This window comes from Flavobacterium anhuiense (assembly GCF_050990855.1).
GTDB lineage: Bacteria > Bacteroidota > Bacteroidia > Flavobacteriales > Flavobacteriaceae > Flavobacterium > Flavobacterium anhuiense_C.
Map to the genome: position 1 here is coordinate 5,325,732 of NZ_CP158861.1, position 57,671 is coordinate 5,383,402.

General features: G+C 33.7%; 57 protein-coding genes (1 of these 57 only partly in view). 31 read left to right on the forward strand and 26 right to left on the reverse strand.

The window, feature by feature from the left end:
* Positions 1–86: 86 nt before the first annotated feature.
* The 3 genes from bshC (at position 87) to ABTV69_RS22855 (ending at position 3,696) form a co-directional block, all read left to right on the forward strand.
* A complete protein-coding gene (bshC, locus tag ABTV69_RS22845; protein ID WP_433833006.1) occupies positions 87–1,676 on the forward strand; it encodes a bacillithiol biosynthesis cysteine-adding enzyme BshC in 1,590 nt (529 codons plus the stop codon).
* 122 nt (positions 1,677–1,798) lie between these two features.
* Positions 1,799–3,070: an acyltransferase family protein gene (locus tag ABTV69_RS22850; RefSeq protein WP_433833008.1), complete on the forward strand. Its 1,272-nt coding sequence runs from the start codon at positions 1,799–1,801 to the stop codon at positions 3,068–3,070.
* Between the two features lie 206 nt (positions 3,071–3,276).
* Entirely contained in the window at positions 3,277–3,696 is a 420-nt protein-coding gene (locus tag ABTV69_RS22855) for a nucleoside-diphosphate kinase (RefSeq protein WP_012026941.1), read from the forward strand.
* A 167-nt stretch (positions 3,697–3,863) separates the two neighbouring features.
* Here ABTV69_RS22855 and ABTV69_RS22860 read toward each other — a convergent pair whose 3' ends face one another.
* Together ABTV69_RS22860 and ABTV69_RS22865 are read right to left on the reverse strand one after the other, a co-directional pair.
* Positions 3,864–4,160, reverse strand: coding sequence for a DUF721 domain-containing protein (locus ABTV69_RS22860; RefSeq protein ID WP_433833010.1), 297 nt, complete (start codon positions 4,158–4,160; stop codon positions 3,864–3,866).
* Complete coding sequence (locus ABTV69_RS22865) at positions 4,141–4,581, reverse strand: lipocalin family protein (RefSeq protein WP_433833012.1); 441 nt, start codon at positions 4,579–4,581, stop codon at positions 4,141–4,143. The genes ABTV69_RS22860 and ABTV69_RS22865 overlap by 20 nt, the downstream gene beginning before the upstream one ends.
* A gap of 351 nt (positions 4,582–4,932) precedes the next feature.
* Here ABTV69_RS22865 and ABTV69_RS22870 point away from each other — a divergent pair, with 351 nt between their 5' ends.
* Both ABTV69_RS22870 and ABTV69_RS22875 read left to right on the forward strand, forming a co-directional pair.
* Complete coding sequence (locus tag ABTV69_RS22870) at positions 4,933–5,445, forward strand: hypothetical protein (protein WP_433833014.1); 513 nt, start codon at positions 4,933–4,935, stop codon at positions 5,443–5,445.
* A gap of 85 nt (positions 5,446–5,530) precedes the next feature.
* Positions 5,531–6,601 carry a serine hydrolase domain-containing protein gene (locus ABTV69_RS22875; RefSeq protein WP_433833016.1) on the forward strand — a complete coding sequence of 357 codons (1,071 nt, stop codon included), beginning with the start codon at positions 5,531–5,533 and terminating at the stop codon, positions 6,599–6,601.
* 243 nt (positions 6,602–6,844) lie between these two features.
* Here ABTV69_RS22875 and ftsY read toward each other — a convergent pair whose 3' ends face one another.
* From ftsY to ABTV69_RS22935, 12 genes are all read right to left on the reverse strand, one after another.
* A complete protein-coding gene (gene ftsY, locus ABTV69_RS22880; RefSeq protein ID WP_433833018.1) occupies positions 6,845–7,798 on the reverse strand; it encodes a signal recognition particle-docking protein FtsY in 954 nt (317 codons plus the stop codon).
* Positions 7,799–7,986: 188 nt separating this feature from the next.
* The gene (locus tag ABTV69_RS22885; protein ID WP_008468081.1) at positions 7,987–8,139 is read right to left on the reverse strand and encodes a DUF4295 domain-containing protein; all 153 of its coding nucleotides are present in this window, start codon (positions 8,137–8,139) and stop codon (positions 7,987–7,989) included.
* A gap of 75 nt (positions 8,140–8,214) precedes the next feature.
* A complete protein-coding gene (gene rpmG, locus ABTV69_RS22890) occupies positions 8,215–8,397 on the reverse strand; it encodes a 50S ribosomal protein L33 (protein WP_008253902.1) in 183 nt (60 codons plus the stop codon).
* Positions 8,398–8,424: 27 nt separating this feature from the next.
* Complete coding sequence (gene rpmB / locus ABTV69_RS22895; protein WP_008468080.1) at positions 8,425–8,661, reverse strand: 50S ribosomal protein L28; 237 nt, start codon at positions 8,659–8,661, stop codon at positions 8,425–8,427.
* Between the two features lie 71 nt (positions 8,662–8,732).
* Complete coding sequence (locus ABTV69_RS22900) at positions 8,733–9,986, reverse strand: CinA family nicotinamide mononucleotide deamidase-related protein (RefSeq protein WP_433833020.1); 1,254 nt, start codon at positions 9,984–9,986, stop codon at positions 8,733–8,735.
* A gap of 178 nt (positions 9,987–10,164) precedes the next feature.
* On the reverse strand, positions 10,165–10,509 hold the full coding sequence (locus ABTV69_RS22905) for an Hpt domain-containing protein (protein WP_008468078.1): 345 nt from the start codon (positions 10,507–10,509) through the stop codon (positions 10,165–10,167).
* Positions 10,509–11,120 carry a fumarylacetoacetate hydrolase family protein gene (locus ABTV69_RS22910; protein WP_433833022.1) on the reverse strand — a complete coding sequence of 204 codons (612 nt, stop codon included), beginning with the start codon at positions 11,118–11,120 and terminating at the stop codon, positions 10,509–10,511. The genes ABTV69_RS22905 and ABTV69_RS22910 overlap by 1 nt, the downstream gene beginning before the upstream one ends.
* Before the next feature lie 84 nt (positions 11,121–11,204).
* Entirely contained in the window at positions 11,205–11,975 is a 771-nt protein-coding gene (locus ABTV69_RS22915) for an exonuclease domain-containing protein (protein WP_433833024.1), read from the reverse strand.
* Between the two features lie 220 nt (positions 11,976–12,195).
* Positions 12,196–13,548, reverse strand: coding sequence for a dihydrolipoamide acetyltransferase family protein (locus tag ABTV69_RS22920; RefSeq protein WP_433833026.1), 1,353 nt, complete (start codon positions 13,546–13,548; stop codon positions 12,196–12,198).
* Between the two features lie 84 nt (positions 13,549–13,632).
* Positions 13,633–14,796, reverse strand: a complete 1,164-nt coding sequence (locus tag ABTV69_RS22925; RefSeq protein ID WP_433833028.1) for a glycosyltransferase family 2 protein — start codon at positions 14,794–14,796, stop codon at positions 13,633–13,635.
* 31 nt (positions 14,797–14,827) lie between these two features.
* Positions 14,828–16,009, reverse strand: coding sequence for a BamA/TamA family outer membrane protein (locus ABTV69_RS22930; protein WP_433833030.1), 1,182 nt, complete (start codon positions 16,007–16,009; stop codon positions 14,828–14,830).
* 151 nt (positions 16,010–16,160) lie between these two features.
* On the reverse strand, positions 16,161–17,351 hold the full coding sequence (locus ABTV69_RS22935; protein ID WP_433833032.1) for a DUF5009 domain-containing protein: 1,191 nt from the start codon (positions 17,349–17,351) through the stop codon (positions 16,161–16,163).
* 109 nt (positions 17,352–17,460) lie between these two features.
* Here ABTV69_RS22935 and ABTV69_RS22940 point away from each other — a divergent pair, with 109 nt between their 5' ends.
* Positions 17,461–18,198 carry a tyrosine-protein phosphatase gene (locus ABTV69_RS22940; RefSeq protein ID WP_433833034.1) on the forward strand — a complete coding sequence of 246 codons (738 nt, stop codon included), beginning with the start codon at positions 17,461–17,463 and terminating at the stop codon, positions 18,196–18,198.
* 4 nt (positions 18,199–18,202) lie between these two features.
* Here ABTV69_RS22940 and ABTV69_RS22945 read toward each other — a convergent pair whose 3' ends face one another.
* Positions 18,203–19,621, reverse strand: coding sequence for an undecaprenyl-phosphate glucose phosphotransferase (locus tag ABTV69_RS22945; RefSeq protein ID WP_433833036.1), 1,419 nt, complete (start codon positions 19,619–19,621; stop codon positions 18,203–18,205).
* Positions 19,622–19,770: 149 nt separating this feature from the next.
* Here ABTV69_RS22945 and ABTV69_RS22950 point away from each other — a divergent pair, with 149 nt between their 5' ends.
* The 4 genes from ABTV69_RS22950 (at position 19,771) to ABTV69_RS22965 (ending at position 24,091) form a co-directional block, all read left to right on the forward strand.
* A complete protein-coding gene (locus tag ABTV69_RS22950) occupies positions 19,771–20,736 on the forward strand; it encodes a T9SS C-terminal target domain-containing protein (protein ID WP_433833038.1) in 966 nt (321 codons plus the stop codon).
* A gap of 90 nt (positions 20,737–20,826) precedes the next feature.
* On the forward strand, positions 20,827–22,689 hold the full coding sequence (locus ABTV69_RS22955) for an ABC-F family ATP-binding cassette domain-containing protein (RefSeq protein ID WP_433833040.1): 1,863 nt from the start codon (positions 20,827–20,829) through the stop codon (positions 22,687–22,689).
* 127 nt (positions 22,690–22,816) lie between these two features.
* The gene (locus ABTV69_RS22960; RefSeq protein WP_433833042.1) at positions 22,817–23,290 is read left to right on the forward strand and encodes an FKBP-type peptidyl-prolyl cis-trans isomerase; all 474 of its coding nucleotides are present in this window, start codon (positions 22,817–22,819) and stop codon (positions 23,288–23,290) included.
* 21 nt (positions 23,291–23,311) lie between these two features.
* Positions 23,312–24,091, forward strand: coding sequence for an O-methyltransferase (locus ABTV69_RS22965; protein ID WP_433833044.1), 780 nt, complete (start codon positions 23,312–23,314; stop codon positions 24,089–24,091).
* 53 nt (positions 24,092–24,144) lie between these two features.
* Here the strand turns inward: ABTV69_RS22965 and ABTV69_RS22970 are convergent, their stop codons facing one another.
* The gene (locus tag ABTV69_RS22970; protein ID WP_433833046.1) at positions 24,145–24,804 is read right to left on the reverse strand and encodes a hypothetical protein; all 660 of its coding nucleotides are present in this window, start codon (positions 24,802–24,804) and stop codon (positions 24,145–24,147) included.
* Positions 24,805–25,100: 296 nt separating this feature from the next.
* On the opposite strand from ABTV69_RS22970, the gene ABTV69_RS22975 reads away from it, so the two are divergent.
* From ABTV69_RS22975 to secA, 4 genes are all read left to right on the forward strand, one after another.
* The gene (locus ABTV69_RS22975) at positions 25,101–25,787 is read left to right on the forward strand and encodes an ABC transporter ATP-binding protein (RefSeq protein WP_433833048.1); all 687 of its coding nucleotides are present in this window, start codon (positions 25,101–25,103) and stop codon (positions 25,785–25,787) included.
* Positions 25,788–25,881: 94 nt separating this feature from the next.
* Positions 25,882–26,451: a cob(I)yrinic acid a,c-diamide adenosyltransferase gene (locus ABTV69_RS22980; RefSeq protein ID WP_433833050.1), complete on the forward strand. Its 570-nt coding sequence runs from the start codon at positions 25,882–25,884 to the stop codon at positions 26,449–26,451.
* A gap of 171 nt (positions 26,452–26,622) precedes the next feature.
* The gene (locus tag ABTV69_RS22985; protein ID WP_007138072.1) at positions 26,623–26,844 is read left to right on the forward strand and encodes a DUF2795 domain-containing protein; all 222 of its coding nucleotides are present in this window, start codon (positions 26,623–26,625) and stop codon (positions 26,842–26,844) included.
* Between the two features lie 88 nt (positions 26,845–26,932).
* Positions 26,933–30,274 (forward strand): preprotein translocase subunit SecA, encoded by a 3,342-nt coding sequence (gene secA, locus ABTV69_RS22990; protein WP_433833052.1) that lies wholly within the window; start codon positions 26,933–26,935, stop codon positions 30,272–30,274.
* A gap of 99 nt (positions 30,275–30,373) precedes the next feature.
* Here the strand turns inward: secA and ABTV69_RS22995 are convergent, their stop codons facing one another.
* Positions 30,374–31,036 carry a TrmH family RNA methyltransferase gene (locus ABTV69_RS22995; protein ID WP_433833054.1) on the reverse strand — a complete coding sequence of 221 codons (663 nt, stop codon included), beginning with the start codon at positions 31,034–31,036 and terminating at the stop codon, positions 30,374–30,376.
* A 136-nt stretch (positions 31,037–31,172) separates the two neighbouring features.
* Here ABTV69_RS22995 and ABTV69_RS23000 point away from each other — a divergent pair, with 136 nt between their 5' ends.
* The 3 genes from ABTV69_RS23000 to ABTV69_RS23010 all read left to right on the forward strand — a co-directional run bounded on the left by ABTV69_RS23000 (position 31,173) and on the right by ABTV69_RS23010 (position 35,740).
* Positions 31,173–31,862: an SIR2 family NAD-dependent protein deacylase gene (locus ABTV69_RS23000; RefSeq protein ID WP_433833056.1), complete on the forward strand. Its 690-nt coding sequence runs from the start codon at positions 31,173–31,175 to the stop codon at positions 31,860–31,862.
* A 77-nt stretch (positions 31,863–31,939) separates the two neighbouring features.
* Entirely contained in the window at positions 31,940–33,286 is a 1,347-nt protein-coding gene (gene purB / locus ABTV69_RS23005) for an adenylosuccinate lyase (RefSeq protein WP_433833058.1), read from the forward strand.
* Positions 33,287–33,502: 216 nt separating this feature from the next.
* The gene (locus ABTV69_RS23010) at positions 33,503–35,740 is read left to right on the forward strand and encodes a cation:proton antiporter domain-containing protein (RefSeq protein ID WP_433833060.1); all 2,238 of its coding nucleotides are present in this window, start codon (positions 33,503–33,505) and stop codon (positions 35,738–35,740) included.
* Between the two features lie 141 nt (positions 35,741–35,881).
* Here the strand turns inward: ABTV69_RS23010 and ABTV69_RS23015 are convergent, their stop codons facing one another.
* Together ABTV69_RS23015 and ABTV69_RS23020 are read right to left on the reverse strand one after the other, a co-directional pair.
* Positions 35,882–36,520 carry a peroxiredoxin gene (locus ABTV69_RS23015; RefSeq protein WP_008468040.1) on the reverse strand — a complete coding sequence of 213 codons (639 nt, stop codon included), beginning with the start codon at positions 36,518–36,520 and terminating at the stop codon, positions 35,882–35,884.
* A 113-nt stretch (positions 36,521–36,633) separates the two neighbouring features.
* Positions 36,634–37,545 (reverse strand): AEC family transporter, encoded by a 912-nt coding sequence (locus ABTV69_RS23020; RefSeq protein WP_433833062.1) that lies wholly within the window; start codon positions 37,543–37,545, stop codon positions 36,634–36,636.
* Between the two features lie 281 nt (positions 37,546–37,826).
* On the opposite strand from ABTV69_RS23020, the gene ABTV69_RS23025 reads away from it, so the two are divergent.
* From ABTV69_RS23025 to meaB, 3 genes are all read left to right on the forward strand, one after another.
* The gene (locus ABTV69_RS23025) at positions 37,827–38,234 is read left to right on the forward strand and encodes an RrF2 family transcriptional regulator (RefSeq protein ID WP_433833064.1); all 408 of its coding nucleotides are present in this window, start codon (positions 37,827–37,829) and stop codon (positions 38,232–38,234) included.
* A 57-nt stretch (positions 38,235–38,291) separates the two neighbouring features.
* The gene (locus ABTV69_RS23030) at positions 38,292–38,933 is read left to right on the forward strand and encodes an NAD(P)-dependent oxidoreductase (protein ID WP_433833066.1); all 642 of its coding nucleotides are present in this window, start codon (positions 38,292–38,294) and stop codon (positions 38,931–38,933) included.
* A gap of 306 nt (positions 38,934–39,239) precedes the next feature.
* Positions 39,240–40,361: a methylmalonyl Co-A mutase-associated GTPase MeaB gene (meaB, locus tag ABTV69_RS23035; protein ID WP_433833068.1), complete on the forward strand. Its 1,122-nt coding sequence runs from the start codon at positions 39,240–39,242 to the stop codon at positions 40,359–40,361.
* Between the two features lie 253 nt (positions 40,362–40,614).
* Here meaB and ABTV69_RS23040 read toward each other — a convergent pair whose 3' ends face one another.
* The 3 genes from ABTV69_RS23040 to ABTV69_RS23050 form a co-directional block, all read right to left on the reverse strand.
* Entirely contained in the window at positions 40,615–42,549 is a 1,935-nt protein-coding gene (locus tag ABTV69_RS23040; protein ID WP_433833070.1) for an LTA synthase family protein, read from the reverse strand.
* Between the two features lie 37 nt (positions 42,550–42,586).
* Entirely contained in the window at positions 42,587–42,814 is a 228-nt protein-coding gene (locus tag ABTV69_RS23045) for a hypothetical protein (RefSeq protein ID WP_379697065.1), read from the reverse strand.
* 106 nt (positions 42,815–42,920) lie between these two features.
* Positions 42,921–44,303 carry an MATE family efflux transporter gene (locus ABTV69_RS23050; protein WP_433833073.1) on the reverse strand — a complete coding sequence of 461 codons (1,383 nt, stop codon included), beginning with the start codon at positions 44,301–44,303 and terminating at the stop codon, positions 42,921–42,923.
* Between the two features lie 190 nt (positions 44,304–44,493).
* Here ABTV69_RS23050 and ABTV69_RS23055 point away from each other — a divergent pair, with 190 nt between their 5' ends.
* Positions 44,494–45,012, forward strand: a complete 519-nt coding sequence (locus ABTV69_RS23055) for a hypothetical protein (protein WP_433833075.1) — start codon at positions 44,494–44,496, stop codon at positions 45,010–45,012.
* Between the two features lie 146 nt (positions 45,013–45,158).
* Here ABTV69_RS23055 and ABTV69_RS23060 read toward each other — a convergent pair whose 3' ends face one another.
* On the reverse strand, positions 45,159–46,043 hold the full coding sequence (locus tag ABTV69_RS23060) for a PPK2 family polyphosphate kinase (RefSeq protein WP_433833077.1): 885 nt from the start codon (positions 46,041–46,043) through the stop codon (positions 45,159–45,161).
* A gap of 114 nt (positions 46,044–46,157) precedes the next feature.
* On the opposite strand from ABTV69_RS23060, the gene ABTV69_RS23065 reads away from it, so the two are divergent.
* From ABTV69_RS23065 to ABTV69_RS23105, 9 genes are all read left to right on the forward strand, one after another.
* Positions 46,158–46,994, forward strand: coding sequence for a DUF6929 family protein (locus ABTV69_RS23065; RefSeq protein WP_433833079.1), 837 nt, complete (start codon positions 46,158–46,160; stop codon positions 46,992–46,994).
* A gap of 12 nt (positions 46,995–47,006) precedes the next feature.
* Positions 47,007–47,354: a hypothetical protein gene (locus tag ABTV69_RS23070; RefSeq protein WP_433833081.1), complete on the forward strand. Its 348-nt coding sequence runs from the start codon at positions 47,007–47,009 to the stop codon at positions 47,352–47,354.
* Positions 47,354–47,767, forward strand: a complete 414-nt coding sequence (locus tag ABTV69_RS23075) for a hypothetical protein (protein WP_433833083.1) — start codon at positions 47,354–47,356, stop codon at positions 47,765–47,767. Before ABTV69_RS23070 ends, ABTV69_RS23075 begins: the two co-directional genes overlap by 1 nt.
* 199 nt (positions 47,768–47,966) lie before the next feature.
* A complete protein-coding gene (locus ABTV69_RS23080; RefSeq protein WP_433833085.1) occupies positions 47,967–48,467 on the forward strand; it encodes an RNA polymerase sigma factor in 501 nt (166 codons plus the stop codon).
* A 2-nt stretch (positions 48,468–48,469) separates the two neighbouring features.
* Positions 48,470–49,432, forward strand: coding sequence for a hypothetical protein (locus tag ABTV69_RS23085; protein WP_433833087.1), 963 nt, complete (start codon positions 48,470–48,472; stop codon positions 49,430–49,432).
* Between the two features lie 70 nt (positions 49,433–49,502).
* A complete protein-coding gene (locus tag ABTV69_RS23090) occupies positions 49,503–51,680 on the forward strand; it encodes a YfbK domain-containing protein (protein WP_433833089.1) in 2,178 nt (725 codons plus the stop codon).
* A gap of 53 nt (positions 51,681–51,733) precedes the next feature.
* A complete protein-coding gene (locus ABTV69_RS23095) occupies positions 51,734–52,321 on the forward strand; it encodes a phospholipid scramblase-related protein (RefSeq protein WP_433833091.1) in 588 nt (195 codons plus the stop codon).
* A 116-nt stretch (positions 52,322–52,437) separates the two neighbouring features.
* The gene (locus ABTV69_RS23100) at positions 52,438–53,154 is read left to right on the forward strand and encodes a 3-ketoacyl-ACP reductase (RefSeq protein WP_433833093.1); all 717 of its coding nucleotides are present in this window, start codon (positions 52,438–52,440) and stop codon (positions 53,152–53,154) included.
* 203 nt (positions 53,155–53,357) lie between these two features.
* Positions 53,358–53,867 carry a hypothetical protein gene (locus tag ABTV69_RS23105; protein WP_433833095.1) on the forward strand — a complete coding sequence of 170 codons (510 nt, stop codon included), beginning with the start codon at positions 53,358–53,360 and terminating at the stop codon, positions 53,865–53,867.
* A gap of 200 nt (positions 53,868–54,067) precedes the next feature.
* On the opposite strand, the gene mtaB is transcribed toward ABTV69_RS23105, so the two are convergent.
* A complete protein-coding gene (mtaB, locus tag ABTV69_RS23110) occupies positions 54,068–55,402 on the reverse strand; it encodes a tRNA (N(6)-L-threonylcarbamoyladenosine(37)-C(2))-methylthiotransferase MtaB (protein ID WP_433833097.1) in 1,335 nt (444 codons plus the stop codon).
* A 486-nt stretch (positions 55,403–55,888) separates the two neighbouring features.
* Between mtaB and ABTV69_RS23115 the strand changes: the two genes are divergently transcribed.
* Entirely contained in the window at positions 55,889–56,413 is a 525-nt protein-coding gene (locus ABTV69_RS23115; protein WP_433833099.1) for a hypothetical protein, read from the forward strand.
* Positions 56,414–56,489: 76 nt separating this feature from the next.
* On the opposite strand, the gene ABTV69_RS23120 is transcribed toward ABTV69_RS23115, so the two are convergent.
* On the reverse strand, positions 56,490–57,020 hold the full coding sequence (locus ABTV69_RS23120; protein ID WP_433833101.1) for a GNAT family N-acetyltransferase: 531 nt from the start codon (positions 57,018–57,020) through the stop codon (positions 56,490–56,492).
* Between the two features lie 6 nt (positions 57,021–57,026).
* A protein-coding gene (locus ABTV69_RS23125) for a Cof-type HAD-IIB family hydrolase (protein ID WP_433833103.1) crosses the window boundary here: on the reverse strand, positions 57,027–57,671 show its 3' portion. It continues 237 nt past the right edge of the window; only the last 645 of its 882 coding nucleotides appear in the window; the start codon falls outside the window, past its right edge; the stop codon is at positions 57,027–57,029.

Sequence of the window (57,671 nt, forward strand, 5' to 3'; positions counted from 1 at the left end):
AAAATCAATTCTTAAGCAATTGTTAATAGCGTTTTTAACTGTATATTTTCATTAAATTTACAGCTATCAAAAATAAACCTAAAATTATGCCTACCGACTGTATCAGCTTTCAATCTTCTGGATATTTCTCTAAATTAATGCAAGATTACTTAGACCAAAAACCAGAGTTAAAACCGCTGTACAATAATTTTCCAAACCTAGAAAATTTCGAAAAACAAATAGCTGAGAAATCAGCCAATTTTGATCATAACAACCGAACTGTATTGGTTGCAACATTGCAAAAACAATATCAAAACATTGAAGCTTCAGATTTAACCAAACAAAATATCTCGCTTTTAGCACTAGAAAATACATTTACCATTACAACTGGACATCAGCTGAATCTATTTAGCGGACCACTGTATTTTTTATATAAAATCATTTCTACAATTAATTTAACTAAAGAATTAAAGTCGAAATATCCATCCTACAATTTTGTTCCTGTTTATTGGATGGCTACCGAGGATCATGATTTTGAAGAAATTAATTATTTTAATTTTAAAGGAAAAAAAATTCGTTGGAATGCTGAAAGCACTGGTCCTGTCGGAAGACTTTCAACTGAAGGTTTAGAAGATCTATTTGAAATTTATTCGCAAGAATTAGGCTCGAGCACCAATGCAAATGCACTTAAAAAACTTTTCGAAGATGCTTATCTAAAACACGAAAATCTAGCCGATGCAACTCGTTATTTAGCCAATGCACTTTTCGCAAGTTATGGCTTAGTAATTATAGATGCAGACGATGCCGATTTAAAACGTGCTTTTATTCCATTTATAAAAGAAGAATTAGAAAATCAGACTTCGTTTAAAAAAGTTCAAAAATCTATTGAAGAACTTTCTGCTTATACGGTTCAAGTAAATCCTCGTGAGATTAATCTGTTCTACATCGAAGATAAATTAAGAGAAAGAATCATTTTTGAAAATGATAAATACGTGGTCAACAACACTAAAATCTCATTTTCAAAAGAGGAAATTTTCAAATTACTAGAAAACAATCCTGAAAAATTCAGTCCAAATGTGATTATGCGTCCCCTGTATCAGGAAATTATTCTTCCAAACCTTTGTTACATTGGCGGAGGCGGAGAAATTGCGTATTGGTTAGAATTAAAAGCTTTCTTTGAAGCCGTAAATATTACCTTCCCGATATTATTGGTTCGAAATTCTGTTCTTTTAGCAACCGAAAAACAGGTTAAAAAAGCCGATAATTTAAACTTAACTTGGAAAGATTTATTCAGCAAATCAGAGAATTTGGTTAACGAAATAACTCATAAGCTTTCTCCATTTCCAATTGATTTAACTCCTCAAAGAGAAGCTCTTGAAAAACAATTTGCCTATCTTTTCGAATTGGCCGAAAAGACCGATAAATCTTTCTCTGGAGCGGTAAAAGCGCAAGAAGTGAAACAAAAGAAAGGTCTGGAAAATCTAGAAAAGCGTTTACTAAAAGCGCAAAAAAGAAAACTGGCAGATCAATTGGAACGTGTTACAGATTTGCAATGCGAATTATTCCCGAACAACAGTCTTCAAGAACGTCAAGCCAACTTTTCTGAATTTTATTTAGAAAGAGGAGAACAATTGATTCCGCTTTTAATTCAAAAATTAAAACCTCTAGAACATAATTTTGACATCATAATCATCTAAAATATTTATCTTTAGAAATTATAAGTGATAATCTAGGAACAAATAACCAGCTCATTTACTAGATTATCACTCTCTCAAACCAAATAGAATTATATTTTATAACCTATTAACGAACTAACCTAATGGTAAGAGAACGCCTAATTTCGCTTGATGTCTTTCGCGGACTGACTATTCTATTGATGACTATTGTAAACAATCCCGGTGATTGGGGAAATGTTTATCCGCCGCTTTTACACGCGCATTGGAATGGCTGCACACCAACCGATCTTGTTTTTCCGTTTTTCATTTTTATAATGGGAGTTGCAGTGCCGCTTGCAATGCCAGATAAAAAGTACAACGAAACCACATTCAATAAAATCCTAATTCGTTCTTTAAGAATGTTCTGCTTAGGGATTTTCTTTAACTTCTTCGGAAAAATTCAACTTTTTGGCTTAGACGGAATTCCGCTCCTTATCGCAAGATTAATTATCACTTTTGCTGTTGGCTATGCCTTAATGGGCAACTTCAGCACTCGACTAAAAAATGTTTTCGCATTTGGCATATTAGCCATTTATCTCATTTTAGCCTACGGCGGATTTGAAAGCTATCAAGATGTTCGACTTCCTGGAGTTTTGCAACGTATTGCAGTAGTTTATTTTGTCGTTTCACTTTTGCATTTAAAAACATCGCGAAAAACTCAAATCATTACGGGAGCCGTTTTACTATTAGCCTATTGGGCAGTTATGACCTTAATTCCAGTACCAGGTTTTGGCGAAGCTAATTTAGATCGAGGTACCAACCTAGCTGCTTGGGTTGACAGCATTCTCCTAAAAGGACACATGTATCATGAAACCAATACATGGGATCCCGAAGGAATTCTAAGCACATTGCCTTCAATTGTAAACGGAATTATCGGTTTATTTATTGGACAGATTTTATTGCTTAATGTAAGCAAAATTCAAAAAGCTTTCACAATGGGGCGAATTGGTACTGCACTTATCTTTTTCGGATTAATTTGGGATTTAGTTTTCCCAATAAACAAATCAATCTGGACAAGCAGTTACGTTTTATACACCACTGGTTTGGCAACGGTATGCTTAACCGTTTTATATTACATAATTGACATAAAAGAATACAAAAAAGGCTTCAAATTATTCGTGATTTGGGGAGTAAACCCAATGATTGTTTTCTTTGCCTCGCAGATTATTCCGCAAGCTTTAGTAATGATTCGTTTTCAGAATCCATCGCTTTCTGGAGAACAAATTAATCTTTTAGATTATTTATATCGTTTTGGAATTGCACCATTTTTCAGCAACGCAATGACAGCCTCTTTGGCTGGTGCATTAACTTATGTTGCCATTTGGACATTTATTTTGTGGATATTCTACAAAAACAAACTGATATTTAAAGTATAACTTTTCCACTATAAGTCCTATAAGCTCATTTAATTTTGCAACACAAAACTATTTTGCACTTTTTTTAAATGAACTTATATGACTTATATGGTTTAAAAACATTTTTTCTTGCTCAAAACATCATTCTAAAGTGTTTAAATTATGAATTTATTAAAATCAATTCACAAAAAAAGTATACTTTTGCACAAAATTTAATAAAATATAAAATGGCAACAAATAGAACTTTTACAATGATTAAACCAGATGCTGTTGCAAACGGACACATCGGGAATATCTTAGCAATGATCACTAATGGTGGTTTCAAAATCGTTTCATTAAAATTAACTCAATTAACTGTAGCTGATGCTAAAGCATTTTACGCAGTTCACGCAGAAAGACCATTCTACGGAGAATTAGTTGAATTTATGTCTCGCGGACCAATTGTTGCTGCTATTTTAGAAAAAGACAACGCAGTAGAAGATTTCAGAACTTTAATTGGAGCTACAAATCCAGCTGAAGCTGCTGAAGGAACTATTCGTAAAGCATACGCTACTTCAATCGGAGAAAATGCAGTTCACGGATCTGATAGCGACGAAAACGCTGCTATCGAGAGTGCATTCCACTTTGCAGGAAGAGAGCAGTTTTAATTTATGATTTTTGAGTTCAGATTTTAGATTGCTGAACTTAATTGTCAAAACAAAAAAATCCATTTGCCAAGGCAAATGGATTTTTTTATAGGAAAAATCTAAAATCTAAAATCTAAAATCTAAAATCTAAAATCTAAAATCTAAAATCTAAAATCTAAAATCTAAAATCAGCGAAGCACCACATCCTTCACAACCTCACGGCCTAATTCTTCATTAATCATTTTCACGATTTTATATTTCCCGTGCGTTAATTCTTCGCGCAAAACAGACGAACCTAATTCTACATAAAGAGTACTGCCTTTTAGCACAACATTTCGGGTATAGGTATTGACACCGCTTCCCATAAGATTTTTCCAAGCATCTCGAACATCAATTTGATCCATGCCAGGCTGCAATTTGTTCACTTGAATAATCTGCTGTAAAACAGCACTAATAGTACTTTCGTCATTTAGTCTTTTCGCCATCGTTCAATAAGTTTACTGGTCCAGCTTTTTTATAATGATACTCTATTTTTTGCGGATTCTTAACCACTAATTTGTCGTCAGAAAGCGAAATAATTTCTTCGCTCCATTTCGTATAATTCGTTTTATAATCTAAAAACACCTGCTCTCCAGCAAAACGCACTGTTACATTCTCAAACGTATCCGTTGTCAAAAACGTTCCGTCAAACTGTGGCATCACTTTCGTTCGAACTCCTTTATTATTCTTAATTTGAAAAAAATCAAAAGTCTCATTCATTTTATATTCTTTCTCCTCACCTTTCTCAAAAACAACTTTTTCAATTTCCCAATAGCCATTCAATTTAGCAATATCTGCCGGTTTAATTTCCTGTTTGCAGCTCACAAATAAAAGTGAACAAAACAAAACCATGAAAGTGTTTTTCATAAACAAAGTATTAAAATTTATTCTTTTTAATCTGAATGAAGTCGAAGAATTAGAAGCCAATTCCTGCTTTCCGCTGTATCTTTTGTTTCGTTCGAAAAACGAAACAAAAGGATGCCGCACCCATCAGGGCAAAGGTTTCCGTTTTCAAAAAAAAATTCTAGGACTACAAAGATAATCTTATAATCATCAAAAGAAATAGTTTCCGCAATTAATTATTTAAAGAATAAAAATACCTTATTCTAATAGTATAAAAACCTTTAAAGTCAATTCTTAATCAATCTTATATTGAATTTTACCCTATTTCTCACCTAACATTCTATAATAAAAAACCAACAACTCTAAACCAAAAAAGTGAAGACAACATTCTTTTTAATTACCATTGTTTTATTTGTAAACTGCAGCAATCCTAAAAAAGCAGATGATAATCTCATTACAAACAAAAACAAAACCAGTCACACACAGAAAGACAGTAATTTTCTCAATCAAAATGATTCCACAAAAAAGAGTACTTTATCAAATACTGATATAAAAATTTTAAAAGCTACAATTGTAAAAAATCCATATTCTGAACATAAAGACATCCAAATTGTATTTAAAAATCGAAGCAAGAAAACGATTAAAGCAATCAAATTTGAATGGTCTTGCATCAATTCCTTCGATGAACCAGCAAATGGAAAATACTTTTATGCAGAAGGAAAATACAGAGAAAAATCCGTTCGTTTAATAAAACCTAAAGAGATTCAAACACAACTTTGGGAAGATTTCTCAACAGACGCCAATAAAATTACCCAAATCCAAGCAACTTACATTGTTTACATGGACGGTACAAAATGGAAACTTCATAAGGACGGGGATTCTTTATAAATAGCAAAAATCAAAATTAAACTTTATCACATTAAACCATTTTGTCTATTTTTGGTCAAACCCCAAAACCAAAAACAAAAAAACCATGAACAGAATTATTTGCATAATAATGGTACTGCTATCCTTAAGCGCGTGCAGCAAAGATACTGTCGCCCCAGATCCTATTCCTACTCCCCAAGAAACAATGTATTTCCCACCATTAACAGGAACAGCATGGGAAACAAAATCTATTTCTGATCTCAAATGGAATCAAAATGCAGTACAGCCTCTTTTAGATTACCTTGAACTTAAAAAATCAAAATCGTTTATCATTTTAGTAAACGGGCGCATTGTTTTAGAAAACTATTTCAACAATCACACAGTTACAACAAATTGGTATTGGGCAAGCGCAGGAAAAACACTAACTTCAACAGTAACCGGAATTGCACAGCAAGAAGGACTTCTAAACATCAACAATAAAGTTTCTGATTACCTTGGAATGGGATGGACAAGCGAAACGTCCACACAAGAAAATCAAATTACCTGCAAACATTTATTAACGATGACTTCCGGTCTTGACGACACTACAGAAGAAGTAAATCCAGAAAATTTGATCTATAAAGATGACGCGGGAAAAAGATGGGCTTACCATAATGTTTATGTAAAACTTCAAGATGTTGTAGCTAAAGCAAGCAAACAAACTTGGGAAAACTACTTTAATACCAAATTAAGAGACAAAATCGGCATGAATGGAACTTGGGTTCAACTTGGCCCAAACAGCGTTTATACCAGCACAACAAGAAGCATGGCGCGGTTCGGATTACTAATGCTAAATAAAGGAAAGTGGGAAAACAACACCATTCTAAACGAAGCTTTTTTTAATGAAGCTACTATAACTTCACAAAACATCAACTTAGGATATGGTTATTTATGGTGGCTAAACGGAAAATCATCTTATCACTTACCACAATCGCAACTGACATTTCAAGGGAGTATAATTCCGACTGGACCAACTGATATGTTTATGGCTTTAGGAAAAAACGATCAAAAAATATACATAATTCCAAGCAAGAAAATGGTCGTAATCAGAATGGGAGATGCGGCAGATAACGTAAATCTAGCTTTATCTGATTTTGACAAAACATTATGGGAGAAAATTAATTCTTTATACGAATAAAAATGAGCTTTTAAATAAAGTCATTAAAAACTTGTATTTAAAAGCTCACTATTTTTATAACGCTACTGATTTTAGCGATTCGTTTTTATCCTTTTAAGAATACCTAAAAAGAACAAAATTATTCCAGCCACTAGCAAAATGTAGTAAACTGAAAGATTATTATCTTTTAAAACATTTGCCAAAACAAAACATATTACGCTAGCAAAGTAAAAAGTTAAAGCCGAAATATTTTTCATCAATCAATTATTTAAAAAAGCTATCAACAAATTCATATTTATTGAAGACTTGCAAATCTTCAATGCCTTCGCCAACACCAATGTATTTTACTGGGATTTGAAATTGATCTGAAATACCAATTACAACTCCACCTTTTGCCGTTCCGTCCAATTTAGTTACTGCAAGTGAAGTAACTTCTGTTGCTGCTGTAAATTGCTTTGCTTGTTCAAAAGCATTTTGTCCTGTAGAACCATCCAAAACCAAAAGCACATCGTGAGGTGCATCAGCAACCACTTTCTGCATTACACGTTTTACTTTTGTCAGCTCATTCATTAGATTGATTTTGTTATGAAGACGTCCTGCAGTATCAATGATCACCACATCAGCATTTTGAGCTACTGCAGACTGCAATGTATCAAAAGCTACTGAAGCTGGATCACTCCCCATATTTTGCCTAACGATAGGAACATTTACACGATCGGCCCAAACTTGCAACTGATCAATTGCTGCAGCACGAAAAGTATCTGCTGCACCTAGAACTACTTTATGGCCAGCTTTTTTAAACTGATATGCCAATTTACCAATCGTTGTCGTTTTTCCAACACCATTTACTCCAACAACCATTAAAACGTAAGGTTTTTTATCCTTTGGAATTTCAAATTCTGTTGCTTCACCTGTATTGGTTTCAGACAATAGAGACCCTATTTCATCACGAAGAATCTGATTTAACTCTTCTGTTCCTAGATATTTGTCCTCAGCAACACGTTTTTCAATTCTAGTAATAATTTTCAAAGTGGTATTTACTCCAACATCCGAAGCAACAAGAACTTCCTCCAGATTATCCAAAACATCATCATCAACTTTAGATTTCCCTGCAACAGCTTTGCTTAACTTCGAAAAAAAAGTAGTTTTCGTTTTTTCGAGACCTTTGTCTAAAGTCTCTTTTTTTTCGGTAGAGAATAATTTTTTAAAAAAACTCATTTTTTGTAGCTTATTTAGATTTACTAGATTTCTCGATTTTCACACAAGAAATCAAAATCTTTAAAGAAAGCGCAATTGTTCTTCAAAAAAAGGTCAATTGTTACGATTCTTTAAATTTTTAGACAAATATAGGTAATAAAAAAGCTACTTCCGAAAGAAAGTAGCTTTTCTATATAATGTAATTGTAATTATTTCTTTTTCAAGAATTCATCAACTTCTTCAGGAGCCATAATAGATTCTACGAATGTATATGCACCAGTTTTAGGAGATTTTACCATTTTGATGGCTTTTGATAATCTCTTAGAAGATGTTTGTAACGATGCTACGGTTTTCTTTGCCATGATTCAAATGTTATTTGAAGTTTTTATAAAACTCAAATGGCAAACCACCATTGAGATTTACAAAATCTCTAATTATTACTTAATTTCTTTGTGAACAGTTACTCTTTTTAAGATTGGATTAAATTTTTTAATCTCTAATCTGTCTGGAGTATTTTTTTTGTTCTTAGTTGTAATATATCTAGAAGTTCCTGGAACACCAGAAGTCTTGTGCTCAGTACATTCTAAAATTACTTGGATTCTATTACCTTTCTTTGCCATCTTGCTATATATTTATTTAGGAAAAGATTATTTGATAAATCCTTCTGACTGCGCTTTTTTCAAAACTGCAGTGATTCCATTTTTATTAATTGTTTTTATCGTAGATGCTGCTACTCTAAGAGTAATCCATCTATCTTCTTCTGGAAGATAAAAACGCTTTTTAACTAAGTTTACAGAAAACTTTCTCTTAGTTTTGTTCATAGCGTGAGAAACGTTATTTCCTACCATCGCTCTTTTACCTGTAAGGTCACAAACTCTTGACATTATACTTATCTTTTATCGTTATTCAAAATCAGGGTGCAAAGAAAAGAAAAATAAACCATTGGTGCAAAAAATTATTGCACAATTTTTAAAATTTCTTTCTGTAATATTTCTAAACTCTTAACCGATGCCCTATCTATCACTTTTTCACGCGGTTGTCCAAAGTTAAATTCCTCCACAATCACTCCTTCTGGCGTTGCTAAAGCGATAAAAACGGTTCCAATTTCAGCATCAGAATCGCCTTTTGAAGGCCCTGCATTGCCTGTCGTAGCAAGCGCATAGTCTGTTTTTAGTAATTCCTTCACGTTCAAAGCCATAACTGATGCCACCTGAGCGCTTACAACAGAAAATTCGTCAATTAAATCTTGAGAAATTCCCAAAACATTCACTTTTGCCTCTGTTGCATAAGAAACAACACTTCCTTTAAAATAGCTTGAAGAACCCGGAACAGCCGATAACAAAGAAGCAATTCTTCCTCCTGTGCAACTTTCTGCTGTTGAAATCGTTTTATTTTGCTTAGAAAGCAATTTACCAATTACCGTTTCTATTGTTTCATTTTCTTCGTAACCTACAATAATATCGTGAATTATCGCATCTAGGGACTCAACATTTTCTTCAATTGCCTTTTCCAATTCCTCTTTATCTGTTCCGCGAGCGGTCATACGCAGACGAACTCGCCCTGGATTGGGCAAATAAGCTAGTTTTATAAATTCGGGAAGATTATTTTCCCATTTCTCAATACGTTCTGCAACCAAACTTTCGCCTTGCCCATAAGTCAAAATCGTTTTATGAATAATATAAGGGCGTTTGTATTCGCGAACAATTTTCGGAATCATTTCTTCTTCCACCAAATACTTCATTTCATAAGGCACTCCCGGAAGCGAAATAAAAACAGTATCTTCTTTCTTCATCCACATCCCTGGCGCCGTACCCACTTTATTATGCAAAACAGTACAAGTTGACGGAACAAGAGCCTGATCTTTATTCATTTGAGAAATAGGTCTTTTATAAAAACCTTCTATCAATTCTGTTACATGTGCCAAAACTTTTTGATCGACAACTAACTCATCATTAAAGTATTCGCAGAACGTTTTCTTTGTAACATCATCTTTCGTCGGACCTAATCCGCCAGTTACAATTACAACATCTACTTTATTTTGCAATTGCAAAAAAGTATCTATAATATGTTTTTTATCATCGCTTATCGATAGCATTTCTGCTACCTCAACACCAATTCTATCCAGTGATTTAGCAATGAAAGCTGAATTTGTATCAACGATTTGTCCAATTAAGATTTCGTCTCCAATTGTAATAATTGCTGCTTTCATATCGTAAAATGTATTTTGCCTACATTAAGCAAGCCTGTAATTTATAAGTAGAAAAATTAAATTTTGTCTGAAAGGAAGATATTAACGGCTTTACAAACTATAAGCCGTTTACAAAATTTAAAAAATGATTTTGACTTATTCCTTGTTTACATAAAACAGGAATAAGTCAAATTTTATATTAAAGATCAAAGTCTTTTTTAATTTCTTTAATCGCTTCTTTTACTTGTACTTTAATACTTTTAAAAGTTTCGATAATATCTTTTTTCTTGCCTTCAGCTTTTGTCCAGGCTTCTACTTGCAAGATTTCTTCAAAAGCCACATTTAAACCCATTAAATCTAATGTTGGCTTTATTTTGTGAGCATAAGAATAAGCGTACTTATGATCCTTCTTTTTTATTCCTTCTTTAATTTGTTTTAAATCTTCTGGCACTTCGGTAACAAATAAAGTTAAAATCTGATTTACAAATTCAGGATCATTATCTGAAAGCGCATAAACTTTCGAAAGGTTGTATTTTAAAGCCATTATTTTACTTGTATTCTGAATAATTTTTTATCTTCTAAAAAGCCTTCTAAAACATCATTTGGTTTTACAGCCGAAACACCTGCTGGAGTTCCTGTAAAAATAATATCTCCAATTTTTAAGGTAAAAAATTGAGAGACGTGAGAAATCAATTCATCTATTTTCCAAAGCATCATGCTTGAGTTTCCTTTTTGAACTGTTTCGCCATTTGTTTTCAATTCAAAATTAAGATTTTCCATAGAAACAAAATCAGTTTTTGGCAAAAAATCTCCAATAACTGCCGAGCCGTCAAATGCTTTTGCTTTTTCCCACGGAAGTCCTTTTTCTTTTAATTTACTTTGAAGATCGCGTGCTGTAAAATCAATTCCAACACTAATTTCATCATAGTATTTATGAGCAAATTTCGGTTCAATATATTTCCCTACTTTATTGATCTTGACGATTATTTCGACTTCATGATGAACATCATCGGAAAATTCTGGAATAACAAACGGATGTTGTTTCAACAAAACCGCAGAATCTGGTTTCATAAAAACCACAGGCTCACTTGGGCGCTCGTTTTTTAATTCTTCTATATGATTGGCATAATTCCTGCCGACACAGATAATTTTCATTTCTTTTTAAGTTTCTAAGACACTAAGATGCTAAGTTACTAAGAAACTAAAATTAGAATCTCAGAAACTTAGCATCTTAGAAACTTACTTCGTATTTAATTTTCTTAATTTAATTGCTGTCAAAACTTTTTTGGTATACAAAGGAAAATCGGCATTTTGAATCCAGCTGAAATACCCTGGCTCTGACTCTAAAACTTTTTCCACTTTTGCACCTTTGTGTTTTCCAAAAGTAAAAATTTCTTCGTCATCTTTATCAAAAGCGATCATTCCTGCAAAATCGGCGATTTTTTTACGAGTTGTAAATTCAGACAATGATTTTATATCGTTCTCTAATTCTGGGTAACGATCTAATTGCGCTTTTAAAATCTCGTAAGTCGCCATCGTATCTGCTTCTGCCGAATGGGCATTATCTAAAGTTTTTCCGCAATAAAACTTTAAAGCAGCACTTAAAGTACGCTCTTCCATTTTATGAAAAATAGTCTGGACATCTACAGAAACTTTGTTTTTCATATCAAAATCGACTCCAGCACGAAGCAATTCTTCTGCCAAAAGCGGAATATCGAAACGATCTGAATTAAATCCGCCAAGATCACTATCTTTAATCATGTTATGAATATGCGGAGCAAGTTCTGCAAAGGTTGGTTCGTTGGCTACTTTTTCGTCTGTGATGCCGTGAACCGCAGTTGTCTGCGGAGGAATTGGAATTGTTGGGTTAACCAACCAGGTTTTACTTTCTTTGTTTCCGTTAGGAAAAACTTTGAATATTGAAATTTCTACGATTCTATCTTTACCGATATCAATTCCCGTTGTTTCGAGATCAAAAAAGCAAATTGGTTTGTTTAGTTTTAATTCCATTTCTAATTTTTATAAGTTTACAAATGTAATTTTTAAAGCCGAATATCCTTCTTCTATTCCATTTTTTTTTGTCGAAAAAAGCTTTCAAATCGCGATTTTAACTTTTCGAAAATAGCTCTCAACTTAATTACGCATTTCCACTCAGCCCTTTTCTTACAAAACAAAAAAAATCCGATAAGCTTTAAGACTTATCGGATTTAAATTTATTTATTATTGATTTTTAGAAATCTCTGTCTATGTCAAAAGCCTCTAAATATTCTGCAACTCTCTTTACAAAACTTCCACCAAGTGCTCCATCAACAACTCTATGGTCGTAAGAGTGAGATAAGAACATTTTTTGGCGAATTCCGATAAAATCTCCTTCTGGAGTTTCGATAACTGCAGGCACTTTACGAATAGCTCCAAGCGCTAGAATTCCAACTTGTGGCTGATTGATAATTGGCGTCCCAAAAACACTTCCAAAAGTACCAACATTTGTAACCGTATAAGTTCCGCCTTGTGTATCGTCTGGTTTTAGTTTTCCAGCTTTAGCACGGTTTCCTAAATCGTTAACCGCTTTCGCCATTCCAACCAAATTCAACTGATCTGCATTTTTGATTACAGGCACAATTAAATTTCCGTTTGGCAATGCTGCCGCCATTCCTAAATTGATATTTTTCTTTTTAATGATATAATCTCCTTCAACCGAAATATTCATTCCCGGGAAATCTTTCAAAGCTTTTGCAACCGCTTCCATCATAATTGGAGTAAAAGTCAATTTCTCACCTTCTCTTTTTTCGAAAGCTGCTTTCACTTTATCTCTCCATTTTACGATATTGGTTACGTCAACTTCAATAAAAGATTGCACGTGAGCGGAAGTCTGAACTGATGCTACCATGTAACCAGAAATCAATTTACGCATTCTGTCCATTTCAACAATTTCGTCAGCACCATTTACAGAAACCGGAACTGCTTGCTGGCTTCTTTGAGCAACTGGCTCAACCGTTTTTGGGGCTTCAACTTTTGAAGTTTCAACACCCACTTTTGGAGCTTCAACTACTTGAGGAGTTTGAACAGCACCCGATTTGCGATCTTCTACATATTTTAGAATATCTTCTTTCGTTACGCGTCCATCTTTTCCAGAACCTGCAATATTTTCAAGTTCGTTTAAAGAAACACCCTCTTCTTTTGCAATATTTTTCACTAACGGAGAAAAGAATTTCTCTGAACTTGAGAAATCTTGAGACGTTACCGTTTCTTTAACCGCTTCGATTGTTTTTTCAATTTCAACAGCTTCGGCAGGAGCTGCAACTTCCTCCATTTTATTTGTTTCTGCAGTTGGCGCATCACCTCCTTCAGTTTCAATAATAGCGATAGTTTGTCCTACTTGCACTAAATCATCTTTACCAAACAATTGCTCAACTAAAATCCCTGATACTTCGCTAGGCACTTCGCTGTCAACTTTATCTGTTGCAATTTCGAGTACGGCTTCATCAGCCTCAATTTTGTCTCCAACTTCTTTCAACCAGTTTGTAATGGTTGCTTCAGCGACACTTTCTCCCATTTTAGGAAGCTTTAATTCAAATCTTGCCATATTGTTAATCTAAAAGATGTTTTTGATTTTCAGATTGCGAAATTAATGAATATTTTAAACATAAATTTCATTTAATATAATTTTTTACTTGATTTTTACAATTTGCCCCTTATCATTTCTTGAATTACTTCCAATAACAAAATGGGAGTTTTTAGGTAAAATTTTAAAAGTAATACTCTTATCTTTAATAGTTTCTATGATTTCTATACATTTTTTAAACGAAATGTATTGATTATCCAAAATGATTTCGACGTTTTCTCCCTTAAAAATCAGGCACGAATTTACCATTTTTTCTTTCGGGATTTTTAAAAAGCGGACTTTATTTTTTAAAATTAAGGCTAATTTGTGAGACAAATCTTCATTTAAAGAATAAAAAACATACGATTCTGGATTTGCTTTTATTCTCGTTTTACCTTGAAACATTTTTACAAAAGAGAAAAACCAAGTTCCTATTTGAATGAAAAAACTAAAGAACAATGATTGCTTAAAATGCTTCTTATAGAAGAAATTCATTGCTTCCTGAAAGCGTTTCATGTATTTTTCATCTTTTATGGTGCTTTCTCCTTTATAATGTAAAACAGTGGTCTCGTGAAAATAATAATTTGTCTTTTGCTTCAATAATGCGCGGTAAGACAAATCGATATCGTCTGCATACATAAAGCAATCCTCATCAAAACCATTTAAATCTTCGTACAGATTTCTTTCTAAAACCATAAAAGCACCAACAAGAATCTCGACTTTACCTGTTTCATTTTCGCTTAAATGTTCTGCATAATATCGATTGAAAAAATTGGCTTTCGGAAATACTTTATACAACCCGAAAATTTTGGTAAAAGCCACCCAAGGAGTTGGAATACCGCGTTTGCTTTCTGGAAGAAATTCTCCTGTTCCATCAATCAGTTTGCAGCCGATAATCCCGAGATTGTTTTGCCTTTCGGCGAAAGCCAAAATCTTGGCAAAAGTATCTTCTGCAACAACAGTATCCGGATTTAAAATACAAATGTACTTTCCTTTCGCTTGACGGACACCAATGTTATTTCCTTTTGGAAAGCCGAAATTCTCCTTGTTTTCAATCAGTTTTACGTCTGGGAATTTTTCTTTCATCATCAAAACGCTTTCGTCTGATGAGTTATTATCAACTACAATAATTTCGGCATCGATTGCTACAATTGCTTCCTGAACGCTTAAAAGGCATTGTTCGAGAAAGTAACGCACATTGTAATTTAAAATAACAACCGATAACTGCATGAATAATTGGGTCTGTAGATTTTGGCCGAAGTTAGAAATTTTCTGATAACCCCAAGCGCAGCGACCAATCGTTTTTACTAATTCCGTAATCTAATGCCAAATTACTGCCATTTCGTTTATTCCACTTAATGCGAATTCCGGTTCCAACAGCAGGGTTCCATTTTTTGAATTGATAGGTATCTAACTTAGAAACCGAAGAAACATTGGTAAAAAAAACGGCGCCAAAAAATCCGTTTCGGCTTATATCCGTTCTATATTCGGTTTCAAAATAAATTAAAGCATTACTTCGATATCTGTTTTTCGTAAATCCGCGACCCGTTTTTCCTTCACGATCCCAACCAATACTTGGCAAATCTAAATAATGGGGTTTTCCTCCAAAAGTTGACCAGTAAAAAGCTCTGGAAGCCCATACCCGATGTTTAGTTTTACTGAAAGAATGGTATTTTCGGGCATCAAAATACAAAGATTGCCATTTGTCTCCTTCTACACCGCTGGTATTTATTCGTAAATCGGCTTCGATATACAAACCTTTCTCCGGATTAATTATATTTTCTCTAGAATCGTAAAGTCCTTGAATCGCAAATCCAAACGAAGTTTCGTTAGAATAATCGCCATTCATGTATTGATAATAATCAGTTTCTCCATCTATATAAGACTCCTCAGAAATATTTTGATAATTATCTAAAAGAAAACCAACCCCCAAGCGATAATTCCCCACTACCTGCCTTGTTACAAACTGATAAAAACGCCATTGCTGGTAATCGAGCGTTGACATTTCTTGTTTTGAATCATGTTCCCCGAGACCATACGTGAGCTGGGGATAAATCATATAGCGATAATCGCCAATAAGGCTCCACTTATTATCTTTAGAATATATATAAGACTGGATCGGAAATACAAATTGTTTGCTAAAACTAAAATAAGGCGAAAAGGTAATTTGAGACATTCTGGTCGTTTCTGGCTCGCCTAAATAAAATGTAGTCAAGAAAGAAACCACCAAACCTGTGCTAGAATTAACGCCTACAGGAACGGGCAACAAAGAAAAAGTTAATTTTTTTTTTCTTTCTGGCCGAATAGTATCTTGCTTATCAAAAACCTTATGAATAACATCTAAGATATCTCGAGACCCCACGGCTGTACTATCATTTTGAGCCTGACAAAATGATCCTATTAAAAATAAAACTAAGATGTATTTAACTCTTAACCTATTCACATACAATATTTTAAAAACCGCCTCTTACAAATTTAAAATTTTATTAAGAATAACAATCTATTTTTTGTACGAAATATTTTTGAAGTATTCTGTGCTCAGGATTTAAGTCATTAGCATTGCTAACTTCCAATTCATGACTAAAAACTGAAAACTAAAGATGAAGCTGTATTTTATATCTATTCAAGATTTTCATTACGAAAAGCATAATAGTTGAAAATACTAACGACCAAATAATTCCTAGAATTCCCTCTGTAAAATAGTCTGGCAGAATATGAATATTGAGTGCTTTATTGAAATAATAAATAACACCCGGAAGAATGTAAATCAATAACGGATTTGCAGCTGCTGGCATAAAAAACTCGCTCCATTTTGTCTGTTTTTTGACTTCCATAAGCCAATACAGAAAATAGAACAATAGGGTACAAATTGCAGCCGAAAACATTGTCCAAGACGGCGTACCTTTTATTTTTGAAATTCCGAAATACGGACGAAGTAAAATAGCCGTTACCGTAAAAAATACAATAAAACCTACCACAGGCCAATTGATTTTGGAACTAATTTTTCGATCAAAAAACAATAATGATATTACCACTCCAGCCGAAACTAGAGAAACGTGCGTAAGATGCCCTGCTATAAAACTTAACCAAGAAGTATTGTGAACAAAAGAACTTTCAATTAAATTAAGAGTATTCATAGCCACAGAAAAAAACACCAACACAATCATTGCCCATAAATTTCCTGAAACCAGCCAATAATAAATTACTGTAAAAAGATATGCCCAACCAATTAGTCCAAGAATTCCCCACCATTTTGGCGTCATTCCTCTTTCTCCCGTATCTTGAATATATAAAAAGTAAAGTATTATAAGCACTAAAATTCCACCGTACTGAAGTATATTTTTTAACCAGAGAGGAAAGTCTTTTGGGTATTTATTCCAAATCGGAATAGGCATTGCATACGCTAAAAGTCCCCAAAATGCAGGTGCGATTATCATTTTAGAAGCGTCATAACCATATTCGGCATTGACCATAAAAACGCCAATTACGATAAGAGCGATAGCCCTTTTAAACGTGTGAGTCCAAATTGTTTTTGAACTGTCTCCTTTTATCAATCTAGCATTAAAAGCAAATGGAACGGACATCCCGACAATGAATAAAAAAGCAGGAAAAACTAAATCGACAAAAGTCATTGCGTCTGCATCTGCGGGCATATGTTTCATCCATTGAGGCACGTTTTTAATACTCGCTAATTCATTTACAAAAATCATTACAAAAATTGTAATTCCACGCAAAGCATCAATAGAAATAATACGCTGATTAAACAGATTCTCTTTTATTTTCATAATTTTTTACTTTTTTACTAAAAATCAAATATAACATAATTCTAAAAGGACTTATTACAATTTCTAGATTAATTTTGCTCGCTATAAAATTGATTTATACCTTTTTGTTATGTTATCATTCTTAAAATCAAAACCTGCATTAAAAGAACTTCTTGACGGAAATTTTGTGGATATTCATTCTCATATTTTACCAGGAATTGATGACGGAGCATCAAACATAAAAAAAGCAGTGGAATTGGTTTCTTCTTTACAAAAACTTGGCGTTTCTCAGATGATTACATCGCCACACATTAATCATTATGTATGGAACAATTCTCCTGAAATAATTGCATCAAAGCTTCGAGAAACTCAAAATGCATTCGAAGAAAATAGGATTAATACACCCATTAAAGCTGCTGCGGAATATTTTATAGACAGCTGGTTCGAAAATCATTTTAAAGAGGAAAAACTTCTGACTTTAAAAGACAATTATGTCTTGGTAGAAATTTCATATCAAAATGCTCCCTTAAACCTTTATAAAACCATTTTCGAAATACAATTGGCGGGATATATTCCTGTTTTGGCACATCCTGAACGCTATGCTTTTTACCATAACAAGTTTTCGGAATATGAAAAATTAAAAAATGCAGGCTGTCTTTTTCAACTGAATCTGCTTTCTACCGTAGAATATTACGGCTCTAGAATTACTAAAATTTCAGACGAACTTTTAGCGAAAGGCATGTATGATTTCTGCGGAACCGATGTACATCATAAAAAACACATCGAAGCTTTTGAAAGTAAATTAAAAATCAAAAACATTGCATCTTTAAAAGAAGCAATTGCAAACAATCAATTTTTTAAATTTTAAAAGCTTAATAAGCGTTTTCTTCTCCTTTAAAAATATTGATAATGGTTTTTACGATAATCTTAATATCAAGTAAAAAACTCCAGTTCTCAATATACCAAATATCATATTCTACCCTATTCTCCATATCGCTAAGCACTTTTGTTTCTCCTCTAAAACCATTTACCTGCGCCCAGCCAGTAATTCCAGGTTTTGCATATTGGCGAACCAAATAATTACTAATAAGATCACTGTATTCTTTGGCTAAATTAACCATATGCGGTCTCGGCCCTACAACCGACATATCACCCCAAAAAACATTAAAAAATTGAGGCAATTCATCAATACTTGTTTTGCGAATAAAAGTGCCGAATTTGGTTATACGACTATCGCCTTTCTCTGCTTGTTTATTATGAGCCAAACCGTTTACATACATGCTTCTAAACTTCAAGCACGTAAAAGATCGATTGTCCCTTCCTGATCTTTCTTGCTTAAAAAACACCGGACCAGGAGATTCGAGTTTTATAATAATCATAATTATTGGGAACAACCAAGGAAAGACGAGCAAGATTACCAGTCCTGAAAAACATATATCAAAGGCCTTTTTTAAAAGTCTATTTGAAGCAAATTCTAATGGTTCTGGACGAAACATTAAAACAGGAGTGTTTTCGTAAAAAGCAACTTCAACTTTACTAGCTTTTGTATAAAGCTGAAAATCTGGAATAAACTTAATTCGAACCATTTTCTGCTCACAGATTTTGGTCAGCTCATTAATAATTTCGATATTATCAATATGTAAAGCAACATACATTTCGTCAATACTATTGTCGTTCAAAAACGTTTTAATATCCTCAAACTGGCCAATAATAAGAGTGGGATCGACAATATCCTGATTCTTTTTTTCATCAAAAAAGCCTAAAAAACGATACCCATAGGTCAAATCTTTAGCCAATACTTTTCGAATTTTTTCTCCCGATTGATTGGCACCCACTACTATAAAGGTTTTAAAATTATAGCCTTGAGCTCGAACATATTTTAAAAGTTTCATTGAAAAATATCGCGAAAACATCAGTAAACCAAAAAATATCAGATAGAAATAAACCAAACGAAGTCTTGAAATATCATTGTATTTTAGGTAAACAACAAATATCGAAACTAAAGCCGCATGAATAGAAATCTTCTTGATTGTTCTCCATAATATTGATTCTATCGGTTCTACCCTCACACTACGATTCGAATCTTTTTGAAGCAGTAATGCGACCCAAATCAATACCGCTAATAGCGAAACTGTTCTTTCATCTTTAGACAAGAGTTTATCCAAATCCCCAAATCTTGCCAATGCTGAAAGAACAGTGGCTAGATTCAATAAAATGACATCCACTACTACAAACAAAAGTTTATAATAACGAGAAATGCGGTAGTGTGATAATTTTTGTAGAATTTTCATGATGGGGCGTAATTTTATCCAAAAGAATAAAAAAGACTTTTGCACTAAATGCACTGCAAAATAACACTTAAATTATATTTTTTAAATACTTATTTCGTTCTATTATTTAAAACTTTACTTTTATCTTATGCTGACTTAATATTACGCTCATGCTAAAAATTGTCTTTTTCTTCAGTCTTCTCACTACTTCGGTTTATTCCCAGATTTCTGGCTGCACAGACCCGCAAGCAGAAAATCACAACTTGTCATCAAAACAAAACAACGGAAGCTGCACCTATAAAAACTTAAAAATCAAACCCGAATATTCTTTTCGTTTAAGCGATTCGATAAAAGAAACTTCAGGATTAATTGCTTTTGAGAATTTACTTTGGACGCACAACGACGACCACGACACTACCATTTACGGTCTAGATTCTTTAGGGAAAATTAGAAAAAAAATTATTCTTCCCGAAACCATCAATCACGATTGGGAAGAAATTGCACAAGATAGCACACACATTTATATTGGAGATTTTGGCAATAATTATGCTGGAAATCGAACTGATTTGAAAATTCTTAAAATCGAAAAAAAATCTTTTTTAGAAGAAAGTCCAAAAATCGAAACCATTTCGTTTTCCTATTCCGATCAAACTGATTTCTCTCCTTCCAACCCAAATAAAACCAATTTTGACTGTGAAGCTTTTATCGTTTCTAGAGATAGCATTTTCCTTTTTGCCAAACAATGGAAATCGTCTGAAACCAGTATTTATGCGCTTCCAAATCAATCAGGAATACAGATTGCAATGCTACAATCTACATTGGACACTAAAGGTTTGGTTACTGGCGCAACATATTTAGAAAACAAAAAACTCATTACTTTGTGTGGCTATACCAAAGTTGGAAAACCCTTTTTATATCTGCTATACGACTTCAGAAACCACGATTTTTTATCTGGAAACAAAAGGCGAATCGATTTAAAACTTCCTTTTCATCAAGTGGAAGGAATTGCGACAAAAGACGGAATACATTATTTTATTACAAACGAATCCCTGGTTCGAAAACCAATTTTAAACAATCCCCAACAAATTCATTATCTTGATTTGAATGCTGTTCTGGGGTTGTATCTCCATAAATAATTCGCAAATGCGAGATAATAGTTTACTTTTGCAGAAAGTTATGATTTAGAAAACATTCATAACTCATAATTTATAACTTACAATTACAAAGTGAATTACTTATCTGTAGAAAATATATCGAAGTCATTTGGCGAAAGAGTCCTTTTTGACAACATTTCTTTTGGAATCAATAAAGATCAAAAAATCGCTTTTATTGCAAAAAATGGTTCCGGAAAAACCACCATGATGAGCATTATCAATGGTTTAGAAGAGCCAGATACCGGGCAAGTTGTTTTAAGAAAAGGAATTAGAATGGCATTCCTTTCGCAAGACAATAATCTTCAGGATGAACTTACGATTGAAGAAAGCATTTTTGCTTCAGACAATGAAACGCTTAAAGTTATTGAAGCTTATGAAAAAGCGTTAGAAAACCCGTCTGACGAAGAAGCTTATCAAAAAGCTTTTGACGCAATGGATCAGCATAATGCTTGGGATTTTGAAACGCAATACAAACAGATTTTATTCAAGTTAAAACTGGAAGATTTTAAACTTAAAGTAAAAAATCTTTCTGGAGGACAGAAAAAACGTCTTTCTTTGGCTATTATTTTGATCAATCGCCCAGATTTATTGATTCTAGATGAGCCAACCAACCACTTAGATTTGGAAATGATCGAATGGCTTGAAAGTTATTTCGCTAAAGAAAATATTACATTGTTTATGGTAACGCACGACCGTTTCTTTTTGGAGCGCGTTTGTAACGAAATTATCGAATTAGACAACGGAAAATTATATCAATACAAAGGAAATTATTCGTACTATTTGCAGAAAAAAGAAGAAAGAATCACTTCTGAAAATGCGAGTATTGACAAAGCTAAAAACTTATTTGTAAAAGAATTAGAATGGATGCGCCGCCAACCAAAAGCGAGAACAACCAAGTCTAAATCTCGTCAGGATGATTTTTATATTATTAAAGAAAAAGCGCAAAGCAGACGTAAAGAAAATAAAGTTGAGCTTGAAATTAATATGGAAAGAATGGGAAGCAAAATTATTGAGCTTCACAAACTTTCTAAAAAATTTAAAGATCGTGTTATTCTCGATAATTTCAGTTTTGATTTCCAACGCGGAGAAAGAATCGGAATTATTGGCAAAAACGGAACTGGTAAATCGACTTTCTTAAATCTTTTGACAGGAACTATTCCGCCAGACAGTGGACGCGTTGTTAAGGGAGACACTATAAAAATTGGTTATTACACGCAATCTGGAATTAATCCGAAACCGGGACAACGCGTTATTGACATTATAAAAGAATACGGAGAATATATTCCGCTCGCAAAAGGAAAGATTATTTCTGCCTCGCAATTACTAGAGCGTTTTCTTTTTGATGCTAAAAAGCAATACGATTTTGTTGAAAAATTAAGCGGTGGAGAATTAAAACGTCTTTACCTGTGTACCGTTTTAATTCAAAATCCGAACTTCTTAATTCTCGATGAGCCAACAAACGATTTAGATATCGTGACTTTGAACGTTTTAGAAAGTTTCCTTTTAGATTATCCTGGATGTTTATTGGTAGTTTCTCACGACCGTTACTTTATGGATAAAATTGTCGACCATTTATTTGTTTTTAGAGGTCAAGGTGAAATCGAAAATTTCCCAGGAAATTATTCCGACTTTAGAGCTTATGAAGATAGTGCTGACATTACACAAAAAGAAGAAAACAAAGCCGAAAAGAAAGACTGGAAACAAAACAATCCAACTGGAAATTTAAGCTTTAACGAACAAAAAGAATATCAAAAAATCGAAAGAGAAATTAAAGATTTAGAAGCCGAAAAAGCCAAAATCGAACAATTATTCTCTGACGGAAAAGTGGCAGATGCCGATATTGAGAAAAAAGCTAACGAACTTCAAAACATCATTAATAAAATTGACGCAAAAGAAGAGCGCTGGTTTGAACTTTCTGCTAAACTTGAAGGATAGTTTTTTAGCATAGACATTTATAAAGCTCATACAAGTTTCATAAAGTTTTGTGAATTTTTATTCACTTTGACTCTTTTTGTCAGATAAATACTCATTTTTGCCAGATCAACAATTAAAATAATACCACATGAAAAAATTATTAGCAGCCGTATTTACATTAACATTATTCATTTCTTGTTCAAGCTCTGATAAAGATGCTCCAGTTTCACCGCCTAAAGATTATTCTGCCGAAAATGATAAAGAAATCACAGATTATTTAACCAAAAACAATTTAACTGCAACAAAAAGTACCACAGGTTTATACTACATCATTAACGAACCTGGAACAGGCGCGCAACCAAACGCTTCTTCAAAAGTAACCGTAGCGTACAAAGGTTATTTTACTAATGGAAGTGTATTTGACCAAAGTAGCGCGAGCGGAGTTACATTCCCTCTTTCAGAAGTAATTAAAGGTTGGACAGAAGGAATTCCTTATTTCAAAGAAGGCGGAAGCGGAGTTCTTCTTATTCCAGCACATTTGGGCTATGGAAGTTATGCAAACGCTAAAATACCAGCTGGTTCAGTACTAATTTTTGATGTAAAATTGCTTAAAGTAAATTAATTTCAAGAGCTAAATTTCTAAATGTTTTTTCAAATAAAATCCTATCTCACCTTTCTTTGGCATTCTAAAAACGAACACGCAGTTCATTCGCCATTTGTTTTTAATTTATTGACAAAGTGTTTTTATGATAGGAAAACAAAACCTGAATATGCAATTTTAAAAAAATACAGAAAGTCGCTTTTAGAAAACAAAAACTTCATAGAAGTCACTGATTTTGGCGCCGGTTCAAGAGTTTTTAAATCCAATCGAAGACAAATTTCTAAAATTGCACAAACAGCTGGAATTTCGCCAAAACGAGCAGAGTTATTATTTCGTGTTACGAATTACTTTCAGCCTTCAAACATTCTAGAAATAGGAACCTCTTTGGGTTTAGCAACTTCTGCATTAGCTTTAGGCAATCCAAAAGCAAAAGTAGTTACAATTGAAGGCTGTACAAATACAGCAAATATTGCTCAGAATCAATTGGCTCAATTTGATTGCAATAATGTAGAAAATGTAATTTCTGAATTTGAATCTTTTTTAATTTCAGAAAACATTCAGGCTACAAATTACAATCTGATCTATTTTGATGGCAATCATTCTAAAAAAGCAACATTAGAATATTTTGAGCTTTTATTGCCAACAATTGATAACGATGCCGTTTGGATTTTCGATGACATTCACTGGTCAGAAGACATGGAAGAAGCTTGGGAAATGATCAAAAATCACCCACAAGTAAAAGTTACAATTGATACTTTTCAATGGGGATTTGTATTTTTTAGATACGAACAGCCGAAAGAGCATTTTATAATTAGAGCATAAAAAAAGACGATCAAAAATGATCGTCTTTTTTTCTAATTCAAAATTTAAAAAAATTATTTTTTTGCGTCTTTATTTTCTTCAGACTTCGCTCCCATTCTGTTTACAGTATACATTGGTGCAAATTTAACTTTCAAACCAGCAATTTTTCTATTATCTTCAACTGACAGACCTTCTTTTTCAACTGTATTTTTGCGGCTGTCAAGAGCTTCATACATTAATTTGATTTCATCCCAGTCTTCTCTAGAATATTTGTCTTTATTATTTTCTACAGTATGAACAAACTGTTGATAAACGCTATGAATATTTTGGGCATTTACCCAGTTAAAACTCATATCATCACCAATTTTTCCTGCACCAAATAAAGCATCTCTTAACTGTTGTTTCGGGCTAGGAGCTGGAGGGGCAAATTGGGCGGTCATTTCATTTTTAAATTCCTCGTACTTCGCTTTACTTGCATTTATTTTTTCTGTTGCGGCAGCATTGTCTTTAATGTCTGCCAAAGCAGCTTCTGCTTCTTGAGATCTTCTGTCGTATTCAGCTTCAACGCTTTGCCAATTGTCTTTTAAATCAGCTGCTGCTACATTTTTTACAGAGTCAACATAAATTACGTAGTTCTCAACTGTTTTTTGAGCTTTTTCTTGTTTTTCATCTTTACATGATGTTAACCCTAATACTAATACTGCAATTCCTGTAGCTATTTTGATATTTTTCATAATGTTGATTATTTAAATTAAATTGATTAATCAAATTTACTTAATACCAAAAGCAAATAAATTACATTATTATCACTTTTTTAAAATTAAAAACATTTTAAAACTATAAAACTTAGCAAATAATGATAATTATGCAAAATAAATCTAAAAAACTATAACATTTTTTCGTTTTAAAATGATATTCTCTTGTGCGCCTATTTAAAAAAATGCTTTTGTAACAAAAACCAATTATCAACTACTAATCTTTTTTATTGAAAAAGTGTTTTGTACTTTTAAATCCAAAATTGTAAAACGAAATGGCTGAACCATTAATTAAAATAACCGACATCAAGCGAAATTTTATTTTGGGAAATGAAACGGTTTATGTTTTAAAAGGAATAAATCTGGAAATACAAAAAGGCGAATATGTTGCTTTAATGGGACCTTCTGGATCTGGGAAATCAACTTTAATGAACTTATTAGGCTGTCTAGACACACCAACTTCCGGCCGTTATATTTTAAACGGAAAAGATGTCAGCAAGATGAAAGACGATGAATTGGCTGAAATTAGAAATAAAGAAATTGGCTTCGTTTTCCAGACTTTCAATCTTTTGCCAAGAACTACAGCATTAGATAATGTCGCATTACCCATGATTTATGCTGGTTATGGAAAATCTGAAAGGCTTGCGCGAGCAACTGAAGTTCTAAAACAAGTTAATCTAGCCGACAGAATGGATCACCAGCCAAATCAACTTTCTGGAGGACAGCGCCAGCGTGTTGCTGTTGCCCGTGCTTTAGTCAATAAACCATCTATTATTTTGGCCGACGAACCAACTGGAAACTTAGACAGTAAAACATCTGTCGAAATCATGAAGCTTTTCGGAGATATTCACGCGCAAGGAAACACTGTAATTTTGGTAACTCATGAAGAAGATATCGCAGCGTATGCACATCGTGTTATTCGTTTGAGAGATGGTTTAATTGAAAGCGACACAACTAAATAATTTTAGATTTCTGATTTTAGATTCTTTTCTAAATCTAAAATTTTAGACAACAGCATATCAATCTAAAATCAGAAATCTACAATCTACAATAACAATGAAAGTATATACCAAAACAGGCGACAAAGGTACAACAGCTCTTTTTGGAGGAACTCGAGTACCAAAAGACCATATTAGAATTGACAGTTACGGAACTGTTGATGAATTGAATTCTTACATAGGATTAATTCGAGATCAGGAAATGGATTCGCATTATAAAACAATTTTAATCGAAATTCAGGACCGTCTTTTTACTGTTGGTGCCATTTTGGCAACTCCGCAAGAAAAAGAAGTTTTAAAAAATGGAAAACTTCGTTTAGAAAATCTTGGAATAATTAATTCTGATATCGAACTGCTCGAAAACGAAATAGATAAAATGGACGAAAGCCTTCCGCCAATGACTCATTTTGTTTTGCCAGGAGGACATCCTACCGTGTCACATTGTCATATAGCACGCTGTATTTGCCGCCGAGCAGAACGTTTAGCAGTGCATTTAAGTCATAATGAACATGTTCCTGAAATAGCAATAACCTACTTAAACCGACTTTCTGACTACCTTTTTGTCTTGGCACGGAAGTTGTCGTTTGACTTAAAAGCGGAGGAAGTGAAATGGATTCCGAGAAAGTAAAATTTTAGATTTTAGAGTTAAGATTTTAGATTTCTATGCTTTAAAAATCTAAAATCAACAATCTGAAATCTGCAATTTACAGGACGTTCTTAAATTTTATTAAAATAAATCAAAATTTACTTGTCTTTTTCAGTAAAAAATTTATTTTTGCACAAACTAAATAGATAACAGATGTATTGGACATTAGAATTAGCATCTTATTTAAGTGATGCGCCATGGCCTGCTAACAAAGATGAACTTATAGACTACGCCATTAGAGCAGGTGCTCCATTAGAAGTAGTAGAAAACCTTCAATCAATTGAAGATGAAGGCGAGATATATGAATCAATGGAAGAAATTTGGCCTGATTATCCAACAGACGAAGATTATCTTTGGAATGAGGATGAATATTAAAAAATAAACCAAAGGAAAAAGTCTCTCATCATAGAGACTTTTTTTTTGGTTCAAATACATATTATATAATAAAGAAATACAATAAATCATGAGTTTCATAAACAGTATTATTAAAGTCTTTGTCGGCGATAAGTCACAGAAAGATGTCAAAGCTTTACAACCTTACTTAAATAAAATTAAAACATTCGAAGCTCCTTTAATGAGTCTATCAAACGACGAATTAAGAGGAAGAACCGTTTATTTTAAAGATAGAATAAAAGAAGCTAGAGCTGATAAAGATGCTAAAATTGCTTCGCTTAAAGCGGAAGTAGAAAACATCGAAGACATCGATAAAAGAGAAGACATTTATGATGCTATAGATGCTCTTGAAAAAGAGGCTTATGAAATCTCTGAAAAAACTTTATTGGAAATTCTTCCAGAAGCGTTTTCTGTTGTAAAAGAAACGGCTCGTCGTTTTAAAGAAAACTCACATATTGAAGTTACCGCAACTCCAAAAGACCGTGAATTCTCAGCAACAAAAACATACATTACTATTGATGGCGAAAAAGCAATCTGGGCAAACAAATGGAACGCTGCAGGAAAAGACATCACTTGGGACATGATCCACTACGATGTTCAGTTAATCGGTGGTATGGTATTGCACGAAGGTAAAGTTGCCGAAATGCAAACGGGTGAAGGTAAAACGTTGGTTGCTACTCTTCCTCTTTACTTAAACGCTTTGACAGGAAACGGAGTTCACTTAGTAACGGTGAATGATTACTTGGCAAAACGTGATAGCACATGGAAAGCACCTTTATTCGAATTCCACGGTTTATCTGTTGACTGTATCGACAATCACCAGCCAAGTACAGAACAAAGAAAGAAAGCTTACGATGCTGATATCACTTACGGAACTAACAATGAATTTGGTTTCGATTACTTAAGAGATAATATGGCACACTCTCCAAGTGATTTAGTTCAAAGAAAACACAATTTTGCGATTGTCGACGAGGTTGACTCTGTATTAATTGATGACGCTAGAACACCGCTTATCATTTCTGGACCAGTTCCTCAAGGAGATCGTCACGAATTCAACGAATTGAAACCAAAAATCGAAAACTTAGTTGGACAACAACGTCAGTTAGCGAATGGTTTCTTAGCTGAAGCTAAAAGATTAATCAAAGAAGGTAATACTAAAGATGGAGGTTTCCAATTATTGAGAGCTTACAGAAGTTTACCTAAAAACAAAGCATTAATTAAATTTTTAAGTGAGGAAGGAATTAAACAATTGCTTCAAAAAACTGAAAATCAATACATGCAAGACAACAATCGTGAAATGCACAAAGTGGACGAAGCTTTGTATTTTGTGATTGAAGAAAAAAACAATCAAGTAGAATTGACAGACAATGGTATCAAATACCTTTCTGGAGATACTGATGCTGACTTTTTCGTACTTCCAGATATCGGAACAGAAATCGCTGCGATTGAAAAACAAAAATTAGACAAAGACGCTGAAGCTGAAGCTAAAGAAAGATTATTCCAAGACTTTGGAGTTAAAAGCGAGCGTATCCACACTCTTACTCAGCTTTTAAAAGCGTATGCTTTATTTGAAAAAGATGTTGAGTATGTTATCATGGACAACAAAATTATGATTGTCGATGAGCAAACAGGTCGTATCATGGACGGACGTCGTTATTCTGACGGTCTTCACCAAGCGATCGAAGCAAAAGAAAACGTAAAAATTGAAGCTGCAACTCAAACTTTTGCAACTGTTACATTACAGAATTATTTCAGAATGTACAACAAACTGGCTGGTATGACCGGTACAGCTGTTACAGAAGCTGGAGAGTTATGGCAGATTTATAAACTGGACGTTGTTGAAATTCCAACTAACCGTGGAATTGCAAGAATTGACAAAGAAGATTACATCTACAAAACAACTCGTGAGAAATTCAACGCTGTAATCGAAGACGTTACCGAATTATCACAAGCTGGAAGACCTGTATTGATTGGAACAACTTCTGTAGAGATTTCAGAATTATTAAGCCGTATGCTTAAAATGAGAGGAATCACACACAACGTATTGAATGCTAAAATGCACAAGCAAGAGGCACAAATCGTTGAAGAAGCTGGTAAAGCTGGAGTTGTAACTATTGCAACAAATATGGCAGGTCGTGGTACCGATATTAAATTATCTCCAGAAGTAAAAGCCGCGGGAGGTTTAGCAATAGTTGGTACTGAGCGTCACGATTCTCGTCGTGTAGACAGACAGTTGCGTGGTCGTTCTGGTCGTCAAGGAGATCCAGGAAGTTCTCAATTCTATGTTTCTCTTGAAGATAACTTGATGCGTTTATTCGGTTCTGAAAGAGTTGCGAAAGTAATGGACAGAATGGGACTAAAAGAAGGTGAAGTTATTCAACATTCTATGATGACTAAATCTATCGAACGTGCTCAGAAAAAAGTAGAAGAAAATAACTTTGGTGTTCGTAAACGTTTATTAGAGTATGATGACGTAATGAACTCGCAACGTGAAGTAGTTTACAAACGTCGTCGTCACGCATTGTTCGGAGAGCGTTTGAAACTAGATATCGCAAACATGCTTTATGATACTTGCGAGTTAATTGTAAGCAACAATAAAGTAACTAACGATTTCAAAGGATTTGAGTTTGATTTAATTCGTTATTTCGGAATCACATCTCCAATTTCTGAAGCAGATTTCGCAAAACTAAATGACATCGAAGTTACTGGAAAAGTATACAAAGAAGCTTTAGCATTCTATACTGAAAAAACAGAAAGAAGCGCAAGAGAAGCTTTCCCAATTATCAAAGGAGTTTACGAAGAGCCAAACAACCATTTCGAAAGAATTGTAGTTCCATTTACAGACGGAATCAAAACGTTGAATGTGGTAACTGACTTGAAAAAAGCTTACGAAAGTGAAGGCGCTCAATTAATCGCTGATTTCGAGAAAAACATCACACTTTCTATTGTGGATGAAGCTTGGAAAAAACACTTACGTAAAATGGACGAATTGAAACAATCTGTTCAGTTGGCCGTTCACGAGCAAAAAGATCCATTGCTTATTTACAAATTGGAAGCTTTCAACTTGTTTAGAGGAATGTTAGACAACGTTAACAAAGAAGTTATTTCATTCTTATTTAAAGGTGATTTACCTGCCCAAAACGCTCCTGAAATTCACGAAGCAAAAGAAGTTCGTCAAAAAGAAAATTTACAATTAAGTAAGGACGAAATTCCAAACAGTGAAAGCATGAACCGTGAGGCTGGAGAAACACAACAACGTCAAGTTACTGAAACTATCGTTAGAGATATGCCAAAAATCAACAGAAATGATACTGTTGTGGTGCAAGAAGTTGCTACTGGTCAAACAGAAACAATGAAGTATAAAAAAGCGGAAGCTTTAATCGCTGCTGGAACTTGGGTTTTAATCAATTAATAAAGATCCAATCTTAAATATAAAATCCCCGATTACTAAAGTAGTCGGGGATTTTTTTGCTTAGAACTTAGTACCTTAGAATATTAGCTTTTCAGAATCTTATCTTGGATTATCCTGATAGTAACGCGCTTCAATTCGTTTTATATCTTTAATAGAGTTTTTAGCCCAATCTAAACGTTTAACTAAAATTTCTTCTTCAGTCAATTTCCAATCGATATCAGATCTACGAAGTCTGTTTGTTAGGTTTTGAATAATAATCGCAGCTGAAACCGAAATATTTAAACTTTCCGTAAAACCAACCATCGGAATTTTTAAGAAACCATCGGCGTTGTCCATAATTTCTTGAGACAATCCTTCTTTTTCTGTTCCGAAAAATAATGCGCTTGGTTTTGTAATATCGAAATCTTCCAACATACAATCTTTTTCATGCGGTGTCGTTGCGATGATTTGATATCCTTTGCTTTTTAAATCGGAAAGACATCCTGAAACAGAATCAAATCGATTGATATCAACCCATTTTTGCGCACCCAAAGCAATTTCTTTATCAATTCTTTTTCCGAAACGCTGCTCAATTACATTCAATTCTTGAATTCCGAAAACTTCACAGCTGCGCATTACGGCGCTTGTATTATGCATTTGATAAACATCTTCTACCGCAACGGTAAAATGCTTTGTTCTATTTTCCAGAACATGCAAAAATCTTTCCTTACGGTTCTCAGTTAATATATTTTCAAGAAAATCGAGGTAATCTAAATCAATCATTTTTAATCTTTTTATTCCTACTCTAAGTTTAACACTTATATTAGATAATTTTAGTTTGCGAAAATAACTATTTCATTTGAAAGATTTCCCATTTGATTATCTTTGAATGAGAACCAAAAAAAAATCTTGATAAAGAATGAAAAAGAAAATTGTAGTCTTAACTGGAGCAGGAATCAGCGCTGAGAGCGGAATTAAAACCTTTCGTGATAGTGATGGTTTATGGGAAGGACATGATGTAATGGAAGTTGCAACTCCAGAAGGTTGGCACAAAAACCAAGAATTGGTTTTGGATTTTTATAACAAAAGACGCCAACAACTGAAAGAAGTAAATCCGAATCTTGGTCATATCATTTTGGCAGAACTGGAAAAGGATTTCGACGTGCAAATTATCACCCAGAATGTTGACGATCTTCATGAACGCGCCGGAAGTACAAACGTTCTGCATTTGCATGGCGAATTATTAAAAGTGAGAAGCACGCAAAATAAAAATCTAATTTTAGATTGGACAGAAGATTTGTTTACGGGAGATTTAGACGCAAACGGACATCAATTACGTCCACATATTGTTTGGTTTGGCGAAGAAGTTCCTGCACTCGAAGAAGCTATTGATATTACAGAAACCGCAGATTATTTTGCAGTAATTGGGACTTCGTTACAAGTTTATCCCGCAGCTGGATTAATTGCTTATACGCCAAGTACAACTCCTGTTTTTTATATTGATCCAAAACCAATTGCAATTCCGAATCTTAGAAATAAAGTTGAAACCATTGCCAAATTTGCATCTGCAGGAGTTGCCGATTTAAGAGAGCGATTAAATTCATTTTAATACACAAATGCGTGTTTTAATTGCCTCTAATCGCTAAATTCTGTTTATATTTGCACCTTTCGAAAAACAACATAACAATGACTACTCTAAACGAATTGAATGCTATATCGCCAATTGACGGAAGATATAGAAATAAAACTCAAAACTTAGCACCTTTCTTCTCTGAAGAAGCTTTAATAAAATACCGCGTTTTAGTTGAAGTGGAATACTTCATTGCGTTATGCCAAATTCCATTGCCTCAATTGCAAGGTATTGACTCAAGTTTATTTGAAAGTTTGAGAAATATCTACAAAAACTTCTCAACTGAAGACGCATTGTGGATTAAAGAAACAGAAAAAGTAACCAACCACGACGTAAAAGCGGTTGAATACTTTATCAAAGATGCTTTTGAAAAATTAGGATTATCTCAATATAAAGAGTTCATTCACTTCGGATTAACATCTCAAGACATCAATAATACTGCGATTCCGCTTTCTACAAAAGAAGCTTTTGAGCAAGTTTATATGCCAACTTTAATTTCAGTAATTTCTAAATTAAAAGAATTAAGCGTGGAGTGGAAAGACATTCCAATGTTGGCGCGTACGCACGGACAACCAGCCTCTCCTACTCGTTTAGGAAAAGAGATTTTGGTTTTCGTAGAACGTATAGAAGAGCAAATGCGTTTGTTATTCAACATTCCGTTTGCAGCTAAATTTGGTGGAGCAACTGGAAACTTTAATGCACATCACGTTGCATATCCACAAATTGACTGGAAACAATTCGGAAACAAATTTGTGGAAACGGATCTTGGTTTGAAACATTCTTTTCCAACAACTCAAATTGAGCACTACGATCATTTTGCCGCTTTCTTTGATGCTTTAAAAAGAATCAACACCATTATCATCGATTTAGATCGTGATATCTGGACGTACGTTTCTATGGATTATTTTAAACAAAAAATCAAAGCAGGAGAAATTGGTTCATCTGCAATGCCACATAAAGTAAATCCAATTGATTTTGAAAATTCTGAAGGAAACTTAGGAATCGCAAATGCTATTTTTGAGCATTTGGCAGCTAAATTGCCTATTTCAAGATTACAGCGTGATTTAACTGACAGTACTGTTTTACGTAACGTTGGTGTTCCGTTCGGACACACTATTATTGCTTTTGAAGCTACTTTGAAAGGATTAAACAAATTACTTTTAAACGAAAGTAAATTTGCTGAAGATTTAGAGAAAAACTGGGCAGTTGTGGCAGAAGCCATTCAAACTATTTTACGTCGTGAAGCGTATCCAAATCCGTACGAAGCTTTAAAAGGTTTAACTAGAACGAATGAAGCAATTGACAAAAATGCGATTCATAATTTCATCGCAACTTTAGAAGTTTCAGATGCTGTTAAAGCAGAATTACTAGCAATAACTCCTAGTAATTACACAGGAATCTAAGAAAAACACTAAATATTTTATCAAAAAAAGCTATCTTTATCGAGATAGCTTTTTTTATTTAACCCGGAGTAGTCCAAATTACTTCACTTGGCTTTATTTTCGTTGGAGTTCAGTGATTTACATTATAAAAGTTTTTTTTATTAAAAAAGCCAGATTTTGAACAAAAACTTTCGATGAAAAGCTGGACCAAACTCCCCGAAAACTAAAATACCAACTATGATTGCACTAAGCGCCGCAGCCGAAAGCACACACCATTTACAGCCTTTGATTAGTGATTTAGGACTCATCCTAATGACTGCCGGAATTGCCGTTCTATTATTTAAAAGATTAAAACAACCTTTGGTTTTAGGTTACCTGATTGCAGGTTTTTTGGCAGGAAACCATTTTGATTTTTTCCCCTCTATAACCGACATGAAAAGTGTCGAAGTCTGGGCAGAAATTGGGGTTATATTTTTACTTTTTAGTTTAGGACTCGAATTCAGCTTTAAGAAACTAATGAAGGTTGGAGGAACTTCGTCTGTCACCGCCATAACACAAATTTTATTTATGACCGTAATTGGTTATGGTGTGGGGCAGTGGATGGGCTGGGGAAAAATGGATAGTATTTTCTTGGGAGCGACACTGTCTATTTCCTCCACAACAATTATTATCAGAGCTTTTGATGAATTGGGAGTTAAAGGAAAAAAGTTCGTCGGAATTGTTTTCGGAGCTTTAATCGTAGAAGACATTGTTGCCATTTTAATGTTGGTTTTATTATCAACTATTGCCGTAAGCGATCAGGTTTCTGGCACAGCATTATTACAATCTGTTTTAAAACTTATTTTCTTTTTGATTATCTGGTTCTTAGGAGGGATTTTTATTATTCCGACAATTTTTAAAAAAGCAAAACATCTGCTAACAGACGAAATGCTGCTGATCATCTCATTGGCATTGTGCTTAATGATGGTTATTTTTGCTTCTAATGTTGGTTTCTCTCCAGCATTAGGCGCTTTCATCATGGGATCTATTATTGCTGAAACCACCATGGCAGAAAAAATTGAACATTTAATTCAGCCTGTAAAAGACTTTTTTGGGGCTGTTTTTTTCGTATCAGTCGGAATGTTAATTAATCCGGTAACATTGATTAATTATGCACTTCCAGTTGCCATAATCACTTTACTGACCATTTTTGGAAAAGCTTTTAGCTCTTCTATTGGAGCTTTAATTTCTGGTCAGCCATTAAAACAATCAGTTCAAACCGGAATGAGTTTGGCACAAATTGGCGAGTTCTCTTTTATTATTGCAACACTAGGAATGACGTTAAAAGTTACAAGCGATTTCTTATATCCAATTATTGTTGCCGTCTCTGCCATTACCACATTTACCACTCCATTTTTAATCAAATATTCGGAGCGTTTTGCTCTCTTTTTAGAATCAAAAATGCCAAAAAAATGGGTTAAAAACATCAACCGATATAGTGTCAATGCCCAAGCTATTAAATCGGTAAGCACTTGGCAAATTGTGCTTCGTTCTTCGATTACACAAATTATTCTTCACACCATTATTATTACAGCAATTATTCTATTGTCATCCAAATTTGTAGCGCCACTGGTAGCCGATACAAGATTCGGAAATACTTTAGCCGCTTTGCTGACTTTAGTCGTAATTGCGCCGTTTTTATGGGCACTATCGCTTCGTCGCGTAAAAGTAGATGAAGTCGAAGCGCTTTGGGAAGAACGTAAATATCGAGGCGCACTTTTAATGCTTATTTTGATTAGAATGAGCCTTGGTTTATTCTTTGTTGGCTTTTTATTGAATATTTTCTTCTCTCCTTTGGTTGCTTTCGTAGCACTGATTATAGCAATTGGAGCGTATCAAATTTTCCCTAAAAAACTAAACGAGCAATATCATAAAATTGAAAATCACTTTTTGAAAAACTTCAACGATCGCGAAAACAAAAAGATCGACAGAAGATATGCTAATTTAATGCCTTGGGACGGACACATGTCTTTCTTTGAAATTAAAAAAGAATCGAATCTGGTTGGACAAACTTTACAAGAACTTAAAATTCGTGAGCAATTAGGTATTAATATCGCCTATATTAAACGAGGAGAAGTCACAATTCCAATCCCAACCAAAAACGAACGTTTGTTTCCTGGTGATGAAATTTGCGTAATTGGAACCGATGCCCAAATTGCTGAATTCACAAAATTTCTAACCCAAAACGAAACAGAACCACAGGTAAAAGTTGAAGAGACTGATATTGTTTTACGTCAGCTTGAAGTTTCTCAAGATGAATTTATTCAAAAAAGCATCGGACAATTCAGAGCTAAAACGGATGGGATGGTCGTTGGAATTGAACGAAATGGAAATCGTATTCTTAATCCAGAATCGAGTTTAATTTTAGAGAAAAACGATATTCTCTGGGTCGTAGGAGATAAAAAAAGAATGACAGCTTTGTTGGCAGCTAAGTAAGCTTCTAAGTTTCTGAGATACTAAGATGATTAAAAAAAGGCGCTGATACTTCAATTTATGAAAATATCAACGCCTTTTTATTTTATTACGCCATCTAAAAAACTTAGAATCTTAGTATCTCAGAAACTTAGCGACTCAAAATTATTTATTCGGCTGCGGTGTCAAACGCAAATACGGTTTAATCGGTGTATGTCCTTTTGGGAATTTAGCTGGAATATCGCTATCTGGAATTGCCGGAGCAATAACTACATCTTCACCATCTTTCCAGTTAGCTGGAGTTGCAACGCTGTAATTTGCAGTCAATTGCAAACTATCGATTACACGAAGCAATTCATCAAAATTTCTTCCAGTAGAAGCCGGATACGTCAACGTAAGTTTGATTTTTTTATCTGGTCCGATCACAAAAACAGAACGCACTGTAAATTTATCACTTGCATTTGGATGAAGCATATCGTATAGATTGGCTACTTTTTTATCTTCATCGGCAATAATTGGGAAATTTACTTCTGTATTTTGAGTTTCGTTAATATCTTTAATCCATTCTTTATGTGAGTCTAAACCGTCTACACTCAAAGCAATAACCTTTGTATTTCTTTTTTTAAATTCAGGAACATAATTCGCTACAGTTCCTAATTCAGTAGTACAAACTGGAGTAAAATCTGCTGGATGCGAAAATAAAACACCCCAAGAATCTCCTAACCATTCGTGAAAATTAATTGGCCCCTGTGTCGTTTCTGCTTGAAAATCTGGAGCTATATCGCCTAATCTTAATGTTGACATAATTTTATCTTTTTTAGTTCCTCTAAAATTAACCAAAAAAAGAATATAGAAAGCATTCCTTTTCTTAAAAAAAGTTAAAATTCTACTTTGTCGATATAATTAGTATTTTACTACTAAATAAAAGTCAGAATGAAATACCAAAAAGCCAGCGTCACAAACGAGATTGGAATTCCGAAACCAATCATCATACTGCTTAATTTTGGTTTTAAGCCATAAGTTGAAGCTAAGATTGCACCGGTAATCATGGGTGCCATTGCGGTTTCCATAATAGTAATTTTTATCACTTCAGAATGTTGATTGAAAATAAAAACGTATAAAATAAAAATCACGAAAGGAATTAAAAGCAATTTAAAGAAAAGTCCCAATCTTAAGAATTTCCAATGCTGACTTTTTCGATCAAAAGTTAATTGCAATCCAACAGAAAGTAATGCTAGAGGTGTTACCAAACTTCCAATTTTTAATAATGCCGATTGGAGATTTTCATTTAAATCAACTTGAAAAATATTCATTAAACAAGCAATAACAAACATGATGAAAGGAGGAAACAAAATGATCTTTTTGAAAATTCCTAATGCATCTGGACTTCCTTTAGAATAAAAGGCGGCTGTAAAAACTCCTAAAGTAGAAACCACCACAAAAGTTCCTGGCTGATCTACTAGAACTGCAGTTTCTAAACCTTTTTTTCCAAATAAAGCTTCAATAATCGGATAACCAAGAAAAGAACTATTACTTAATCCAGCTGTTAAAATCAAACATCCAATCAATTTGTTGGACCAGCCATTTCTTCTTCCTAAAAAATGAAAAAAAATAAAAGCCAGAATATAAGTAATCCACCCCGCTCCTATTGGAAACAATAATTCGCTGCTCCATTTTATCTTCGGAATATGGTATAAAGTAATTGCAGGAAGACAGAAATAAATAACAATTTTATTGAGCGTCTTATAAATATGGGTAGGAAATTGTTTTACGCGTTGTAAAATCAATCCGAGTGTTAGAAAAAGAAATATTAGAATAAAGTTGTTCATTTCGTAAGATCAAGACAAAAATAGGTATTTATATTTTAGTGATTAGTGAAAAGTGATTAGTAATTAGCCTTTTGTGGTAACCGTAACTTGTAATTTACTTTTGTTAAAAATATAACATTTGCAAATAGCTTATCCCTATCCACTTTTTACTTTTACTAATAACTTTTAACCAATCACTTTTAACTAATTACTAATCACTAATCACTCATTTCCAAAAAAATAGTTAAATTAGTATTTTGTGTTGCAAAAAGACGTAAATTTGTAACATATTTTATTACAGTATGATTTCAGGTAAATTTGCCATAACGATTCACATTCTTACGCTGCTCCATAAATTCCCCAATGATTATTTATCATCGGAGTTTATTGCGGGGAGTATTAATTTGAATCCTGTTTTGGTTCGAAAAGAAATTGCCAATTTAAAAGCACATCATATCGTAGAAAGTAAAGAAGGAAAAAATGGAGGTACAAAATTGGCAGTTAACGCTGCTGATCTGACTTTAAAACAGATATTCGAAATGACCTTTGAAACGATTGGTTTAGGTTTTGCTAAAAATCAGCCGAATCCTGATTGTCCTGTTGGAAAAAATATCAATCAGCATTTGGAGAATTTATACAGCGAAATGAATCAGAAAGTCAGCGCACAGCTGGAAGGAATTTCATTGGAAGATTTTTCGAATCAATTTTAAAACTATTTTTTTAATCTAAACTGTAACATTTTTTATTACTAAATAAATTTATATATTATGAAAATCGCACTTATTGGAGCTACAGGATTTGTTGGCTCAGCACTTTTAAACGAATTAGCAGACAGAAAACATGAAATCACTGCTATCGCAAGAACTCCAAAAGACACAGCAAACGCAACTTGGGTTGCTGCCGATATTTTTAATGTTGATGCTTTGGCTGCAATCTTAAAAGGTCATGATGCTGTTATCAATGCTTATAATCCAGGATGGACAAATCCAAATATTTACGATGACTTTTTAGCAGGCTCTAAAGCAATTCAAGAAGCGGTTAAAAAATCGGGTGTAAAACGTTTCATCACTATCGGTGGTGCAGGAAGTTTATATGTGGCTCCTGACTTGCAAGCGGTTGACACTCCAGATTTTCCAAAAGAAATTTTCCCAGGAGCAAACGCAGCAAGACATTATTTAAATATCATCAAAGAAGAAAAGGATTTAGATTGGGCATTCTTTAGCCCTGCTTTCGAAATGCATGCTGGAACTAAAACTGGAAGAACTGGTAAATACCGTTTAGGATTAGAAAACCCAGTTTTCAATGATGAGCAAAGAAGTATTTTATCTGTAGAAGATTTAGCAGTTGTTATCGCTGACGAAGCAGAAAACCCAAAACACCATCAAGTTAGATTTACAGCTGGATATTAATTTTTAAAGATGCTAAGTTGCTAAGGCACTAAGATTCTAAGTTTTTTTAGCCACGAATTCACGAATTATTTTATAACCGAATTATCCCATCTTTACTAAAATATTAATTACACGAAAAACTGCTTCCTTAAAATCGCCAATCTTTGACGAGCTACTTTCGTGTCCTTCGACTTCGCTTAGGAAGACAAAAAAATGCAACAATAATTCGTGAATTCGTGGCAAATAAATTTATACAGTTTCAAAGGCATGATTGTCTTTTGAAACTGTTTTAGTTTTCTGTACTTTTACATTTCTAAAAAGTGCGTTTTGTCAAATTCTAATAAACAAGCCGGCAGTATATCTGAAAAAGCTGGAATTTCATCACCCGAAATCACCAATATTTCGGCTATCAATCAAATTAAAAACAAACGCAGACAGCAGCCCACTTCTCAAGAATTGATTAATGGCATTTTAGGAGGAAACAGAACTTCTCTTAGTCGTGCCATTACTTTAATAGAAAGCACCAATCCCGATCATTTTGAAAAAGCGGGTGAAGTCGTTCAAGGCTGTTTAGCTCATGCTAACAAATCTCTCCGCATTGGAATTACGGGTGTTCCTGGTGTTGGAAAAAGTACATTTATTGAGGCTTTTGGAAAACATCTGACAGAACTTGGAAAAAAAGTTGCCGTTTTGGCGGTTGATCCAAGTAGTTCGCTTTCGCACGGAAGCATTTTGGGTGACAAAACCCGAATGGAAGAATTGGTTAAAGATGAAAATGCTTTTATTCGACCAAGTGCTTCTGGTGAGACTTTAGGCGGTGTGGCTCGCAAAACTCGAGAAACTATAATTCTATGCGAAGCGGCAGGTTTTGATACTATTATTATCGAAACAGTTGGCGTTGGCCAAAGTGAAACTGCCGTTCATAGCATGGTCGACTTCTTTCTACTTTTAAAAATTTCCGGTGCGGGCGATGAACTTCAAGGCATCAAGCGCGGTATTATGGAAATGGCAGATGCAATTGTTATCAATAAAGCAGATGGCGATAACGTAAAAAAAGCCAACCAAGCAAAAGTGGATTTTAATCGGGCGCTGCATTTATTTCCGACAAAAAAATCAAACTGGCAACCAAAAGTGAGTACTTGCAGTTCGCTGACAAAGGAAGGAATTCCAGAAGTTTGGAATACGATTTCTGATTATCTCGAACTCACAAAAGAAAGCGGATTTTTCCAAGAAAAAAGAAACGAACAAAATCATTTCTGGATGATGGAAACCATCAACGAACAATTGATGCAAAATTTCTATAATCAACCTGAAATTATTTCACTATTGGAAGAAAGCAAAAAAGCAGTGCAAAACAATGAAATTTCATCGTTTGCAGCTGCTTCTGAGTTATTAAAATTGTATTTTAATAAAGGGGCAAAGGCTCAAAGGGACAAAGGTTCAGAGTAAAAAAAAGTCGCTTTGCCCCTTATTATTCTTTTGAACCTATTCCTCTCAACAATCTCTATACACAATCTTGTCATTTCGACGAAGGAGAAATCTCCGCAAGTAGCTCCACAAAGTATATCAATCTTTGTAGATTAAGCAACGAGAATTTCTCCTTCGTCGAAATGACAAATCTTTTCGATTTCAATATTTTTCTAAAAAAGACAAAGGTTCAAAGTAAAAACCTTTGAACCTTTGCCTCTTTGCTCCTTTGAACCTATTTTTTGCGCAACTTATATTTGCTTTCTTTATACAAATTGCCCGCTGTTATAACATGTGCTAAAGCATCTTTTGCTAAATCTTCATTTAGTTTTACAGGAATTAAAGTCGTATCGTTTTTAATTTCGAATTGAAGCGGTTTCAAATTGGGTTGCATGATTACCACTTGGTTTTCTACTCTAAAAGCATTGATATCATTAAACTGCATGATAGACCTTCCTTGTACTTTTGGATCTAACTTTGTCAAGTTTCTCCCTACCATTGGCGTTTCAAATGGCATTCCTAAATAACCTAATAATGTCGGCGGAATATCAATCTGACTTGCTAATCTATCGTAAACGGCTCCTTTTGCAACGCCAGGTCCCATAATAAATGCTGGAATATGGAATTTATTTATCGGAACTAAATTTTTACCATACGTTCTTGTATTGTGATCGGCAATAACAATAAAAATTGTGTTTTTGAAATACGCTTCTTTTTTTGCCATTTCGAAAAATTTCCCAATAGAGAAATCAGCGTATTTCATAGCATTATTTACCGTAGCAGGCTTTTTATCATAAGGTTTAATTCTTCCTGCTGGATATTCGAAAGGTTCATGATTTGAAGTCGAAAACATCAAAGAGAAAAATGGTTTATCTCCTTTTGATTTGAAATAGTTATTAGCTTTAGTAACTAAATCTTCATCCGAATAGCCCCAAGTTCCTTTGAAAGCATATTTGTTTCCATCAGAATCAAAATCTTCTTGATCGACAATATCACTAAATCCATTTCCATTAAAGAAAGAAGCCATGTTATCAAAATTTGCCATTCCCCCATAAATGAAACTAGTCTCATAACCTTTTTGTTTTAACGCTTCCGCTAAAGTAAAAAAGCCTTGTTGTGAGTTTCCAAGTTTTACAACACTTTCTGATGGTGAAGGTAAAAATCCCGTTACAACCGCTTCAATTCCACGGACACTTCTGGTTCCTGTACAATACAAATTGGTGAATAAAGTCCCTTCTTTCGATAATTTATCAAATTCTGGCGTTAATGGTTTTCCTCCTAAAATTCCAACGTATTCTGCACCTAAACTTTCTTGCAAAAATATTACTAAGTTATACGGTTTCTGCACAACAGAATCTGGCTGTTGGACATGTAAAAGCGGGATATTAGCATCTGTAAAATCGTTTGGTCCAGCAATCATGTATTTTTTTACACGAGCAACAGCTTCGGCTTCGTCCATTTTACCGTACATTTTGGTATTTCCTTCATTTTTGATAGAATACGCTGCAAAAGCTACCGTATAAAATGAATTTAATCCCAACGTATTAGTTAACTGATCGGTCGAAAAAACAGCATTACTTGCATTAATAGGACGTTTTGAAGTTAGACTTGAACGCGCTCCAAAAAACAATAAAAAAGCCACTAATGGAAAAACCATTAATTTAAATTTATAATCTGTATTTACCGTATAGAATAGTTGTTTTCCTTTTTTGAAAGCCAAATAAAGCACAACGCCTAAAATCAGGAAAGTTACAATAATCGAAGTCAGGTAACTTTTTAAAAGCATTCCGACCACTTCTTTTGGATAAATAAGATAATCCAAGAAAATCTTATTCGGACGCGTATCGTATTGTTTTACAAAATCTGGTGAAGCCAATTCTACGAAAAGAATTAAAAACAGAAATAGAAAACTATAAATGACCAAAAACTTATTGGTAAACTTTATCGCTTTGTTCGGCAGAAAAGTAATTAGCAAAGCTGGAAGAAACGACAAATAACAAAGCAGTATTAAATCCATTCGAAGACCGATTGGAAAAATATACCAGAAATCTGGCGTCTCCACTACTCTTTCTTTAAAAAGAAAAAATAAAAAGATTCGACTTAGAGTTGTAATCAATAATCCGATTACTATAAAACTAAAAATCGGTTTTAAGAAACGTAAATTTTTCATTAAAAATAGTGTAAGAACGTAAAATCAGGAAAACCAATTACTCTTCGTAACGGTTTATTTCGCGGTCGTAAAACTCGTTTGCTTTTTCAATTAAACCTTCCATTTCGATGTTTAATTCTGCTTCGTCAAGATCTTCTGCTTCTTCTAAAAATTCCACCTCATCATCTTTCAAATTGATGATAAATCTTGGATAATCTAAGTGGATGATAAAAATATCATCTGGAAAATCGGTGTTGTCTCCAAGTAAAAATTTAGGTAATTCCATGTGTGTCTATTTTTTTTTAGTGATTGATTATTTTTTTTTGCCACTGATTAAAATGATTAAAAAGGATTTCTTTTCTTCCTCAGCAGCATATATTTTTCAAATTTAATTATTCTGCGTCTGAATTTTCAATTAATCTCTTGGTTAAGTAATGAAAACGAATGTATAGCGAAATTGCCGCCGCAGTCAAACCTGCCAAAAGTCCGATCCAAACTCCTTGCGCTTTCAGTTCTGTGTGTTCTCCTAAATAATAAGAAATAGGAAAACCAATAACCCAATACGCTACAAAAGTGATATACATCGGAATTTTTACATCTTGCAATCCGCGCAAAGCGCCCAAAACCACAACCTGAATTCCATCAGAGATTTGAAAAACAGCCGCAATTAAAAGCAATTTTGATGCGATTCCAATTACTTCTTCATTATCTAAAATCTGTCCTGTATTTTCCATATTCAAGAAAATGTGCGGAAGATAATCGTGGAAAACGATAAAGAAAATGGCAAAAATGGTCTCTAAAATAATGGCCAACAAGAAAATAGAACGCGCTACAACGACTAGTTTTTTATAATCCATTAAACCTCTTTGGTTACTAACACGTACCATCGATGTTACGCTTAATCCCATTGCAAACATAAAAGTCATCGAAGCCAAACTCAAAGCAATCTGATTTGCTGCCTGACTTGTTTTTCCTATATTGCCGCAAAGCCAGATCGAAGCGGTAAACAAAACCACTTCAAAAAGCATTTGCATGGCAGAAGGAAATCCGATGCTGATAATCTTTTTTATCGTTGCTTTTTGTATTTCATTAAAACTAAAACCTTTAAAAAAGCGTTTTAAATCATCTCTTCGCGAAAGCATGATATGCATGAACATAACCAAAAATATTCTCGAAATTACGGTTCCTAAAGCGGCTCCGATAATTCCCATTTTTGGAAAAATCCAAATTCCGTAAATCAAAACATAGTTGATTCCAACGTGTAATACGTTTGCCATCACCATTGCATACATCGAGTATTTGGTTAATGACATTCCGTCTGCAAATTGTTTGTATCCTTGATACATCACCAGCGGAATCAAAGAAAAGGCAACCCAACCTAAATAAGGTTTAGCAAGCACAATAACATCTGCAGGCTGTTTTAGCAATTCCATAATAGGTTTTGCAAACATGATGACGGTAAAAAGGACCAAACCTAGAATCGTACATAGGAATAGACCGTGATGAAAAGCAGAACGAATTTTGGTGTCGTTTTTCTCAGCGTCGCCTTCGGCAACGATTGGTGTAATAGCGGTAGAAAATCCAATTCCTAAAGACATCGCGATAAAAATCATACTATTACCAAGTGAAACTGCCGCCAATTCTGTACTTCCAATTTTACCCACCATTATATTGTCGACAATACCAATTAAAGTATGTCCAACCATACCTAAAATTACGGGATATGCTAGTCTTAAATTATATGAAAACTCTTTGGTGTACTGCTTTAAATTCACTTGTATTCTATTTTAAGCGGCAAAGATAATCAGAAGCTTCGAATTCTATCCTATCAATAAAAATATATCCCGATTTTAAGACAAAAATAAGACGAACTCAATATTATGTAACGATTCCTGAAAATTGTATAACAAACTCCAAACGCCTTGCATATAATTTTACATCATAGAAATTTCAAAAATATAAGCCATGAAAAAAGTACAGATGTTATGCCTAGCTGCGTTCACGTTTTTATTTGCCAACACGACATTCGCTCAAGAAACAGAAGCGACAAATTACGATCAAGGATTTAGATTAGGAGTCGGATTAAATGGAGGACTTCCAACCGATGGCGATTACGATTGGGCTCTTGGGGGAGACGTTCGTTTACAATATGATCTTTCTAAGAAAACATCTTTGACCTTAACAACAGGTTTTACAAACCTATTTATGGGAAAAGATGACCTTGGAAACAACGTAAAAGATCTTGGATTTATTCCAGCCAAAGCAGGCTTTAAAGCCTTTGTATTAAAAGATCAATTTTATGTTTTAGGAGAACTTGGTGCTGGTTTTGCAGTAACAAATGGTTACAACCAAACCACCTTTTTATGGGCTCCTGGTATTGGATATGCCAACAAGTACATCGACTTAAGTGTTCGTTACGAAGATTATCATGACTTTAGAACTAATCAAGTAGCATTGCGTGTTGCTTATGGTTTTAAACTATAAAAAATAGGTTTAATTTATTATTTTGTTTTTGGTAAAAACCCGACAGTCTGAGGAGTCTGTCGGGTTTTTTATTTGAAAAGAAAAATTTACAGTTATAAAATAAACCCGACAGGTTTTTAAAACCTGCCGGGTTTCAAATTATCTAATTACCTAACCTTCTCCCCCAATTCCTTTTTATACAACTCGATATTTGCAGCCGTTTTTTCGTCTAATTCAGGTTCTGCAATATCGGTATGTTTTTTCATTTCTTCCCAAATAATTTTAGCTACAATATAACGCGACATCTCTTTATCATCTGCTGGAACAACATACCAAGGCGCATGTGGGGTCGACGTTTTATTGATCGCTTCCTCATAATACTTCATATAATCATCCCAATAGCCGCGTTCTGTCAAATCGCTTGGCGAAAATTTCCAATTGTGTTTTTCTTCATCCAAACGGCGTAGTAAACGTTGACGCTGTTCTTCTTTACTCAAATGAAGATAGAATTTCATTACAATTGTTCCGTTTTGAGAAATATGCTTTTCAAAATTATTAATCTGTTCAATTCTATTTTTCCAAAAATCAGGCGTGATATCATCTACAGAATTAATTCCTGGCAAGTTTTCGCCCAAAATATATTCAGGATGCACACGCGTCACCAAAATATTCTCATAATGCGTTCTATTAAAAATCGCAAATTTTCCTTTTTCTGGAAGTGCAATATAATGTCGCCATAAATAATCATGTTCCAGTTCTGCCGAAGTTGGCGTTTTAAAACTATGCACCACTACTCCACGCGCATTAAATTCTTTAAAAACTTCACGAATCAAACTGTCTTTCCCCGAAGTATCCATTCCTTGCAGACAAATCAAAACGCTATATTTATTGTGTGCATACATTACATCTTGCAAATCGCTTAATTTGGCTTGTACCTTATCTAATTTCTCTTCTTTTTCGTCGTCATCGGCTTTTACAGATAATAAAGTCGGAATGTCTTTTAGCTTAATTTTATCTACAACTTTAAAATCTTTCGGATCTATTGATTTCATATTTTACAATTTTTATATCTTAAATATACTAATTTTACGAATTCCGATAGCTATCGGAACTGCTATTCATTGCAATATTATCAGAGCTAGGCACTTATTTTCAAAACAATACTCATGGAAAAATTCACATTAGAAATATTATTTCAAATCATCGGAATCGGTTCTGCATCAGGATTATTCTTCAATAACAATTCTCTTTACGTAATTGGCGACAACAGCGGATTCCTTTACGAATACAATATCGAAAACAAACAATTAAACCAACACGCTTTAATTGACAATCCGACCCAAAATATCCCGAAAAACCTAAAACCCGATTTTGAGTCTTTAACGCATCATAACGACACGCTTTATGTTTTTGGTTCTGGTTCTACTGAAAACCGAAATAAAATGATTGAGTTTGATATCAAATCAAAAACCGTTTTGCAAAAGAACAATTTAGTCGATTTGTACGCTGTCATGCAGAATTTCGGAGAAATAAAACCCGAAAATTTTAATCTGGAAGGTGCTATTTTCGATGGAGAAAATTGGTATTTATTCAATCGCGGAAACGGCGCCACTAACAAAAACACGATTTTTACCATTCACGCCAAAAATCTTGGAGAAGAATTTGCTTTGATTTCTGTCAATTATAAACTTCCAAAAATAAAAGGCGTTCGTTCCAGTTTTACCGATGCCGTTTTGGTAGACGATAAAATCTATTTCCTTTCAACTGCCGAAGACACTAAATCAACTTATGACGACGGTACAATCTTAGGAAGTTTCATTGGAAGAATTGACATAAAAACCATGAAGATAGATTTCACTCAAAAAATCACAGCAACCAATAAATTTGAAGGTTTGACTTTATACAAAAAAGAAAATAATAAAATCGAGTTTCTGCTTTGTGAAGACAATGACACTGAACTTTTAGAAACCAAGATTTATAAATTGACATTGCCGATTAAGTAAAAACATATTTTTATGAAAAAATTAATTGATTTTTTAGAAGCCAATAATCTAATTCAGATTAGTAGGATTTCGAAATTAATAATTACCAAACGAGGCAAAAGCAACGTAGAAGTTATATTGAATTTAGAAGACAGGGAAAAAATCAATACTTTCCTAAATGAATTTTCGATTGCAGAAAATGACATGAAACTTGTAACTATGATGGCGCCTCCTTATGATTTAATTTTAGAAGATTCTGAATTTAATTCTTTAGTAGTTGGCGTATTGCCTGAAGTGAAAAGTTTCAGAATTCCAGATCAAGGGACAGATATAGAACTCGAACAAGATTTTTTAACTATTTTAACGAAATATCTCAATTAATGAAGTTCTATTTTAAAGAAGAAAATATCTCAGAAGGAAAAGTTATTGACCTAAAATGCCACAATTGCTTTTTAAATACTTCTTCGTTTGATATAGTAGGGAACAATTGGACAATGAGCTTTATCGGAATTATTGGTGTTTTCAATTCTTCAGAAAACGAATTATTTATAACTTCACTAACAAAGGATGAATTTCAAAATTATTCAAATATTCATCCAAGTGAAATTAACGAGCGTTTGAAACTTTTATTAAACAGAGAAAATTTAGTTTTTCTTAAAAATGAAAAAGATTCTAATAATCAATTAATAAAAAAGTGTCCTAATTGTCATGAAAAACTAGAACAAATTAAAGAGCGCTCTTTTGAAGAGTTTATTTTAGATGGAGGTAAAGTTTATACAATAGTGTCTTATTAAATTTTAGCAAATCAAACGTAAGACGCACAGCAGTGCGCCTCTACATTAAAATCTTTGCAACTTTGTCACTCTGTAACTTTGCAACTTGAAAAAAAATATTTTTTTTCACCTCCGTCCCAACCTTTTTATCTTTTTATCTCTCTATATAAGAAAGACAACAATTGTGATAAACGAGACTCAAATAGCAAACTGTAAAAAAATGCACCGCGATGCCCAGCGCGAGGTGTATGCATACATGGCGCCAAAGTTGTACCGCCTTTGCAAAAGATATTTAAAAAAGGAAGAAGAAATCGAAGAAGCACTAGCCGATTCTTTCTTTACTATTTTCACCAAACTAGATCAGTTAAAAGAAGCTTATGCTTTTGAAGCTTGGGCCAAAAGAATAACGGTAAATCATTGTTTGGCAAGCATTAGAAAAGCAACCAACTTCAACATGTATTTGGACGACGTAAAGCTGATCTCTCAGCCTTCTGTCGATGAACTGAATACATTGGAAGAAGAAGATCTACTTAATTTATTAAACCATATTCCTGACGGCTGTAAAACTGTTTTTAACCTTTTTGTCATAGAAGGTTACTCTCATAAAGAAATAGCCGAAATGCTAAAGATCTCTGAAGGCACCTCAAAATCACAATTGAATGCCGCTAAGACCAAACTGAAAGAACTGGTTAATAAACTGTATTATCAAAAAGCAAAATAGTCATGGACAATCAAGATAAATTATTCGATAAAATAAAAGAAGCTTCGCAAAAAGCCGAGTTTCAAGACTTTCCAGGAATGGAAAAAGTCTGGGCGCGAGTTGAAGAAAAACTGGACAAAAAGGAAGATAAAAAAACAATTGCTTTATGGAAGAAAATTGCAGTTGCCGCTTCTCTTCTTTTACTGATTTCTTTAGGCTTTCAGTTTTTACATTCAGAAAAAGAAATTACAACAGAAACTCCAAAAGTAGTTTTTGAAGAAAAAGAAATAAAACAAACGCAAGAACCCATTTTAGATAAAAAAATTGCAACTCCATCTTCAGATTCTAATATAGTCTCTAACGAAGAAGCGGTTAAAATTTTAGAAAATCAAACTAAACATAAAGAACGAGTTGCTATTCAGGAAACAATAATTCCTCAGGCAGAATCTGTAATGTCTGCACCTGCGCCAAAAATTGCTGCAGAAACAGCAATGCCTGCAAAAGTTTTATTAACTGATACTTTTGACGAAGAAGAGAATACTTCATCAAGAAAAGAAGTAACACCGGATATGGGGTATTCTAATTTTTCTGAAAGAGCTTCTGCAAAAGTTGCCTATTCTGCTGCCGAACAGAAAGCAAAAAAAAGTGCTCCATTAGTAGTTTTCAACGGAAAAGCGATGGCACATAGCGATGATGTGAAGAAAGATAAAATGATGCAAGAACAGCTTCCGAATCTACAACCTGAAAACATGGAGTCTCTAGTAGTTTTAGATGATCCTTTATACATTATCGATGGTATTTATTATTCTGAACAAGATTTATTTGGCAAAAATCCAACTAGTCCGTACGCGCCTTTGGACAATCAGGAAATAAAAACGATAACCATTTTGCAAGATCTTGAAGCCACTTCTAAATATGGCGAAAAAGGGAAAAAAGGCGTTGTAATCATCACTACTAAAAACGGAAAACCGGCTCCGAAAAAATAATCTTAAGCTTTGTCAAAGTCTGCAGCTTTGACAAAGCAAAATCAAAACATTAATTCTAAAACGTATTATCATGAAAAGTCTAAAACTTATTTCATCAGCCATTGCTATGCTTATATGTTTCGTAACTATGGCACAAGAAAGAACAATTACAGGAACTGTTACAGACGAATCTAAAACTCCTCTTCCTGGCGTTCAAGTGATTATTAAAGGCACTAAAAAATATGCACAAACCGATTTTGACGGAAACTATTCTATTCAAGCGCAAAAGGGAGATATGCTAGTTTTTAGCTTTATTGGATACAAACAGCAAAGCCAAAAAGTTGAAAATTCAAATATCATTAATATAAAAATGTTTGCAGAAATGTCAAGCTTGCAAGAAGTTGTAGTGGTAGGCTATGGAACAAGCGATGCAGAATATAGCAATCGCAGTTACGAACGCGCTGAACGTGCCGAAAGGAAAAAAGCAAAAATGGCCGCTGCATCTGTAGCTTTACAAGGAAAAGTCGCGGGAGCTCAAGTTCAGAATAATATGGGATATCTTGCAAATCCAAGCCCAGCTGTTACTATTCGCGGAAACGCTTCAATTTCTCCAAAAAACGAACCGATTTATATTATTGACGGAGTTCCTGCAAAAGCCAATCAAATGTCAAAAATTAATCCCGATGACATAGAAGATTTAAAGGTTTTGAAAGATGAGGCTGCAACTTCTATTTATGGAAGTAAAGGTACAAATGGCGTTATTGTTATTTCGACCAAAAATGAGATATACAAAAACCTGACTGAAAAAGAATTGGACAAAAAATTAAAAATCATGCCAATTCCGACTGAGCCAACTCAGGAAGATTATGACACTTTTGTAGAAAATGCTTTCGAGAGTCCAAAAACGGCACCGCTTTCTACTTTTTCTATAGATGTTGACAATGCTTCTTATACCAATATTAGACGTTTTTTAAACAACGGCCAGCAAGTTCCAAAAGATGCCGTTCGTGTAGAAGAAATGGTTAATTTCTTTAAATATACTTATCCGCAGCCAAAAAACGAGCATCCATTTTCGATCAATACAGAAGTGAGTGATTCTCCGTGGAATGCAAACAACAAAATCTTGAAAATTGGTTTACAAGGAAAAAATATTCCAACAAACGATTTACCAGCTTCCAACCTTGTTTTCTTAATTGATGTTTCGGGTTCAATGAGCGACATGAACAAATTGCCTTTATTAAAACAATCCTTGAAAATTTTGGTTGACGAATTAAGATCAAAAGATAAAGCAGCGATTGTCGTTTATGCAGGCGCAGCGGGTCTAGTTTTACCGCCAACTTCTGGTGATGAGAAAAAAACAATTATTAATGCATTAGATAATTTACAAGCTGGAGGAAGTACAGCAGGCGGCGCAGGAATTGAATTGGCTTATAAAATTGCTACTGAAAATTTCATCAAAAGCGGAAACAATCGTGTAATTCTAGCAACAGATGGAGATTTTAACGTAGGAAGTTCTTCTAACACAGACATGGAAAAACTAATTGAAGAAAAAAGAAAAACAGGCGTTTTCTTAACTTGTTTGGGTTATGGAATGGGCAATTACAAAGACAGCAAAATGGAAATCTTAGCCGATAAAGGAAACGGAAATTATGCTTATATCGATAACATTCAAGAAGCAAATCGTTTTTTAGGAAAAGAATTTAAAGGTTCGATGTTTGCTATCGCGAAAGATGTAAAAATTCAGATCGAGTTTAATCCAAAACAAGTTCAAGCGTATCGCCTAATTGGTTATGAAAACAGAAAATTGCGTCCAGAAGATTTTAAAAATGATGCGATTGATGCAGGAGAACTAGGAAGTAATCATACCGTTACGGCTTTGTACGAAATTATTCCTGCAGGTGTAAAAAGCGATTATTTAGCGGAACAGCCAGATGCTCTCAAATATACTAAAACTGAAACAAGTCCTAATAATTACAGCAATGAATTGGCAACAATAAAATTCCGTTACAAAAAACCTGATGGAGATAAAAGCATCGAAATGGTTCAGGTTATCGAAAACAAATCTGTTCCTTTAGAAAAAGCAAGTGACGATATGAAATTTAGTTCTGCAGTAGCTTGGTTCGGATTGAAATTGAGAGATTCTAAATTAATCGCTGACAAGTCTTCTGAAGAAATTGTAAAACTGGCAAAGCAAGGAAATTCAAACGACGGCGAAGGTTACAAAGCAGAATTCATCCGTTTGGTTGAAACTTCTAAACAATATAATTAATCCAAATTTTATTACATTTGCGGCTTTATTTTTAAAATTTACTTTACACACGTATGAATCCTATTTTAAGCCAAAATCTATTTTTAGTAAAAGAACATATCGGAATGTTTAAAGCCGCAAACAATTACGATATCTACCACCCAGAAACAAATGAGATTATCATGAACTGCCGAGAAAACAATCTTGGTTTTTTCACAAAAGTTTTCCGATTTACAGATTACAAAAGAGCAACTCCTTTTAATGTTGAAATTACAACAGCTTCTGGCGAAAAATTAATTACCGTAAGAAGAGGTGTTGCCATTTTTAGATCGACTGTTGAAGTATTGGATGAAAAAGATCGTGTGATTGGAACTTTCAAACAAAAGTTCTTTTCTATTGGAGGAAAGTTTGACATCTTGGATAAAAACGAAAAACCAGTTGCAACGCTTCAAGGAAAATGGACTGGTTGGGATTTTAAATTCTCGCATGAAGGCAAACAATTGGCTCAAGTAAATAAAAAATGGGCAGGATTAGGAAAAGAGTTTTTTACAAGTGCTGATAATTATGCACTTCAAATTGAAGAAAGCGTTCCCGTTGATAGTCCGCTGAGACAGTTAATTCTAGGAGCCGTAATGTGTATTGACATGGTTCTGAAAGAATAACAGAAAGTTGTTAAACTTAGATTAAGAATATCTTTTAAAGCATCATTTTAGTTTTCAAAAGCCTATTTTTGTAAGACTTATTATGATGCTTTCTGCATTTTTAAAAAATTACCATCATGACCGACTTAAAAAATAAAAATGCCTTTATTACTGGGGCAGGAAAAGGAATAGGAAAAGCTGTGGCAATTGCTTTGGCTAAAGAAGGCGTAAACCTAATCTTAGTTTCTAGAACTCAAAAAGATATAGAACAATTGGCTGACGAAGCTTCAAATCTGGGCGTAAAAGCTTTGGCTCTAAGTGCTGATGTTTCTGATATTGATTCAATCAACAAAGCGGTAGAAAAAGCTTTAGCCGAATTTAAGCATATCGATATTTTAATCAACAGCGCTGGAATTGCGTCTTTTGGAAAATTCTTAGAATTAGAACCTGAAGCTTGGGAGAGAATTATTCAGGTAAATTTAATGGGAACGTATTTCACAACTCGCGCCATTATTCCAAACATGATTGAAAGACAAATAGGAGATATTATCAATATTTCTTCGACTGCTGGATTAAACGGAAACGCTTTGACAAGTGCTTACAGCGCTTCTAAATTTGCTGTATTAGGTTTAACTGATTCTTTAATGCAAGAAATGAGAAAACACAATATTCGCGTGACCGCTTTAACGCCAAGTACAGTTGCAACTGACATGGCTAAAGACCTGAACTTAACGGACGGAAATCCAGAAAAAGTAATGCAGTCTGAAGATATGGCAGATTTAATTATTGCGCAATTAAAATTAAACCGAAGAGTGTTTATTAAAAACAGCAGTATTTGGTCTACTAATCCTTAAAAATAAATAAATTCCAAATTTTAAAATTCCAAATTCCAAATATTTGATAAATCTCGATCTTAGAAATTCCAAATTCCAAGGAACGAAACAGTTAAATCTCAGTATTTAAATGTCTTTTTTTGGAATTTAGAGTTTAAAATATTGGGTTTTATAATTAAAGAATTGGAATTTGGATTTTTAGTATTGGAATTTCAAAAAAATATATGATGGAACAATATTTAAGACAATTGGTCGAAATAGAATTTCAGGATAAAAAACAGATTTTCTCTGGATTTCTAATTGATTATTCAGACGAATGGATTTTACTTCGTAATAATCCTGTAGATTTCGTTTTGGATGGTTTTGTTATTTTGAGAAATAAAAACATAGAAGCCGTAAACCGAGATCACGATTTGGCTTTTACGGAAAAAGTAATTCGTTTGAAAGGTTTAAAGATAAACTCTGACGATATTATTCCGATTAAAAATTTAGCTTCGATTATAAAATATGTTTCTGAAAAATATGGCATTTTTCAGATTGCAAAAAAATCATCTAAATCTGCTTATCTAGGAAAATTAATCGATTTGAATGAGGAAGAATTGACGATTGATTTTTTAGATACTCAAGGCCAATTCGGAGGAGAACTAGGTTTTAATCCAGAAAAAATTAGGGTTATCGAATTTGATACGGATTATATTAATTCGCTGAAATTGGTGGTTGGAGATAATTTTTAGTACCACAGAGATACGCTAAAATTTCACAGAGATTCACAAAGAAATTCATAATTACAATATCGTAGAGGCGCACCGCAGTGCGTCTTACACAAAGGTTTAAAAAACAAAAAGCTCTTTTAATTTATAAAAGAGCTTTTTGTTTTTAATTAAAATTCTTTGCGAATCTCTGTGAAATCTTGGTGTATCTCTGTGAAATAACCTTAAACGGCAGCAAGCTTATTCAAAAACTCAATACGAACACTTCCGTCCTCGTCAATTTTGGTTAAGTTGATTTCCTGCAAAGTATTTACCAATTCTGGATTCCAAGGTGTTTTTACTTTTACGTAGTTTTCTGTAAATCCGTGAATATATCCTTCTTTATTTTCTCCTTCAAAAAGAACCGTTCTGTTTGTTCCCAATTGGCTTTCATAAAAGGCACGACGTTTTTTAACCGATAAACCACGAAGCATTTTACTGCGTTTTGCTCTTACATTTGCAGGAACAACGCCGTCCATATCCACTGCTTCTGTATTATCTCTTTCAGAATACGTAAATACATGTAAATACGAAATATCTAAATCATTTAAGAAATGGTACGTTTCTAAAAAGTGTTCGTCTGTTTCTCCAGGAAAACCAACAATTACGTCAACACCAATACAAGCATGCGGCATTACTTCGCGAATTTTGCTTACACGTTCTGTATACACTTCACGTAAATAACGGCGTTTCATTAATTTTAAAATATCATTACTTCCTGATTGTAGCGGAATATGAAAGTGCGGTACAAAAGTTCGACTTTTAGAAACGAATTCGATTGTTTCGTTTTTCAATAAATTCGGTTCGATTGAAGAAATTCTCAAACGCTCAATTCCTTCTACTTTGTCTAAAGCCTGAACTAAATCAAGAAAAGTATGTTCGTGTTTTTTGTTTCCAAACTCCCCTTTTCCGTAATCTCCAATATTTACACCGGTTAAAACAATCTCTCGAATATTTTGAGCTGAAATTTCTTTGGCATTTTTCAGCACATTTTCTAAAGCATCACTTCTAGAAATTCCTCTTGCTAATGGAATTGTACAATAGGTACATTTATAATCGCAACCGTCTTGAACTTTCAAAAATGCTCTTGTACGATCTCCAATAGAATAGCTTCCAACGTAGAAATCGGCTTCAGCAATTTCGCATGAGTGCACTTCACCCATATCGTTTTTGCTCAAATCATGGATATAGTCTGTAATTTTGAATTTTTCTGTTGCACCCAAAACCAAATCAACACCATCAACAGCAGCCAATTCTTCTGGTTTTAATTGTGCATAACAGCCAACAGCAGCAACAAAAGCTTTTTCATTAAGCTTCATTACTTTCTTTACTACTTGCTTAAACTGCTTATCTGCATTTTCTGTTACAGAGCAAGTATTGATGACATAAATATCTGCTATTTCTTCAAAATCGACGCGGTCAAAACCTTCGTCATTAAAATTTCTGGCAATTGTAGAAGTCTCTGAAAAATTCAGTTTACAACCCAGGGTATAAAAGGCAACTTTTTTTCTATTTTCCATAATCTACTTAAATTAATGAAATCGTTGTCAAAAAATTTAAGGCTGCAAATTTACAAACAATATTCATCAAAAGAAAGCGATTAAGACACTTCGAATCAATATTTTGGCAGTAATGTTAATTTAGAAACATTCAAAAGTTAAACTTTTTTATTTTTATTCAAAAAAAAAAACAAGTTTATCAATTTTCAAGTTTTACATTCCGATAAGAATAAAACGACAAAACAATCGATTAAAAGCAAATTTAATCGATTAAATGCATTTTTTTATTTTTTAAATTCAAAATTTCTTACATTTACCATGTTATGAATGCAGTTGGCAATAAATTCATAGTAAAGAATTTTAAGGTGCTTTAATTAATTTAATAATAATTCAGGCATAACAATTTTGAATTTTACTCGTTATGTTGTTGTTTTGTGTTACAAAATGAAATGGGAAAGCCGAAAACCAAAGAGAGTAGGCAAAATTAAAATACAAATACCACGCTTTATGAAAGCATTTTTACCCACAATCTGCTTGATGTTCTTAACCGTATTTAGTTCGCAAGCGCAAACTAATGCTCCAGCCGCAAATGCAAATCCATTTCCTACTATTAGCACATTGACGTCTTGGGCAAGCTTAAATTCACAACAGCAATTTGATGTTGCTATTCGTGCAGTTGGGTTTAAGTTTGAAGTTAAAGAACCAGGTGAAGGATCTACAGCTTATACCTACATTCGTAAAGTAACTGTTAACGAAGTAAACTATACAGATAGAATTGTATACAGAATTACAAATAACAATTCTGCAAGTATCATTTCTTTAGTAACTGCTTCTACTGATTTGGTTAGTTTATACACACCACAATTGGCAAGCTTTAAAAACAACAACTGTAAAACAGAAATGTCTAAAGACAAAAACACTACTTGCAGCTGTTACGAAAGTGCAAATTTTGCAATCGATCTTTGCGACGAGCGTGTAAAATTAACTATGGGAGATGGAAATAAATATTTTGTTTCTGTAGCTAAAAAATAATATTTCAAATATTACTTCTTAATTAATTCCAAATCTTTACTGGCTTTTAAGTATGTAAAGATTTGGAATTCGTTTTTTATAGCAAGTCAGGATTTTTAAGTTCGTACCAAACTTCCAATTCTTCGTCATATTCGAAAGAATTTACAAAATGAAAACCTAATTTCTCTAGAATTCTTCTTGAGTTTTCGTTTCCTGCATCTGCGTAAGCATAAAGCACTTCTACCTTCATTTCGTTAAAAGCATGCTCAATAAAAGCTTTTCCGGCTTCGGTTGCGTAACCTTTTCCCCAATGTTTTTCGATAAAACGATATCCTAACTCGTAAAAATCTTTGTGATTATTGATTTCGTCTGTAATAAATTTTATTCCAGACCAGCCAATAAATTCGTTGGTTTTTTTTAAAACAACAGCCCATCTTCCTGTACCAAAATCTTTATATTGTTTTTGAACAAATTTGAGATACGCAATACTTTCATCAATATGCTTTACAGGCCTATTGCCAACAAACAAATGCACATTAGGATTGGATTCCAATTCAAACATTCCTTCTGCATCAGAAAGTTGTAATTCTCTTAAAAGCAAACGCTCTGTTTCAATTGGATTTTTCATTTCAATTTAGTTTAAAATATATTTTTGAACCACCTCAGCAACACCATCATTATTATTTGAAGCTACAATTACATCGGCTTTATCCCGCAATTCTGGCGTTACGTTATCAACCCAAACACCTAAACCAGCATATTCTATCATTGTAAGGTCATTTCCTGCGTTTCCAACCGCGATAATCTCACTTTGATGAATTCCTAGCTTTTCAGCCAGAAGATTCAAACTTGCCGCTTTATCTATTCCTTGTTGTGCGGCTTCTAAGAAAAATGGCTTCGACATTGCTACACTTAAATGTGGCATAGCTTGTTTTAAATCTCCTTCTACTTGCTTTAAATAAGCAGGCTCTTCTAATAAGATACATTTTACAGATGGACGATTTACATATTCTTTAAAATTAGCCACTTTGCGATGAGCCATTTTGGTAATTTCCTTCTCGACTTCAATATACTCAGAGTCTGTTTCGCTGATAATTTCGTTATCTAAATACGTAATGATATCCGTTTTCATTTTAACGCTGTAATCGTACAAATCGTGGATTTGTTCTACAGTCAGTTTTTGCTCAAAAAAATCTAAATTTTCTTTTACTCTGGTAATTATAGCTCCATTAAACGAAATAATATACGAATCGTTTACATCCAGCTCCAATTCTTTCGC

What these genes read in the sequence shown, in the direction of transcription:
- ABTV69_RS22985 (WP_007138072.1), top strand. Translation starts at nt 26,623, where the DNA reads ATGTATTGGACATTAGAATTAGCATCTTATTTAAGTGATGCGCCATGG.
- ABTV69_RS23055 (WP_433833075.1), top strand. Translation starts at nt 44,494, where the DNA reads ATGAAAAAAGTACAGATGTTATGCCTAGCTGCGTTCACGTTTTTATTT.
- mtaB (WP_433833097.1), bottom strand. Translation starts at nt 55,402, where the DNA reads ATGGAAAATAGAAAAAAAGTTGCCTTTTATACCCTGGGTTGTAAACTG.
- ABTV69_RS22970 (WP_433833046.1), bottom strand. Translation starts at nt 24,804, where the DNA reads ATGAAAAATATCAAAATAGCTACAGGAATTGCAGTATTAGTATTAGGG.
- ABTV69_RS23020 (WP_433833062.1), bottom strand. Translation starts at nt 37,545, where the DNA reads ATGAACAACTTTATTCTAATATTTCTTTTTCTAACACTCGGATTGATT.
- ABTV69_RS22865 (WP_433833012.1), bottom strand. Translation starts at nt 4,581, where the DNA reads ATGAAAAACACTTTCATGGTTTTGTTTTGTTCACTTTTATTTGTGAGC.
- ABTV69_RS22860 (WP_433833010.1), bottom strand. Translation starts at nt 4,160, where the DNA reads ATGGCGAAAAGACTAAATGACGAAAGTACTATTAGTGCTGTTTTACAG.
- secA (WP_433833052.1), top strand. Translation starts at nt 26,933, where the DNA reads ATGAGTTTCATAAACAGTATTATTAAAGTCTTTGTCGGCGATAAGTCA.
- ABTV69_RS23095 (WP_433833091.1), top strand. Translation starts at nt 51,734, where the DNA reads ATGAATCCTATTTTAAGCCAAAATCTATTTTTAGTAAAAGAACATATC.
- ABTV69_RS22965 (WP_433833044.1), top strand. Translation starts at nt 23,312, where the DNA reads ATGTTTTTTCAAATAAAATCCTATCTCACCTTTCTTTGGCATTCTAAA.
- ABTV69_RS22950 (WP_433833038.1), top strand. Translation starts at nt 19,771, where the DNA reads ATGCTAAAAATTGTCTTTTTCTTCAGTCTTCTCACTACTTCGGTTTAT.
- ABTV69_RS22940 (WP_433833034.1), top strand. Translation starts at nt 17,461, where the DNA reads ATGTTATCATTCTTAAAATCAAAACCTGCATTAAAAGAACTTCTTGAC.
- rpmG (WP_008253902.1), bottom strand. Translation starts at nt 8,397, where the DNA reads ATGGCAAAGAAAGGTAATAGAATCCAAGTAATTTTAGAATGTACTGAG.
- ABTV69_RS22905 (WP_008468078.1), bottom strand. Translation starts at nt 10,509, where the DNA reads ATGGCTTTAAAATACAACCTTTCGAAAGTTTATGCGCTTTCAGATAAT.
- rpmB (WP_008468080.1), bottom strand. Translation starts at nt 8,661, where the DNA reads ATGTCAAGAGTTTGTGACCTTACAGGTAAAAGAGCGATGGTAGGAAAT.
- ABTV69_RS22915 (WP_433833024.1), bottom strand. Translation starts at nt 11,975, where the DNA reads ATGGAATTAAAACTAAACAAACCAATTTGCTTTTTTGATCTCGAAACA.
- ABTV69_RS23025 (WP_433833064.1), top strand. Translation starts at nt 37,827, where the DNA reads ATGATTTCAGGTAAATTTGCCATAACGATTCACATTCTTACGCTGCTC.
- ABTV69_RS23085 (WP_433833087.1), top strand. Translation starts at nt 48,470, where the DNA reads ATGGACAATCAAGATAAATTATTCGATAAAATAAAAGAAGCTTCGCAA.
- ABTV69_RS22875 (WP_433833016.1), top strand. Translation starts at nt 5,531, where the DNA reads ATGAACAGAATTATTTGCATAATAATGGTACTGCTATCCTTAAGCGCG.
- ABTV69_RS23070 (WP_433833081.1), top strand. Translation starts at nt 47,007, where the DNA reads ATGAAAAAATTAATTGATTTTTTAGAAGCCAATAATCTAATTCAGATT.
- ABTV69_RS22885 (WP_008468081.1), bottom strand. Translation starts at nt 8,139, where the DNA reads ATGGCAAAGAAAACCGTAGCATCGTTACAAACATCTTCTAAGAGATTA.
- ABTV69_RS22900 (WP_433833020.1), bottom strand. Translation starts at nt 9,986, where the DNA reads ATGAAAGCAGCAATTATTACAATTGGAGACGAAATCTTAATTGGACAA.
- ABTV69_RS23040 (WP_433833070.1), bottom strand. Translation starts at nt 42,549, where the DNA reads ATGAAAAATTTACGTTTCTTAAAACCGATTTTTAGTTTTATAGTAATC.
- ABTV69_RS23030 (WP_433833066.1), top strand. Translation starts at nt 38,292, where the DNA reads ATGAAAATCGCACTTATTGGAGCTACAGGATTTGTTGGCTCAGCACTT.
- ABTV69_RS23010 (WP_433833060.1), top strand. Translation starts at nt 33,503, where the DNA reads ATGATTGCACTAAGCGCCGCAGCCGAAAGCACACACCATTTACAGCCT.
- ABTV69_RS23015 (WP_008468040.1), bottom strand. Translation starts at nt 36,520, where the DNA reads ATGTCAACATTAAGATTAGGCGATATAGCTCCAGATTTTCAAGCAGAA.
- ABTV69_RS23080 (WP_433833085.1), top strand. Translation starts at nt 47,967, where the DNA reads ATGCACCGCGATGCCCAGCGCGAGGTGTATGCATACATGGCGCCAAAG.
- ABTV69_RS23115 (WP_433833099.1), top strand. Translation starts at nt 55,889, where the DNA reads ATGAAAGCATTTTTACCCACAATCTGCTTGATGTTCTTAACCGTATTT.
- ABTV69_RS23060 (WP_433833077.1), bottom strand. Translation starts at nt 46,043, where the DNA reads ATGAAATCAATAGATCCGAAAGATTTTAAAGTTGTAGATAAAATTAAG.
- ABTV69_RS22850 (WP_433833008.1), top strand. Translation starts at nt 1,799, where the DNA reads ATGGTAAGAGAACGCCTAATTTCGCTTGATGTCTTTCGCGGACTGACT.
- ABTV69_RS23000 (WP_433833056.1), top strand. Translation starts at nt 31,173, where the DNA reads ATGAAAAAGAAAATTGTAGTCTTAACTGGAGCAGGAATCAGCGCTGAG.
- ABTV69_RS22960 (WP_433833042.1), top strand. Translation starts at nt 22,817, where the DNA reads ATGAAAAAATTATTAGCAGCCGTATTTACATTAACATTATTCATTTCT.
- ABTV69_RS22945 (WP_433833036.1), bottom strand. Translation starts at nt 19,621, where the DNA reads ATGAAAATTCTACAAAAATTATCACACTACCGCATTTCTCGTTATTAT.
- bshC (WP_433833006.1), top strand. Translation starts at nt 87, where the DNA reads ATGCCTACCGACTGTATCAGCTTTCAATCTTCTGGATATTTCTCTAAA.
- ABTV69_RS23120 (WP_433833101.1), bottom strand. Translation starts at nt 57,020, where the DNA reads ATGAAAAATCCAATTGAAACAGAGCGTTTGCTTTTAAGAGAATTACAA.
- ABTV69_RS22855 (WP_012026941.1), top strand. Translation starts at nt 3,277, where the DNA reads ATGGCAACAAATAGAACTTTTACAATGATTAAACCAGATGCTGTTGCA.
- ABTV69_RS23105 (WP_433833095.1), top strand. Translation starts at nt 53,358, where the DNA reads ATGATGGAACAATATTTAAGACAATTGGTCGAAATAGAATTTCAGGAT.
- purB (WP_433833058.1), top strand. Translation starts at nt 31,940, where the DNA reads ATGACTACTCTAAACGAATTGAATGCTATATCGCCAATTGACGGAAGA.
- ABTV69_RS23045 (WP_379697065.1), bottom strand. Translation starts at nt 42,814, where the DNA reads ATGGAATTACCTAAATTTTTACTTGGAGACAACACCGATTTTCCAGAT.
- ABTV69_RS23065 (WP_433833079.1), top strand. Translation starts at nt 46,158, where the DNA reads ATGGAAAAATTCACATTAGAAATATTATTTCAAATCATCGGAATCGGT.
- ABTV69_RS22920 (WP_433833026.1), bottom strand. Translation starts at nt 13,548, where the DNA reads ATGGCAAGATTTGAATTAAAGCTTCCTAAAATGGGAGAAAGTGTCGCT.
- ABTV69_RS22925 (WP_433833028.1), bottom strand. Translation starts at nt 14,796, where the DNA reads ATGCAGTTATCGGTTGTTATTTTAAATTACAATGTGCGTTACTTTCTC.
- ABTV69_RS22980 (WP_433833050.1), top strand. Translation starts at nt 25,882, where the DNA reads ATGAAAGTATATACCAAAACAGGCGACAAAGGTACAACAGCTCTTTTT.
- ABTV69_RS23075 (WP_433833083.1), top strand. Translation starts at nt 47,354, where the DNA reads ATGAAGTTCTATTTTAAAGAAGAAAATATCTCAGAAGGAAAAGTTATT.
- ABTV69_RS22995 (WP_433833054.1), bottom strand. Translation starts at nt 31,036, where the DNA reads ATGATTGATTTAGATTACCTCGATTTTCTTGAAAATATATTAACTGAG.
- ABTV69_RS22935 (WP_433833032.1), bottom strand. Translation starts at nt 17,351, where the DNA reads ATGAAAATAAAAGAGAATCTGTTTAATCAGCGTATTATTTCTATTGAT.
- ftsY (WP_433833018.1), bottom strand. Translation starts at nt 7,798, where the DNA reads ATGAGTTTTTTTAAAAAATTATTCTCTACCGAAAAAAAAGAGACTTTA.
- ABTV69_RS22910 (WP_433833022.1), bottom strand. Translation starts at nt 11,120, where the DNA reads ATGAAAATTATCTGTGTCGGCAGGAATTATGCCAATCATATAGAAGAA.
- ABTV69_RS23090 (WP_433833089.1), top strand. Translation starts at nt 49,503, where the DNA reads ATGAAAAGTCTAAAACTTATTTCATCAGCCATTGCTATGCTTATATGT.
- ABTV69_RS22975 (WP_433833048.1), top strand. Translation starts at nt 25,101, where the DNA reads ATGGCTGAACCATTAATTAAAATAACCGACATCAAGCGAAATTTTATT.
- ABTV69_RS23100 (WP_433833093.1), top strand. Translation starts at nt 52,438, where the DNA reads ATGACCGACTTAAAAAATAAAAATGCCTTTATTACTGGGGCAGGAAAA.